Consider the following 55,492-nt stretch of genomic DNA (forward strand, 5'->3'; position numbering starts at 1 on the left):
GGACCCTCCCGCCGCAGCGGCCGTCGGCTGATAACCCTCCATGCGCAGCACGGCAAGCAGCGCTTTTTCTGCATTGACGCCACGAAGCACATAGGTCGCGATGACGGCGGCGTCGTCACGGTATTGGGCAGCCCTGACGGCCGATCCCAGGCGCACTGAGTCCGGCACAGGAGCGGACAGAAGCGCACGTGCGCGGGCCTTTAGGGCATGCTTTTCTGCGGGGGTCATGCGAGGACTCCAGGGATACCGTCTTGAGGCGCGGGGGACGGTTGATGGCTTGATGCGGTCAGGCCACGCGAGTGGGCCGGACGGCTTGCCGGGCTGCTGGCGCGCTGGTGATCGGCGGACAGCGAGGGGACGGCACTACGTTGCCGCGCACGGTAGGCGCCATCGGGACGACCGATGGCGAAATCCAGCATGCCGGCGCCGGATTGGCCAGTGATGAGGTGCAGTGCCATCACTTGTCACTCCGCAGCAACGGGGCGATGTAGAGCTGAAACACAAGCAGGGCAGCGATGACAATGGCGAAGCCCAGCAGAGCAGCAACAGCGACCAGCTGCCCCACCATCCAAAACAACTCAGGAGATTCAGCAATGGACCCGTTTGGCCCGATTTTTTCAATGCTGACTACTTGGCTACTAGCCATCATTGCTGTGGTCAGCATCGCGACCATTGCCATGCTCTGGCGAGAAATTAAGCGGAAGCGGAGGAAAGAGCTTGAGCGGGAAAACCGGATGAACCGGGGCAGGAACTCCCGCGGCTGATGAAGATTGCAGGCCATAGGTCAGTGACCCTTGGAGCCGTACAGCCCGACTTGCTTCCAGTTGCGATTGGTGAGTGCAACGCGGGTCATGGAGCGCATGAGCTCTGCCAAGCTGCAACCGAGCTGGTCAGCGATTTCCTGCATCTTGGCGACGTGGGCCGCGTCGTCCGAGTAGTCGATCCGCGAGACCGTGGCCCGGTGAGCGCGCTTGCGGGCCGCAGCGTCGGCATGGATAGCCGGACGGCCCTTGCGCTTTTCGTTCCCGGTGTTGTTAGTCAGCAGATCGAGTTGCATAATGCACCTACCAATTACGTAAGACAAATTCCGGATTACGTATCCGGTAATCTGTAATTTACCATTTTCGTAAAGGGCGTGCAACATGTATTTCGATGTGCTGGAAAACCTCACCGCAGAGGATCGCCGCCGGCTTGCAGAACACGGAGTGCCCTCCTCCCGCATAAGCGAATGGCGGAGTGCAAATCGTCTGCCGACTAGGTCGCAAGCACTCGCGCTGGCAACTGTCAAAAACCTTGACTTTGGTGTGCTTGAACGCGAGCTAACGATCCTTGAGATGAAGAAAGATTCGGAGAAAAACGCCGGGTTTCAACACCTCATGACCAGGCTAAAAGGCGCATGGCAGTTTTCTTGATAGGCGATATACAGGGTTGCGACGCGGCGTTGGGTACCTTGATGCGGGAAATAGGTTTCTCGCCCAGCCGCGACACGCTCTATCTGCTGGGCGATCTGGTCAACCGCGGACCCGCGTCCGCTGCGGTGGTGCGTCGCGCGATGGCGGGCGGCGACGCGATCCGTTGCCTGCTGGGCAACCACGACCTGCACCTGCTGGCGGTGGCCGAGGGCGTGCGCAAGGCGCACCGGGGCGACACGCTGGACAACCTCCTGACCGCACCCGACCGCGCCGCGTTGCTCGACTGGCTGCGGCACCAGCCGCTGGCCTGCCGGCTGCAGCAGGGCGCGCAGGACTTCTTGCTGGTGCATGCGGGCGTGCTGCCGCAGTGGAGCGCACCGGACACGATGGCGCTCGCCGCCGAGGTCGAGGCACAGCTGCGAGGCGCCGACCTGCGCGGCTTTCTCTCCCAGGTCTTCGGCAACACACCCGATGCGTGGGGCGACGAACTGCGAGGCATCGCGCGCCTGCGAGTGATCGTCAATGCATTGACCCGGCTGCGCTTCTGCCATCCGGACGGCCGGATGGATTTCGAGGCGAAGGAAGGCGCGGCCAGGGCACCCGAGGGGCTGCTGCCGTGGTTCGACCTGCCCGGCCGGCGCACGGCGGACCAGACGGTCGCCTTCGGCCACTGGTCGACGCTGGGCTGGATCGACCGGCCCGGTCTGCTGTCGCTCGACACCGGCTGCGTCTGGGGCGGCTGCCTGACGGCGGTGCGGCTGGGCGCGATCGCGGCCGAGCACGAACGCATCGAGGTGGAGTGCGAACAGGCGCAGGTGCCGGGCTGAACCGGCGAGCATCGCACCGACCACGCCATTTCGGCGGATCGCTCCCATACAAGAAAACGGCCCGCAGGCCGTTTTCTTCGTCCGGACAGGACGTCCGCGCCTCAGGACTCCGACGTCTCAGGCGCCGGCGCCGGCTGAGGCTCGAGTTGCGCTTGCACCGCCTTGAACAGCGCCGCCACCTTGCGTTTGGGCTTGATGTTGGCCGAGATGCTGCGCGCCGGGCGTACGCTGGCTTCCCAGGGAGGCGTTTCTTCGCGCGCCGAAGGCTCGTACGGCTTTTCGAAGAAGGCATCGCGCGGGGTCGACGGCGCGCGGAAGTAGCGCTGCTCGCGATCCGCCCGCAGGGCCCGGGCCTCGCGCGATTCGCGGGGCTCGCGCACATCGCGCAGGCCATTGCGGGGCACGGGCGGCACCACGCCGCCGACCAGGTCTTCGGCCCCTTCCACACCCGGCTCGCTGCGGTACAAACGGCGGCCGTCGTTGATACGGCCGCGCGGCATGTCGTCCTCGAACTCCACCGGCTCGATCTCGAACCTGGTGTTGATCAGCTTTTCGATGTCGGCCGCCAGGCGGCCATCGTTGGGGCCGCTGCCTACGAAGGTGACCGCCAGACCCGACGCGCCGGCACGGCCGGTACGGCCGATGCGGTGTACATAGTCTTCCGCGTTGAACGGGATGTCGAAGTTGAAGACCGCCGGCACGTCCTTGATGTCGAGGCCGCGCGCGGCCACGTCGGTGCAGACCAGCAGGTCGACTTCGCCCTTCTTGAATGCGTCGAGGGCCTTCAGACGCTCGTCCTGGCTCTTGTCGCCGTGCAGCGCGGCCGTTTTGAGGCCTTCGCGCTCCAGGGAGCGTGCCAGCCGGGCACAGCCGAGCTTGCTGTTGACGAAGACGAAAGCCTGCTTGATGCCGCGCTGTCGCAGTATCTGCTGCAGGGCACGGCGCTTGTCGTCGTCGCGCACACTGAAGAAATGCTGCTCGACGGTCGAGGCGGTGGCATTGGAGCGCGCCACCTCGATCGTGACCGGATCCTGCAGGTAGCTGCTGGCCAGCCGCTTGATCTCGGGCGAGAAGGTGGCCGAAAAGAGCAGCGTGGTGCGTTGCTTGGGCAAGAACGACAGGATGCGCTGCAGGTCGGGCAGGAAACCGATGTCGAGCATGCGGTCGGCCTCGTCGAGCACCACGTACTCGACCTGGTTCAGTACCGCGGTCTTGGCCTCGATATGGTCGAGCAGCCGGCCCGGCGTGGCGACCAGCACCTCGACGCCCTTTTTCAGCTCCAGCGTCTGCGGCTTCATGTCCATGCCGCCGAACACCACCGCGCTGCGCAGGTGGGTGTATTTGGCATAGAGCTTGACCTGCTGGGCGACTTGGTCGGCCAGCTCGCGTGTCGGCAGCAGCACCAGCGCCCGCACCGGATGCCGCGCAGGCGAGGTCGAGGCGTTCTGGTGCTTCAGCATCCGCTGCAGCAGGGGCAGCGAGAAAGCCGCCGTCTTGCCGGTGCCCGTCTGGGCGGCGCCCATCACGTCGCGACCCTGGAGCACCACCGGAATGGCCTCTGCCTGGATCGGCGTCATGGATTCGTAGCCCATTTCGGCTACTGCGCGGGCGAGGGGTTCGTCCAGCGCGAGTTGGGAGAAAGAGGTCGTCATGAAGCCTTCTATTGTCGCACTGCTGTGCCGACGCGCGTCAGGACGGCTGTCAGGCCCCGCCAGCATACGGCAATTGCTATAAATTTAATAGCTACAAGTCGCTGACTGGCAACGGCTAGAGGAATATTCGATTACAGATTGCGCGTGTTGAAGGTATCGCAGGTCTTCATGTCGCCGCTTTGGTAGCCGGTGTTGAACCAGCGCTGGCGCTGGGCGCTGGAGCCGTGGGTGAAACTGTCGGGCACCACCGCGCGGCCGGCCGAGCGCTGCAAGGTGTCGTCACCGATCTTCTCGGCCGCGTTCATCGCGGCGGCGATGTCGCCGGGGTCGAGCCACTGTTTGGACTGCTGCGAGCGCTGCGCCCACACGCCGGCGAAGCAATCGGCCTGCAACTCCACCCGAACGCTGGTCGCGTTGTTCTGCGACTGGCTCTGGCGGCCGCGCAGCGCATCAACCTTGGCGGTGATACCCAGCTCGTCCTGCACGTGGTGGCCGATCTCGTGGGCGATGACATAGGCCTGGGCGAACTCGCCAGGCGCGCCGAGCTGGTTCTTGAGCGTGTCGTAGAAGCCCAGGTCGATGTAGACCTTCTTGTCGCCGGGGCAGTAGAACGGCCCCATCGCGGAGTGGCCGGTGCCGCAGGCGGTAGGGGTGGCGCCACGGAACAGTACCAGCCGCGCCGGCTGGTAGTGGCCGCCCTGCTCGCGGAATATCCGGCCCCAGACCTCTTCGGTATTGCGCAGAACGGTCGAGACGAAGGCCGCCTGCTGGTCGTCGGCGGGAGGCACGTGGGCAGGCCCCTGGTGCCGGGCCTGCGGCGCAGGCGATCCGCCGCTGAGCAGACTCAGCATGGTGAGCGGGTTGATGCCCAACACCCAGCCGCCGATCAGGGCGACGGCGACCGTGCCGATGCCGATGCTGCGCCCGCCGATGCCGAAGCCGCCTCCCCCACCGCCGCCCTCGCTGCGCCGGTCTTCGACATTGTCGGATTGTTCGTTGCCTTCCCAGCGCATTGCATTGCTCCTGCGCCGGAAGTCGGAACCCGGCGAAGCGCCGATGGTAGCGGCGGCCACCACCACGGCCCGCCGGGGTTGCCAACCGTAGCAATTGCCCGGCCGCCGGCCGCGTCACCTAAAGCGGCAGGACTACCGATGGCGTCGGCCGCAACCCACACCCGGGCTGCGGCGCCGATCGCAAAATGACAGGCAAATGCGCCGCCTTCGGCTGCATCGTCCCTCTTACCAGAAAGGTTCAAATGAGCACATTGAGCATTACGGGCCAGGCCGGAGAAAACGTCGACCTGCACTATGTCGATCTGGGCCAGGGCCGGCCGGTCGTGCTGATCCACGGATGGCCGCTGTCGCACAAGTCGTGGGAGTACCAGCTGGCTGAGCTACCGCGCCACGGCCTGCGGATCATCGCCTACGACCGGCGCGGATTCGGCGAATCGTCCAAGCCGTGGAGCGGCTACGACTACGATACCTTCGCCGACGACCTGCACGCCCTGCTGGAACACCTCGACGTGAAGGACGCGGTGCTGGTCGGCTTCTCGATGGGCGGCGGCGAAGTGGCCCGCTACATCGGCCGCCATGGGCAGAGCCGTGTGGGCGCGGTGGCGCTGGTGAGCGCGGTCACGCCCTACCTGTTGAAGACGGCCGACAACGACACGGGCGTCGACAAGAGCGTGTTCGACCAGATGGCCGACGGCTTGAAGGATGACCGCCCGGGCTTTCTGGAAGGCTTCGGCAAGAAGTTCTTCGGCGTGGGACTTCTGAGCCACCCGGTCGGTTCCGCCACCTTGGAATGGGCGCAGAGCCTGGCGCTGCCCGCTTCGCCCAAGGCCACCGTCGATTGCGTGCGTGTCTTCAGCGAGACCGATTTCCGAGCCGACTTGGCGAAGATCACAGTGCCGACTCTGATCATCCACGGAACCGACGACGAAACCGTACCGCCGAAAGCCAGCGCCGACCAAGCCGCCAAGGCGCTGCCCGCCGCCGAATACAAGCTCTACGACGGTGCACCGCACGGCCTGTTCGTCACCCACAAGGACCGGCTCAACGCCGACCTGATCGCGTTCGCCAAAAGCCGTTGATCCGTTAGCCCCTCCATGCGGAACGCCGACCGGCAGGTCGTCGTTCCGCATCGTGCCGCCTCCGAGAAACGCCGGTATCTCAGGGGCTATAGGCATAGCCGACGGGCACCATGCCGGAGTCGCCCGCGACCAGCGCATTGCCATCGACCACCGACGTCACCGCGATCGCGGTGACATGCGTGTCGTTCACCGCATAAGACAGTTCCATCTGTCCGGCGACGCATCCGGATTGGCCGCCGACACCGGTTGCGCCCATGCATCGCGCCACGGCGATGTGCCGGTAATGATGACGGATGGCGCGCTCGTGGGCCCTGTCGACTTGGGCCTGGGCCACCATGCCGACCGCGCCGAGCTGGATGGCGATCAACACCGCGCCGACCGAGCCCACTACGATGGCGAGCGGTGCGTCGACAAGCTGGATGATTTGTTTGTATGGGGACACGGTGGCCTCCTGACGGGAAGCCCTGATGCTATTTTGTTACGCAACTTGCACCCTGGGCAGATTTCGTATCGCTTTGTAGGACAAATCCGATAGCGTCAGGCGCGGGCCGGATCGGGCGTAGGGCCTGGGAATCCGGGCGACGTAAGAGTCGTCGGCTGCCGAGCGACCGCAGCGGTCCATTGGAAACCCGCGGGGAAAGGCCGACTTTCGCAGGCACGCAAAGTGCATGACAGGCTCTACGCACGCGGTAGGGTCACGCCGTGCTGGCCCTGGTACTTGCCGCCCCGGTCCTTGTAGCTGGTCTCGCAGACCTCGTCGCTCTCGAAGAACAGCACCTGGGCGCAGCCCTCGCCGGCGTAGATCTTGGCCGGCAGCGGCGTAGTGTTGGAGAACTCGAGCGTCACGTAGCCTTCCCATTCGGGCTCGAACGGGGTGACGTTCACGATGATCCCGCAGCGGGCATAGGTGCTCTTGCCGAGGCATATCGTCAGCACGTTGCGCGGGATGCGGAAGTACTCGACGGTGCGCGCAAGCGCGAAGCTGTTGGGCGGGATGATGCAGTAGTCGCCATGCATATCGACGAAGCTCTTCTCGTCGAAGTTCTTCGGGTCCACCACCGTGCTGTGAATGTTGGTGAATACTTTGAAGTCGGGGGCGCAGCGGATGTCGTAGCCGTAGCTGCTGGTGCCGTAGCTGATGATCTTCTTGTCGGCGTCCTGGCGCACCTGGGCCGGTTCGAACGGCTCGATCATGCCGTGCTGCTCGGCCATGCGGCGGATCCACTTGTCGCTTTTGATGGTCATGGAAAACGGGCCTTCGGCAGAGGAAGCAAAGCCGACGATTGTCGCACCGTCGCTCGCGGCGGTTTTATCGGCTATTGCTCATTTTCCTATAGCTAGAAGTCGTTATGGAACGCCGGCTACAGCCACTTTTTACCTGAAATCAGGCGTCAGCGCCTGCGATACCACCGTACGTTCGACCAGCCGGTCGTCGCCCAGCACGATCATCGCGAAGAGCAGCTCGTCGAGGCTCTGTGCCTGGCCGGTGCGGCGGGCCAGCAGCGGCGTGGCTCTCGGGTTCAGCACCACGAAGTCGGCCTCGGTGCCCGGCTGCAGGCTTCCGATCACGTCGCCCAGGCCCAATGCCCGCGCCGCGCCGGCGGTGTGTTGCCACCACAGCTGTTGCGGCGACAGGCTCAGGCCCGGCTTGGTCCGGCCCTCGCGGCCGACATAGTAGGCGGCCAGCATCGTGGCGAACGGGCTGAAGCTGGTGCCGCCGCCCACGTCGCTGGCCAGCCCGTAGCCGAAGCCGACACGGTCGGCGCCCGCGTAGTCGAAGAAGCCGCTGCCCAGGAACAGGTTGCTGGTCGGGCTGACCGCGGCGACGGTGCGGCGGTCGCGCATCAGGGCGCGGTCGTCGTCGTCGAAGTGGATGCAGTGGGCGTAGACGGCGCGCTCGCGCATCAGGCCGAAATCGTCGTAGACCGCCAGGTAGCTGCGCGACGCCGGAAACAGCTCCCGCGCCCAGGCGATCTCCCCCAGGTTCTCGGCCACGTGCGACTGGATCCAGGTGTCGGCATACTGCCCCGCGAGGTCGCCCGCGCCGCGCAGCTGCGCCTCGGTGCTGGTGGGCGCGAAACGCGGCGTGATCGCATAGCCCAGCCGGTCGACGCCGTGCCACTTGCGGATCAGCGACTCGGTGTCCTGCAGGCTCTGCTCGGTTCGGTCGCGCACGCCGTCGGGCGAATGGCGGTCCTGCAGCACCTTGCCGGTGATCAGCCGCATCTGCCGGCGCTGCGCCTCGGCGAACAGCGCATCGACCGACTGCGGATGCGAGGTGGCGAAGGTCAGTGCGGTGGTCACGCCGTTACGCAGCAGTTCGTCGGCGAAGAAACAGGCCACCTCGGCCGCGAAGGCGGAATCGTCGAAACGCGATTCGTGCGGGAAGGTGTAGGTCTCCAGCCAGGGCAGCAGCCCCTCGGCCGGCGCGCCGACGATGTCGGTCTGCGGATAGTGGATGTGCATGTCCACGAAGCCCGGCGCCAGGATGCGGCCCGGCAGGTGCTCCACCGGCACCTGCGGATACCGCGGCGCCACTGCGCCGTAGTAACCGGCCGCCAGCACCACCTGCCGGCCTGCGGCGTCGGGGCCCACGACCAGCAGCCCGTCTTCCTCGTAGAGGGCGGAACGGTCGTCGGCGAAACGGAGAATGGCGGCGCGGTAGGCGTGGGTCATGGAAAGAACTCTAAGCAAATGGCGGACCGCGTTCATACGCGGCTGCAGATAGGCCGTATGCGGCCGGCGCAGTGCGGTCGGCGCCTCAGCGCCTCACCCTCCCCTGAACGCCCTCGACCAGCCAGTTCATCTTCAATATCTGCTCGTCCGACAGCTGCGTGCCCTGGGCGATCACCACCGTGCCGGTGTTGTCGCGGATGTCGGCGTCGGCGCGGAAGGGCTGCAGAGTGCCGGCGGCGATGTCCTTCTGGCGGGCCAGGACCTCGTCCTGCACAGGTCGGGGTACCTTGCGGCCGAAATCGCCGACGCGGACCATGCCCTCTTTCACGCCGCCCCAGAGCTTGCCCGAAGTCCAGGTGCCGTCGATCACCGCCTGCACCCGGCGGGTGTAGTAGTCGCCCCACTGGTGAGTGACGGCGACGATCTGCGCATCGGGCGCGACGCTCCGCATGTCGGAGTGGTAGGCGACGGCCCACTTGCCCCGTTCCTGCGCGGCGGCCATGACGGCGGTGGAGCCGGTGTGGAAGGCCACGACGTCGGCCCGCTGGTCGAACAGGGCCATGGCGGCGTCGCGCTCTTTCGGCGGATCGAACCAGGCGTCGAGCCACACCACCCGGACCTGGGCCTTCGGGTCGACCGAGCGCATGCCGAGGGTGAAGGCGTTGATGCCCTGCAGCACCTCGGGGATCGGGAAGCCCGCCACGTAACCGGCGATGTGCGTCCTGCTCATCCTTCCGGCGGCGATGCCGGCCAGGTAGCGGCCTTCGTAGTAGCGGGCGTTGGCGGTCGCCACGTTGGGCGCCTGCTTGTAGCCGGTGATCGATTCGAACTTCACGTCCGGGAAGTCGCGCGCCACCTTCAGGGTCGGCTCCATGTAGCCGAAGCTGGGGGTGAAGACGATGCGGTTGCCCTGCCGCGCCAAGTCGCGGATCACCCGTTCGGCGTCGGCGCCCTCGGCCACGTCCTCGACGAAGCTGGTCTGCACACGGCTGCCGAGCGCGCGCTGCACCGCCCGCCGCGCGTCCTCGTGCTGGCGCACCCAGCCCGCGGCGGTGACGGGGGTCACGTACACGAAGGCGGCCTTGACGGGTGGGGCTGCGGCGGGCGGCCCGTCGGGCGCCGCACGGGCGGGGGACACGGCGGAAAAAGTCGAGGCGGCCGCGAGCGCGGCCAGGAGGTTTTTGTACATGGTGGTCCTCTACATGGCCCCGGAAACAGAAAACCGCGCAGGCGGGACACCTGCGCGGGAGCGCGATTTTAGCGACGCGCGGCGGGAACCGCGGTCGGACGATCCATCTCCCTACAGGCAGCCGCCGCGCCGGGCGACTACATTACGGTTTGCATGCCAACCACCACCAAGGCGGCGGCGTGCCTGTCTGCCGGTTGTCGCCACACCTCGCACGAGCGCCAGCGCTGCCGTCTTTTCCGGAGTTCTCCATGATCACTGTGCCATCCCCGGCCGCCAAGAAACCCTTCTATCGTTCGCTCTACCTGCAGGTCATCACCGCGGTGATGATCGGCGTACTGCTCGGGCACTTCTATCCGCAGGTCGGCGAATCGATGAAGCCGCTCGGCGACGGGTTCGTCAAGCTGATCAGGATGATCATCGCGCCGATCATCTTCTGCACGGTGGTGATCGGCATCGCCGGCATGGAGGACATGAAGAAGGTCGGCAAGACCGGCGGCCTGGCGCTGCTGTATTTCGAGGTGGTGAGCACCATCGCGCTGATCGTAGGCCTGGTGCTGGTCAACCTGTTCAAACCGGGCGCCGGCATGAACGTCGACCCGTCGACGCTCGATACCAAGGCGATCGCCGCCTACACCGGCCCCGGCAAGATGCAGGGCACGGTCGATTTCCTGCTCAACATCATCCCCAACACCTTCGTCGACGCGTTCGCCAAGGGCGAGATCCTACAGGTGCTGTTGCTGGCAGTGCTGTTCGGCTTCGCGCTGCACCGTTTCGGCGGCCGCGGCACGCTGGTGTTCGACGTGATCGAGAGGGGCTCGCACGTGCTCTTCGCGATCGTCAACTACATCATGAAGCTGGCGCCGATCGGGGCATTCGGCGCGATGGCCTTCACCATCGGCAAGTACGGTGTCGGTTCGCTGTTGTCGCTGGGCTACCTGATGGCGGTGTTCTACCTCACCTGCCTGCTGTTCATTTTCGGCGTGCTGGGAACGATCGCGCGCTTGCACGGCTTCAGCATCTGGAAGTTCATCAAATACATCAAGGAAGAGCTGCTGGTCGTGCTGGGCACCTCGTCGTCCGAATCGGTGCTGCCGCGGATGATGGAGAAGATGGAGCGACTCGGCGCCAAGAAGACCTGCGTGGGCCTGGTGATCCCCACCGGCTACTCGTTCAACCTCGACGGCACGTCGATCTACCTGACGATGGCGGCGGTCTTCATCGCCCAGGCCACCAACACCGACATGACCCTGGTGCAGGAGATCACGCTGCTGGCCGTGCTGCTGCTCACCTCCAAGGGGGCGGCGGGCGTCACCGGCAGCGGCTTCATCGTACTGGCCGCGACGCTGTCGGCCGTGGGCCACGTTCCGGTGGCCGGCCTGGCGCTGATCCTGGGCATCGACCGTTTCATGTCGGAGGCGCGGGCGCTCACCAACCTGATCGGCAACGGCGTCGCCACGCTCGTCGTCGCCAAGTGGACCGACGAACTCGACGAGCAGCGGATGCATGCTGTGCTCGACAACGAACCGGTCGAAGAACTCAAGGGCTCGGACGCGCCCTGAGCGCATCCCCAGCGCATCGCCGGCGCATCCGCACCATGGCGCTAGAAATCGAACGCAAGTTCCTGGGGGACGGCGACGCCCGGTGTGCCGCGCCCGGCACCGGGCTGGTCGGTGCTGGCCGCGCGTTGAAGCAGCCCGACAGTGCGGGTGGCCGCGGGCTGTCCGGACGTCAGAACCGGTGGTTCAAGGTCAGCTCCACCCGGCGGCCCTCGCCGACGAACCACTGGGTGGTGGTGTAGTAGGACGTCGTGAAGTAGCGCTTGTCGAACAAGTTGAACCCCCGCAGGGACAGGACGGTAGCGGGCGTGGCACGCCACTGCAGCGCGAAATCGGTGGTCGAATAGGCGGGCAGCACGAGCGTGTTGGCATTGTCCGCATAGCGCTTGCCCACGTGCCGCACCCCGCCGGACACCGTCCAGTCCGGCCGAAGCCTCCACCCGATCCAGACATTGGCCAGGCGTTGCGGCACATCGGTCGGCACCTTGCCGTCGCGCGACACGGCCACGCCGCCCACGGCTTCGGCGAAATCGTCATAGCGCGCCTTGAGCACCGCCAGGTTGGCATCGAGCTGCACGGCGGTCGACAGCGCGACCGACACGGTGCTCTCGATGCCCTTCGACGACCGCTGGCCGACTTGCAGCCCCAGGGCCGGATCGGCAGGGTCGCGCGTCAACAAACGGTTCTTGGTGATCGTGTAGGCCGCCAGCGTCCAGTCGCCCCGGCGATCGCGGAACGCCTGCTTGAGGCCGACCTCGAACTGCCGGCCGGTGGAGACGTCGAAAGCGCTGTTGGCCGGCGACAGCATCAGCATGCCGTCCACCGGGTCGGCGGCCTGGGCGTACTGGGCATAGACAGACAGCGCGGGCCGCGGCTGGTAGACGGTGCCGACACGCCAGCCGATGTGGGCATAGCGCCGGTCGAAGGCTTGCCGGTCGACGACCAGGTCGCGGCGCGCGACCTCGGCGTGGTCGAAGCGCGTGCCTCCCACCAGGGACCAGCGTCCGCCCAGCTCCAGCCGGTCTTCGGCGAACATCGCGTACTGGTCGGCGGTGTTGCGGTAGCGCGGCAGGAACGGCACAGTGCTCGCATAGCGCCCCGGCGCCGGATCGAAGACATCGACCGGTCCCGAACTTCCGGCATAGGTGTTGTTGCTGTGCCGCAAGCCGCTTCGGTTGAGGTCGAACCCCACCGACAGCTGGTGGCTCAGACCGAAAACCGTGCCGGCAAAGCTCGCGTCGGTGGTGCTGCCGGTCTGCGACTGGTCGTGGGCGATCTCGGTATTGCCTGAGCGGTCGACCTGGCGAATGGCCGGGTTGTAGACGTAGATCTCGGCATTGCGCCAGTACCGGTCGCTGTCGATCCGGTAGAGCTTGCTGCGCAGCACGACGCCGCCGCCGGGCGACCACTGGGCCGCCAGCTCGGTCCAGCGGTCGTGGAAGTCGATCCGGCTGTCGGCCACGTTGTAGTTGGCCCTGCGCAGGGCCGCAAGCTGCACCCCGTCGACAAGGGGCGTGCCGAAATAGCGTGCCGGCCGCTGCCGGCCCTGCGCATGGCTCAGGCTCAGTTGCAGGTCGGGCGAGACATCGAGCCGGACTGCGCCGGAAAATGCCAGGGTGCGCGATTCGCCCCGGTCCACCCAGCCGTCGGAGCGGGCGGAGCGGATGTCGAAGCGGTAGGCGAGCCGGTCGTCGACCGCGCCGCCGCTGCCGAAGGCCAGAGCCCGCTGGCCCCGGCTGCCCGCTGTGCTCTCGACCTCGTGGCGGACCGGGCCGCGGCCGGGCTTCTTCGGCACCACGTTCACCACGCCGCCGATCGCGCCGTCGCCATGGACGACCGACGCCGGTCCGCGCAGCACCTCGATGCGGTCTATCGACCAGGTATCGAAAGGAAAGCTCACGCCCATGCCGCCGTACTGCCGCGTGCCGTCGTAGAGCCGCATCACCGAGGTGGTGTCGGTGAAACCTCGGGCCGACAGCGAGCTGCCGCTGTTGCCGGGATGTGCCAGGCTGGCGATGCCTGCGGAGCGGGTGACCGCGTCCACCAGTGCAGCGTCGCCCCGCGCCTCCAGCTGCGAGCGGTCGATCACGTCCACGCTGGCCGGCGTCTGCATGGGCGTGAGGTCGAGGCGCGAGCCGGTCGATACGGGCTGCTTGAGCCGGGGCGTGTCCCGGTCGGTCACCGTAGTAGTCGGCAGGCTGGCGGACGGCTGCGCCCCGGCGACAGCACCGACCAGGGCCGTCGTTCCGAAGCAGGACAGGCGAAGAAGCGGATGGGTCAGGAGGGCATGCATGGTGCGGAGCGAAGAAAAGAACATGCTCGGCCCAGGGGGCAGCCGCGGCGCGCGCCCGGGCCGAAGTACTTGAGGCTGTGCAGCCGGCGGATGGCCCAGGCTGGGCTGCCGCCCTCGGGCAGCGTGCCCGGCACCCGAGCGGCCCGCCGGTGCAGGCGCCAGTGGCACGGGGTTCATGGTGGCGGGCACACGGTGGGGAATCGGAGGGCGCGCAGCTTCCGGCCCAGCCGGCGCCAGCCTATGGCGACGGCGGTCAGGCTGAGCGCCGCACCGCCCAGGCTCAGCGCGAGCAGAACGATGTCCCACAGCGGTCGTCGGTTCAGCAGCGGCAACCAGTCCCAGCTGTGCAGCATCGCGAACAGCCAGCGGCTGGTGCGCCGGTGGCCGTCGGTGCGGCCCAGCACCGTGCCGGTGTGGGGATCGACATGGACCCAGGTCGCATGCGTGTCGGCGAACACCACGCGCAGGACCGGCAGCGGCTTGTCGGTGCCGCCGGTCATGGTGTGCGCTTCGCGGCTGTAGTAGTAGAGGTCATAGGCGTCGAGCCGGTCTATGTGCGCTACCGGGGCTCGCATGAGATGCGATGCGGCAGCACGGACCGTCTCCGCATCGAGCAAGCGCGGCTTCGCGGTGGCCGGGTCGAACAGCGCCGGCCGGCCCTGGGCGCGCTGGGCCAGCGCAGTGGTGCGGCCCAGGATGCGCACCCAGCGCAACTCGCGTACGCCTGCGCCGGTCGCCGCCAGCAGCGCCTGCGGCGTCGCATCCTCGGCCGACCACGACAACGCGCCGCCCTGCAGCACCTCGGTGCGCAGCGGCGGCCCGCCGCTGTCGAAGATCTTCCAAGGATTCATCGACATCAGTCCGCTGAAGATCCATGTGATCGTCGTCAGCGCGAACAGCAGGCCGGCCATATGGTGCCAGCGCATCACCCGGCCCTGGTAGGGCGAGCGGGCACCGTTGCGGTATGGATGCCGAAAGCGCCACCGCAGCAAACCGACGGCGGCACCGGTGAGCGCCGTGACGATGCCGATGATCGACATACCCTCGACGATCGCCGCCCAGTAGCCGTCGAAGATATTGCCGCGCAGCGGATACATCCAGTGGATCCAGGTGCCGACGTAGTTCCAGAGCCGCTCGGCCCGCGGCGCATCGCACACCACCTCGCCGGTCTCGCCGGAGATGTAGAGCAGTGTCGCGTCGGCATCGGTCAACTGCACTCGGTGCAGCGGCCGGTGGGCATCGAGGTCGCGCGAATGGGTGAAGGAATCTTCGTCGATCGTGCCCTCGTACCGGAGGCCGACGCCCGGCCCGGCATAAGCGGCCGCGGCGGCCAAAGCGCGCGGAGCATCCACCGCCGGCAGTCGTTCGCCGGTCAGGGCATCGACGACAACCACGCCAGCGCCGCGTGCAGCCGACATGCCGCGCGCCGCGATGGCAGGCTGCAGCGGCGTCGCCAGATACACGGCACGCCCGCCGCTGGCCTGCGCCAGCCGCAGTTCCTTGATCGGCTCGCCGATGCCCGCGGCCCGCAGCGCCTGCAAGGGCGGGAGCACCGGCGAGGCAACGTCGAGCGACGGCAGATGCGCCAGTCGCTCCGCCTCGGTGAGCTTGGGATAGCCCACGTACATCATTACCATGCCCGAGACGAACCACATCGCGAAGAACGCGCAGGCGACGACGCCCACCCAGCGGTGGACCAGGAACAGCCAGCGTTTGGCGTGGATGCGCATCGGATGCCCCGCCGCTCAGAAGGCCTGGCGCGATACGATGTCCGCGGTATTGCGGACAATGTCGTACACCGTGACCGCCGCGATCGAAGACAGCAGGTAGATGCCCGTGAACATCCGGCCGATCGCGCCGCCGTTGAAACCACGGTAGTGCACGCCGATTCTGCCCGGCACGTGGCGCACGGTGACGCGGGGGATGGCGCGCAGGATCTTCCGAGTGTCCTGGGCGCCCCGCGCGTCGATCGGGACGCGGTCGACGACCATGACCGCCGCCGGCGTCTCGCGCGGCGTAAGGCGCACGCCGCTGCCGGTGTCGCTCGGCGCGTCGAGGTCGAGCAGTCCGTCGGCGCGCGGGGCCGTATCGGAGACGACGACCGCCGCGAGGGCAGCGTCCGGGGCGGACTGCGCATGGGCCGCAGTGGCGATTCCAGCCGCGCACGAAAGGCACGGGCCCGGTGCGAGTGCGAATAGCTGCAAGTTCAAGGGGGTCGAATGCATGATGGCCGGCGGTGAGCCGCCGACACACGCCGGGGCCTGGAAAGAAGGTCGGAGGAAGCGCTGGCTTGCGCAGCCTCGGACCACGGAACTGGCGGCCGAACCCGGTTGGGCAAACGCACGCCCGACGGTGTTGTGGACAAGTCCCTCCACACTGCACTGCACTGCACTGCACTGCACTGCACTGCACTGCACTGCGACTGCGACTGCGACTGCGACTGCGGCTGCGGCTGCGGCTGCGGCTGCGGCTGCGGTGCCGAAACGGTATGACGGAGCCTGCTGTCGAAGACGGGCGCCTGTGCCGGGTTCGGCCGTGCGACCCGCACGGCGGCGGGCGCTACTAGGCGCGCGCGGGTGGCCCGCGCGCCGGCAGTGGCGCGCCGACCAGCTCAGCGATGTACGCGGCCGTGATCCGCTGCAGCGCGCGGGCGAGCGGCCGGCCCGGTTCCGGCACCTCGCCGACATCTGCGAAAGGCACGGTGGCGGCGAAGCACAGCGAACAATCGAGCGTGTGCTGCCCGGGCGCTGCGGTGCTGCCGTCGTCGCTGCTCACGACGAGCTTCACGCTGCCCCTGGCAGAGCAGACGATCTCCATCGCGACCGGATGGACGATCGGCGATGCGCCCGCTACGCACAGGGTCAACACGAACCATGCCAGAGCCAGTCGGGCCAGTGACGAGGAAGTGCGCAGCAGGTGCATGGCCCGCATTATGGCGACTGCCGTCCCCCCTGCGGCCCCGCGCAGCAGGACGAAATGTCCTAGAGCGTGTTATGCCCGTCGACGTACCCGCGAAAGCCGGGCAGAGGCCCGGCGGCAATGCGCAGGACACGTCGCGGTATGGATACCGCAAGCGGACTGCAACGCGGCAGCCGGGCCTCTGCCCGGCTTTCCCGAAGGTGTGTCAAAGTGCATAACACGCGCTAGCCGCGACCGGTAGGCCAGAATCGCCACCCCGGCCGTTGCTGATCTTGGTGGAGCGTCTGGCCAACCCGCCGGCATTCGCCGACGTGTCGGAGGAACGTTCGCTCAAGGTCCTGGCGTACCGCGCACCGTCCCTGGACCGGTCCGCCGACGCGTCCCGCTCGCCACAGGCACTGACACACAGTGCGGACAGGGGCGCACATCCGCACTCCGCCACGTACTTCCGAATCTTCTCGGCGCGCATGCGCAAGATCTGGCGTCGGCGGTCTGGGCAGACCCGAGCCGGGAGGCCTGCGTCCTGGATGCACCGGCGATGCGGCGGAGCAGAAGAGGCAAATGTGCAGTTCACGCCACGTCTGGGCGGCTTCCGGTTCTGGCACCACGGGCCGGCTCGAATCAAAGGCTTCCCACCCAGGCATGAAGCCGCACCGGGCGGCAGTGTCGAAACGAAGCCGAAAGCGAAAAGGCCCCACCATTTCTGGTGCGACCTTTTGATTTCCTTGTGGAAATTTGGCGGAGTGGACGGGACACGTCCGCCCGCTCAAAAAATCCATAAAAATCAACAGCTTGGAAGCGTTCAAGCGAAAAATCTCGCTACCGTAAATGCTACCACATTCGCTAACTCGTGAGGATCATATGAACACCCCCCAACACCGGTCAGCAAATTCCGACGACTCAATCGGAAGGTTGGGGGTGTCTTGCTATGATTCTTGAAGTCAACAAAGTTAGCAACAACATGGCAACTAGCCCTCAACTAGACGACGGCACCAACATGGCACAGAGTGGCACTTTCTACGAGTTCTTCGCGGGTGGAGGGATGGCGCGAGCTGGGCTAGGCGAAGGCTGGACCTGTACGTTTGCCAATGACATTAGCGAAAAAAAGGCTGAGTCTTATCGCTCTAATTGGGGTGATGATCATCTGACCGTTGACAACGTCTACAACTTGACAGTCGACAATCTACCCGGTATAGCAGATCTGGCTTGGGGGTCCTTCCCATGTCAAGACCTTTCTCTCGCTGGTAACGGTCAAGGACTCAAAGGGGAGCGCAGCAGCGCATTCTGGGGGTTTTGGAAGTTAATTCAAGCCTTGAAGAAAGACGGTCGTAAGCCTAGGTCCATAGTTCTTGAAAACGTTTATGGCACCTTGACTTCGCATGATGGCAAAGACTTTGAACAAATTGCAAAGGCAGTGGTGCGCGAAGGCTATGTGTTTGGTGCACTAGTCATAGATGCCGTTTACTTTGCACCCCAATCACGACCTCGGCTCTTCATTGTTTGTGTGGCAGCTGATGCATTAGTGCCTAACTGCACTAATACTGCACTGCCATCACCAGCATGGCACCCTGATGCTGTTATTCGTGCATATAACAGATTGTCTAAAACTGCGAAGTCTGCTTGGAAATGGTGGAATCCAGCGCTTCCCACACAGCACGTAGCGACGTTAGACGACATCATTGAGCGTGAGCCCACCGGTGTACGCTGGCACACAAACGAAGAGACCGATAACCTCATTGCCATGATGACTGATGTCAATAGACGGAAAGTTATCGAAGCGCAGGCGACTGGAAAGACTAAGGTAGGAACAATCTACAAACGCACAAGGAACAGTGTACAGCGGGCTGAGGTAAGATTCGATGGTATTGCAGGTTGCTTGCGCACTCCTGCTGGTGGCTCAAGTCGCCAAACTATTATGGTTGTGAATGGGCCAAATGTCCGAACACGCCTTGTTTCACCTCGTGAAATGGCAAGGTTGATGGGTCTCCCGGAAACTTACAAACTTCCTGAACGCTATAACGACACATACCATCTGCTTGGTGATGGCGTTGTAGCCCCGGTTGTAACGCACATTCGAGAGCATATACTTTCGCCTATTCTGCTTGCTAATTCAAGTGCAAATGCCGGAACGTCGTTGCTGACACAGAGGAAGCGGGCTTGAACCGATTTAACATTTATCCAACTTTTGGACTTACCTCACCTGGCGAAGACGCCATTAATGGTGTAACTCCAAACGTCCGTACCTCCCAGTTGCCGTTTGAAACGGAGGCACTTCGCTTAGAGCTTGCTCGATTCCTAAATTACGCACAGACATTTCCAGACGGACAAACGCGCCGTATTGGCGGAATAACTTGGGGCGTTTACGCATTTTTTGACTACGATAACGAGCCAATTTATGTCGGACAAACTAAGGAATCGCTTGGCACCCGCATCAGGCGTCATTTGACGAATCAGCGGACTGACGCTGTTGCGATGAATGTACTTGACCCTTTTGAAGTTCATACAATTGAAGTTTGGCCTCTTCCTCAATTTGACAGAGTGCCTTCAAGCAATGTGCAAGCTGTGCAGCATTTGAATGCGCTTGAAGCTGCCGTGTACAACGAGCTTTTATCTCAATCGGCGTTTGGTGTTGTGCTAAATGAAAAGGACCCCCCGTATACCAACATACAAGTTCCATTTCCCGATTCTTTTAGAGGTCGAATAGTTTCGGCAGAAGTAAGTCGCTTGCGGGACCACCCAGATTTGCGGCTTGCGAGACGGGCATTAACTTTGGCAAAACTTGCACAAGTCATTAGCGAACGCAAAGTTCAACTTGGCTTGAGAAGGACTTTGTTAGCACAAGCAACTCGATTACAGCAGTTGGCAAATGCACGGATGAACAATGCAGCGGACATACCTGATCATGAAGCCGATTGACCATCTCTAGGAGCTCACCCACTCCCAGTGATTTTTTTCAACTATCCTTTCTTCCCGCACTTTCGCCCAACCTAAGCGGAGAGTTTCAAAACGAGTTGGAGCGGCTACTGTGCCAATCGGCCGCTGAACTGTGTACCCACCAGTTTTGAACCTAAGGACAAGCCGATCTCCGGATTTCCCGCTAATGTAAAGCGACGCGGTGAATATCTCCCCAGAGCGTGTACGTAATAAGCGCCGCTCCGCACCTCCTGCGGCCCTATCCTGCTCAATTGCCGCTGCTGACATGCTATTTTGCGCCATACAAACCTTTAAGTGAGTTGTTCAATTAGGATCAGCAATTTATTAGAGGAATAAAAAAAGATAAAAGGCCGTTGAAGGCCTTTTACTTGCTCCTGACATCCAATAATACCACCCACGGAATTAAGCATATTCCCATAATACAAATAATTAGTAGTTTGTCAAGTGGTGCAGCCAAAATATTTCAAGAGTAGCCTGATTTTCATCTTATAAGTTCTGTACCTCTGTTTGTACCACCAAAACCGAGCACTGGCGCGGCTTTCCGGAGGTTCGAGTACCTCTGTGTGTATCTCACGATGTCAAGCGGTACCAGTGAAACTCAATGTTGGCGCGGGTTTCCAGGGGGTTGTGTACCGGTCGCGCTATTGTTGAATACATCATTGATGACAATTGGTATTACGCGAAGGAATAGCGCTTATTGTATGATAATAGAAATACGGTCAAGTCATTTCTACGAAGTAGAAATAAATGGCGTCGAAAATAAATTTGACATTTTCAAAAAATTGATTATCTCAATCTCCATACCACCTGGGGATTTGGATGACAACAGAATTTATAAATATAAGTGCAAAAGCACTGACGGCGCTGCTAAAAGCCGAAATTACTGATTATGACCGTAAGGTTTATCTAGTGTTGGCAAAGAATGCCACTTTCAAGTATAACGTGTACGGAGTTTACAGGAAGCAAACTTACTCCACACTTGCAGGCATCGTTAATGCCGCAACTGATGAGGACAAAGCAGTTATACATTTGCAACGCTCTCTCAAACGTCTAGAAAAATCAGGTCTTGCAAAAACTTTGAATTCAAAGAGTGAGTTGATTATTACTCTGGACCCTACTGCAACACTCGCAACGGTGGTTTCAGCCATCGAAAATGACCGGGAAGCGTTTAACATATTTCAACAACGCATCGACGAATTGGCAAGCAACCTCAAAATCGCAATAAAGCCTGTCAAAAGATCCGTAGACCAATTATCGGAGCTAGATGATATCGAGGTGCCTCTATTCCCTGGGGACCTCCTAAATGGTCATTTAGGTGGGTCTTAAGACCATGTCATACCAGAAGCATCGCGAATTTCTTGTGCTACCGCACCGGCAAGTGCAATGGTTACATACTTGCCAATTGCAATCTCTGTGCCGTGCGAATTTGCAAGCACAAAAGCACTATTCCCAAAATTGGACGTTCCGATATGGGTAATATCCTTGAACGGTAACTTTTTGCCTTCGAAGGTAATTCCAACCAACGGTTTGATTTTGATTTCGAATGTTCCCTTGTAAAGGATGAACAACATCCAAATCCAAACTCCAATACCCACTACGAACGGCACACCACTCAAACTGTTGCCAAGAATCATTGAGATCATAGCGCTACCAATCATCGTGGCAGGCAACAGACCCATGCCAATCAGAAGACCCAGTGCAGCGGACGGCCCGCCAAACCTTGAAGTGCGGTACTTCAATGTGATTGTTCCATCTTCAGCCACAGTCCTCTCGTAGCCCTTCGTAAAACTGCTTTCCATAGCACCCTCGTATAGGTAGTGCAGGCTGAACCACTCATCCTGCTATGCGAATCGTACACAAAAAGGTCAATTCGACCTATTCCGTATTGGTCTATAGCGTGGTTAGATGGTCGAGTCCATCCATCACAGACGCTACGTTGTATTAAGACAACACATCAAGCAACTTCGCAAGAGTGCGGGTCTGACACAGGCACAGCTTGCCGAAAAACTTGGTCAGGACCAATCCTATGTCTCTAAGATTGAGAGAGGCGAGCGCTACGTGGATGTACTGCTGTACATCGATTGGTGTTTTGCTTGTGGATTTCAGCCAGCCCAAAAAATCCAAATTTTGGAGACGACTGATTTTTTAAATTTAAAATAATGGAGTTTTATGATCCCTTCATTTGTTTATGCAGCACTTGTCCTTGTTCCGGGCTCAATAATCGGTATCTTTGCTGTATTTATAGCAGAATACTTCAAAGAAAAGCTTAGCCCACTTGCTTATGTATTTATTTTAATCGAAGGCGTTGTAATTTGTCTGGTATCTTTTTATTTGGCGGCAAAACTGCTACCTTAGTAGCCAGCACAAATAAAGACCCCACATAATCATCGCAGCATAACCTACGACATAAACTATAATATTTATTTTTCTGTTGTTTTTCATTACTATGAAATAACATAAAATAAGCGCCTGTCAAGGTTTATTTCCATCTATATGAGTCTATATTGTTTATAACAAGGGGTAAACTCCTGTGTTTTTCGTTAATATACGGCAATATCTCTTTTATTTCACGACTTAGCAACTCATTGTCCTTTGCGTAACTCTGAGATATTCTTCTCTCTTTTTCTAATTCGTCTCTTAGGCCTTTGGCAATGTTATCGGCCTCAACTACCAGTGCCACAGCCTTTTTTCTCTCCCCAGCTACGTATTTAGTTGCAGTCGTCTTGATTTTCTGCACTTGTGTGTAGGCCTCAATCGTCGGTTTATGCCACTGCTTCACTGCATTTTTTGTAGCGGTAGCCACAAAGGCACCTAGCTTATTGCCCAAACTCGTAGCACTCTGTATCCCTTCTGCTAGGCCATCGTTATACCCTTGTAATCTGGCCTCATCGTAAATCTTCTGTCTGGTCTCTTTGACCATAGCATCGATTTTCGCTTTCGCTTTCGCTTTCGATTGGACCCAGCCTGCACGGGTCATACGGGCCCTTTTAGGCCCAAAACGCAGTTGACCATACCTAGACCCTACCTTTAAGAAAAAATCGTCCTGAAAGGCTCTCATACCGTCTACATAAGCAGCATTTTGTTCGCCCTTACTTAATTTTGCGATTTTCGCTTGCCTAGCTCGAGACTTGCCCGAGTGGATTGAATCAAACTTCTCGCCAGCCAATGGCACTACATAATAATGGCAGTGGCGGAACGCCTCGTCTGTGTGTTCCACAACAGATTTCAAACGGCCTCCGTATTTGCCTTTAAGATAACTCACGGTATCCTGCTTGTATCGGTTCCACTGGTCTTGGGGCATTTCATCATCGACTGAGAAAACCCCCGCTATGATAATGGGAGCATCTTTCCGCAATTTCCTACCGATTTCATCGGTTGAGTTATTGCCCCATACAGTAGCCATCGCCAAGACTTCGTCTGGCGATATGCCAAAAACTGGCTTCGGTTTTTGTGGCTCTGCAACGTGGGGGCAAGCCCCTTGCTTTCTATTAACTTCGTCCATAATCGACTGCGCATTATGGCCTCCAGTTTTAGTTTTTCCAGCCTCTCGCGCGTAGCATTCTTCGTGTATATATTGATAGCTCATATAATCATTATATTGATTATCGAGCGAATAGCAAGCCCTACTGTAGTTGTTTTTGTATTATAAATATTCCGCGTAGTTGTCTAAGCATAGGGACCGACTATGCTTATTACACTGCGTTCCATAAGCGCCGGCCCTGCGGGGCTTTAACGCCTTCGGCGACTCGATGCTGTCCATCTATTCCGCACGTAAAAAAAGATCCTGACGGAGCTTTGTTTTATCGGCGGCCATCTTTCTACAATTTATACTCTGCCAGCCCTGCGAGCTTTAACAGCTTCAACTGTGCTGGATGGACTAGCTTTGCCAATTCATCCAGGTTATATTTTCTGGAATACGTCGCGACGTTTACCGCCTCGATTTCGTGCCCAAGCATTTGGCATCGCGGCTCATATTCAACGCCGGCTTTCATATAGAAATCGTTTGCAAACTTACGCAGAGAGTGGAAGCAGAGCTTATGCCCCGTAATTCGCAGGCCTTTCAAAAGCCGTGAGAATTTCTGCCCTGCGGCATTTCCGGTACCTTTCCCCTCCCTTGAAGCGTACTTAAATACACCCTCCGTCCTGTCTTTAAGATAGTTGCCCAGGCCCAGCTGCGAAAACACCACCGCCGGTAGCGGTATTTCTCGCTTGCCGGCCTGAGTCTTGGCGTCTCGTATAACAATGAACCGGTTGCCGGTTTCTGTCGTTTTAAACTGCGAAGCAGTGAGGCTTGTAATTTCTCCGATACGGCAGCCGGTAATCAGTCCAAGCAAAGAAGCGTAGTAAAAATCTGGATCGCGGTGCCTCTCGCGCTTGTAGCTCTCGCTTTTAAACAGCAGCGCAATATCGTCTGACTCAAAGATGCCATAACCGCCATCCCGTTTTTGGCGCTTTGTTAGCAGGTTACGGCCTTCGGCCGGGTTCTTGCCGTGTACATAACCCTGTGTAACTCCATGGTTCAACACTGAGCGCAGATAGCCGACCTTGCTGTCAATCGTGCGCGCAGTGTTGCCGCGAGCTTCTGCAAGGTGCTCTTGATAGCGTGTGACATCGCTTGGCATCAACTCGTTAACTGTCAGCCGCTTCTGCAAGAATTTCTCGAATTCCTTCACTGTATTTCGCATCGCAAGCACAGATGCTGGGCGCAGCTTGCGCAGTAGCAGGAACTTATCCAACAGCTCCGAGAGCGTCAGCCCTGCCACTCGGGCAGGAGCTACAACAACCGACCCCACCCCCTCGGCTCGCGCTTCGGCGCGTGGAACTGTGCGCAGCGCTTGCATCGCTTCCATCATTCGGGCGTGGTCGTCTGAGTCGGTGGCTTTCGCAATACCCCGCTCTAAGTCCAACTCATAGGGGGACAGCGGCCCCGATAGGTCAAAGTCGGAGAGCTTGGGCTTAGTCATCTCAATCGCTCGCAGGAGTGCCAAGGCTCGCAGTTTAGCTGTGGCAGGGTCTGAGGTTCGTAGAGAGCGCTTGAACTGCCGCGAACCGATGCGCGTATGAAGATAGTACGAGCCGGCGCGGAGATAGATAGGCAAACTGAGCATTGATGCTACCGAGTTTGCTACCAAGCACAATGGGAAAAGCCCTGCAAGTCGTTGACCTGCAAGGCTTTTCTTTTAATGGCGGAGTGGACGGGACTCGAACCCGCGACCCCCGGCGTGACAGGCCGGTATTCTAACCAACTGAACTACCACTCCTGGTAGGCAGCTTCCGCGCCCGCAGCGAACTGCGGGAACCAAGCGCTACGAACTTGGCGACCCTACGGGGATTCGAACCCCGGTACTCACCGTGAAAGGGTGATGTCCTAGGCCTCTAGACGATAGGGTCAAAACCTTGGAACTTCCGAACAGAAATGGTGGAGGTAAACGGGATCGAACCGATGACCTCTTGCATGCCATGCAAGCGCTCTCCCAGCTGAGCTATACCCCCATCTGTCTTGAACCTGCTTTGCGTTTCGCGCATTGCTTGTTGTCAACTTCTGAGCCTTGAATTATATACAGGTTCTCAGCGCTTTCGCAAACGCTCCAACAAAATTTGCCGATCGAGCAATTCGAGGACCGCATCGACCGACGGCGTGTGCGCCGTGCCCATCGCCAGCACCCGCACCGGCATCGCCAGCTGGGGCATCTTGATGCCGTGCGCAGCCAGCGTTTCCTTGATCGACGCGGCGATCGCGGCCCTGGTCCATTCGCAGGTGGCGAGCTTGTCGGCCAGCGTGTCGACGGCGGGCAGCGCTGCGGCGGTGAGGTGCTGGTTGCGCTCCTCGTCCGATGCCGCAACGTCCTTGTAGAAGCGCGCAGCCCACTCGGCCAGGGCGACGGTCGTGTCGCAACGGTCTTTCACCAAGCCGCAGATGCGCGGCAGCCGGTCGTCGGTTTCCACGCCAATGCGGCGGAGCCGGTCGGCGACCAGGGGCGCGAGTGCTTCGTCGGCCATCGCCTTCAAATGCTGGGCGTTCACCCAGCGCAGCTTGGCTTCGTCGAACTGGGCGGCGCTGCGGCCAAGATGGTCCAGGTCGAACCACTCCAGGAACCGCGCGCGGCTGAAGATCTCGTCGTCGCCGTGGCTCCAGCCCAGGCGGGCCAGGTAGTTGACCATCGCCTCGGGCAGGTAGCCCTCGTCGCGATACTGCGTCACCGGCTTGGCGCCGTTGCGCTTGCTCATCTTCTCGCCCTGCTCGTTCAGGACGGTGGGCAGGTGGGCATACACCGGCGGCGTCTTGCCGAGGGCTTCGAAGATGTTGATCTGGCGCGGCGTGTTGTTGACGTGGTCGTCGCCGCGGATCACGTGGGTGATCGCCATGTCGATGTCGTCGACCACCACGCAGAAGTTATAGGTGGGCGTGCCGTCGGGCCGGGCGATCACCAGGTCGTCCAGTTCCAGGTTGGAGATCTCGATCCGGCCCTTGACCTTGTCGTCCCAGGCCACGACACCCTCCTGCGGGTTCTTGAAGCGCAGCACCGGCCGCACGCCTTCGGGAACGGCCGGCAGGGTCTTGCCGGGCGCGGGGCGCCAGGTGCCATCGTAGCGCGGCTTTTCCTTGGCGGCCATCTGCTTCTCGCGCAACGCGTCGAGCTCGGCCACCGAGGTGTAGCAGGGGTAGACGTGGCCCGCTGCCTGCAATTCGGCCAGCACCGCCATGTACCGCTCCATCCGCTCCATTTGGTAGAACGGGCCCTCGTCGTGGTCCAGGCCCAGCCAGGCCATGCCTTCCAGGATCACGTCGACCGACGCCTGGGTGGAACGCTCGACGTCGGTGTCTTCGATCCGCAGGATGAATTCGCCGCCGGTGGAACGGGCGAAGGCCCACGGGTACAGGGCCGAGCGGATGTTGCCCAGGTGGATGAAGCCGGTGGGCGACGGAGCGAAGCGGGTGCGGGTGCGTTGGGTCATCGTGGAACGGGTGCCGGCCTCAGGCGGGTTGGGCGTTGGGCAGTGCGAGGCGCGAGGTGTCCTCGTCGGTGAAGGGCTCTTCCTGGCCGATCCGCGCCTCGTTGATCCGCGTTATGTCGTCGGGGTTGATGTCGCCGGTGACGTAGATTCCGTCGAAGCACGATGCATCGAAGCCGCTCAGTTCGGGGTTGAGCGAGCCGATCGCCTTCTTCATGCCCTCGACGTCCTGGTAGATCAGCGCGTCGCAGCCGATCAGCTGACGCACTTCCTCGACGGTGCGGCCCGCCGCGACCAGCTCGGTGCTGGTGGGCATGTCGATGCCGTAGACGTTCGGGTAGCGCACCGGCGGCGCGGCGCTCGCCAGATAGACTTTGTTGGCGCCGGCGTCGCGCGCCATCTGCACGATCTCGCGGCTGGTGGTGCCGCGCACGATCGAATCGTCCACCAGCAGCACGTTGCGGCCCTTGAATTCGCTGCCTATCACGTTGAGCTTCTGGCGCACCGATTTCTTGCGCACGCCCTGGCCCGGCATGATGAAGGTGCGGCCGACATACCGGTTCTTGACGAAGCCTTCGCGGTACGGGATGCCGAGCAGGTGCGCGAGCTGGGTGGCGCTCGGGCGGCTCGATTCGGGGATCGGGATCACCACGTCGATCTCGCTCGGAGGCACGGTGGACACCACCCGCTTGGCCAGCGCCTCGCCCAGATTCAGGCGGGCCTGGTAGACCGAGATGTCGTCCAGCACCGAATCGGGCCGCGCCAGGTACACGAACTCGAAGATGCACGGATAGAGCGCCGACTGGGCCGCGCACTGCTGCGCATGCAGCGTGCCGTCGGTGTCGACGAAGATCGCTTCGCCCGGCTCCACGTTGCGCTCGAACACATAGCCCGAGCCTTCGAGCGCGACCGATTCGCTGGCCACCATGACGGTGCCGTCGGGGCTGCGGCCGATGCACAGCGGCCGGATGCCGAACGGATCGCGGAACGCCAGCAGGCCGTGGCCGGCGATCAGCGCGACCACCGCGTAGGAGCCTTTCACCCGCTGGTGCACATGGCGCACCGCGGCGAAAACCTCTTCGGCCTTCAGCGGCACGCCGCGGGTCGAGCGCTCTAGTTCGTGGGCGAACACGTTGAGCAGCACTTCGGAGTCGCTGTCGGTATTGGTGTGGCGGTGGTCGGTGAGGAACAGCTCGCTGCGCAGCTCGGCCGCGTTGGTCAGGTTGCCGTTGTGCACCAGCACGATGCCGAAGGGCGCGTTGACGTAGAAGGGCTGGGCCTCTTCCTCGCTGTAGGCGTTACCGGCGGTGGGATAGCGGACCTGGCCCAGGCCGATGTTGCCCGGCAGGCCGCGCATGTTGCGGGTGCGGAACACGTCGCGCACCATGCCCTTGGCCTTGTGCATGAAAAACTTGCGTTCCAGCTGGGTCACGATGCCGGCGGCATCCTGCCCGCGGTGCTGCAGCAGCAGCAGTGCGTCGTAGATGAGCTGATTGACGGGCGTCTTGCTGACTACGCCAACGATTCCACACATGGGAGCACCAACCTTATCGAGGGAGAAAACGAACCAACGCGTCCGGCAGCACCGGTGCCAGCGCTGCCAGCCCCGCGCGCAGCAGCGGCGCGCTCTGCGACGCCTGCCACCAGGGCATGCCCTTGAGACCGGTCGTCTCTATCACCACCGTGGCGGCCAGCAGCAGGACGCCGGCCCGTACCACACCGAATACCGCGCCCAGACTGCGGTCCACCGGGCCGAGGCCCACGGTGACGATCAGCTTGCGCATCAGCGAGGCCACCAGTCCGCATGCAAAAGCCGCGCCGATAAAGACGATCACGAAGCCCGCCGCATACCGGGCCGAATCGCCCGGAACGCCGAAAGGCAATCCGTCGGCCACCGCCGGCGCCCACCATTGGGCGCAGAAGAACGCCACCACCCAGCCGAGCAGAGACAGCACCTCGAACGCCAGCCCCCGCCAAAGCCCCAGCAGGAGCGACGCGAACAGGAGCGCCGCGAAAATCCAATCGACCGCAGCCATCGCGCGGCGAACTCACAGCGCGAGGATGCTCGCGGGCAGATCGAGCCCGCGGATGCGCGCCGCCGCTTGGTCGGCCTCGGCCCGGTTCGCGAACGGACCCACGCGCACCCGGTGGCGCTTGCCCTCCTTGGTGTCGACCGACTGCACATAGGTCTTGAGCCCGCTGCGGGCCAGCTTGGCGCGCGCCTCCTGGGCCTTGGCGGTGTCGCCGAAGGCGCCGACCTGCACGACGAAGCGGGCGGAGCCGGCATCGGACGCAGCGGCGGCAGGGCTGTTGTCGGCCACGGCAGCGGCCGGCGGCACGGTGCGACCTTCCAGCAGCGCCCGGGCGCGGGCCGCATCGTCGGCACGGGCCACGGCCGCGGGCGCATGGCGCGCCTCGGGCTTGGTTTCGGGCTTGGCTTCGCGCTTGGGCGGGGCGGCGGCCACACGCGGCGTCTCCACCTTCGGCGGGGGTGGTTCCTTGCGCGTCTCGACCACCGGGGTATCGGCGGGCTTGGCCGCAGGCTGCGTTCCGGCCGTAGCATTCACCGGTGCCGAAGAGACGATCTCTTCGCCTTCGTCCAGCCCGGCGGCCGAAGCGGGCGCGGGCTGTTTCTTGGCGGCCTCGGCAGCTGCGCGGTTCTCCGGAAGCACAAGTGCCGGCGTCTTGTTGCGGTCGGGGATGGAGATCTGGATGTCGACCGGGATCGGCCGGGGCTGCGTGTCGAACAGCATCGGGAAGCCGATCACGCCTAGCGCGACCAGCACCGTGGCGCCGATCAGCCGGTGGCGGGCACGCCGGCGAAGCACGGCCGCGCTCTCGGCCTGCGGCATCCGGCGCGACCGCGGCGCCTTGGTGTCGTCCTGCCCTTTGCGGCCTGGCCAGCGGAACTTGAAAAAAGCCATGAGGTGCGAAGAACTAGCCGAGGTGCTTGGCGTGCAGGCGCGGTACGCCGTCCTGCAGCACGCCACCCACGGTATGGAACGAGCCAAAGACCACGATTCTATCAGCCGGGTCCGCGGCGGCCACCGCCGCGTCTAGCGCCGCACGGGGTCCGGGGAAGGCCTGTGCGGGAACGTTGCGCCGTCCGCCGGCCACCATCTGCAGGGCGTTCCACTTGCCGCAGAGGTGGGTGGCGGTCTCGGCGCGGGAGATCGGCAGGTCGGTGAAGTACCAGCGATCCACCAGAGAAGAAATGCGGGCCAGCATCGGCCCCAGGTCTTTGTCGGCCATGGCACCGAAGACGGCGTGCGTCGTCGGAAAGAAGCCCATCTCGTCGAGGTTCTCGGCCAGGGCCGCGACCGAGTGCGGGTTGTGGGCCACGTCCAGCACCAGGGTGGGTTGGCCCGGCACGATCTGGAAGCGGCCGGGCAGCTCGACCAGCGCCAGGCCGGTGCGCACCGCCTGGGCGGTGACCGGCAGCCGGTCCCGTAGCGCCTCGAAGGCGGCCAGCACACCGGCGGCATTGACCAGCTGGTTGGCGCCGCGAAGGGCCGGGTAGGCCAGCCCGCTGTAGCGCCGACCGCGGCCCGCCCAGCCCCACTGCTGCTTGTCGCCGGAAATATTGAAATCCGTCCCGGTGCGCCAGACGTCGGCACCGATCGCCTCGGCATGGCGCAGCACGCTGGCGGGCGGCGCCGGGTCGCTGATGACCGCCGGCCGGCCGGGCCGCAGGATGCCGGCCTTCTCGAAGCCGATCAGCTCCCGGGTGTTGCCCAGGAAGCCGGCGTGGTCGATGTCGATGCTGGTGATGATGGCGCAGTCGGCATCGACGATATTGGTGGCGTCCAGCCGGCCGCCCAGGCCCACCTCCAGCACCACCACATCGAGGCCCGCCTGCGACAGCAGCCGCAGGATGACCAGGGTGGTGAACTCGAAATAGGTGAGCGACACCTCTGCCTGCAATCCGCCCTGAGCTCCGCCCCCCTGAGTGCGGGACCGCTCCACCGCCGCGAAATGCGGCAGCAGCGCGTCGGCCGACACGATCTCGCCGCGCACCCGGCAGCGCTCCTCGAAATGCACCAGGTGGGGCGAGGTGTAGAGGCCCGTCTTCCAGCCGGCCTGCAGCGCGATCGCCTCGAACATAGCGCAGGTCGAGCCCTTGCCGTTGGTGCCCGCGACGGTGACGACAGGGCAGTCGAAGCGCAGATCCAGGCGACGGGCCACTTCGCGCACGCGGTCGAGCCCCATTTCGATCCCGATGGGGTGCAGGCGCTCGCAGTGGACGAGCCAGTCGGACAGTGTGTGCATGGGAGCGGGATTGTCGCCCACCGGGAACCGGGTCTACGCGCAGGCACCACCCGACCTGGCGACAATCGGGGGCATGACCCTGCTCTACGGCATCCCGAACTGCGACACGGTGAAAAAGGCGCGCGCCTGGCTGGCCGACCACGGCGTCGCCTACCGCTTCCACGATTTCAAGAAGGACGGCGTGCCCGAGGCGGCACTCGACCGCTGGCGCGTCGCCGTGGGCGACGAACTGCTGCTGAACCGCCGCGGCGCCACGTGGCGCGGCCTGGACCCGGCCGTCCAGGCCGCCGCCGGCACCGAGGTCGGTGCGCGCAGCCTGATGCTGTCGCATGCCAGCGTCATCAAGCGCCCGGTGGTCGAATGGCCCGACGGCGGCGTCACCGCGGGTTTCGACGCGCAGGACTGGCAGGCACGGATCGGCTGATCTACGGGGGCTTTACCTGCGCGCCGTCAACCGGGGGCCGGCGACGAACATTTACAGAGCGTCACCGGTCCAGCGGCACGGAACCGGCCCGGGTCTCTAAACTCCAATCTCCGAAGGAGCGCAGGCGCGCTTCGATGAAGGATTCCTCATGAAAACGGTATCGGCTTTCACCATGCTGGCCCTGGCCGCCGGTGGCGTCGCCGCGCAAAACGGTGGCTCCGGCGAGATGGGGCGCGTGCTTTCGGTCACGCCGGTGGTCCAGCAGGTGGCGGTGCCGCAACAGTACTGCGGCACCCAACAAGTCGTGACCCAGGCGCCCCGCACCGGCGCGGGCGCGGTGATGGGAGCGGTGGCCGGCGGGGTGCTCGGCAACGCGATCGGCCATGGCGGCGGACGGGCGGCGGCCACGGCGCTGGGCCTGGTGGGCGGTGCGGTGCTGGGCAACAACATCGAAGGCCCCGGTGCCACCCAGGTGCAGAACGTGCAGAACTGCTCGACCCAGACCTCGTACGAGAACCGCACCGTCGGCTACGACGTCGCCTACGAATATGCCGGCCGCCGCTACAACACCCGCATGGCCAGCGATCCGGGCCAGTGGGTGCCGGTGCAGGTGGGGGCCGTCCAGGGCAACGGCTACGACGGCAACGGCGGAGCGAGCTACGGCACCCAGCAACCCGCCTACCAGAATCCCGCCCCGGCCTATACCGAGCCCGGCGTCGTGGTGCCCTCGTACTACAGCACGCCCACGACGGTCATCGCCTCGCCTCCGGTGGTGTACGCCCCCAGCTACTACGCGGCACCGACCTATGCACCCGCCTACGTGGCGCCGATCGGCATGTCGCTCAATCTGGGCTACAGCCGCGGTTATGGACGGGGCTGGCGCTGAGCGCCGGCCGTCGCCCCGTGAACCAAAAGGGAGCCCAGGGCTCTTTTTTATGCCGATCGTTGCCATAGCCGGCGCCGATCACCGACTTCCAGCTATCGAATCGATAGCAACACTTAGAGCGTAGTCTTCAGCAAGGGTCCCTTGAACAGGATCGGCCCGGTCGGTCCGCTGCCGGCCGGCACGCCGCCCTTGGGCTCCAAACTGATCGCGAGCGCCGGCACGTCGGCCACTTGGCCGGCGGCGGCGCTGACCTGCATCATCCGATCGGGGCCCATCACGCCGAGTGACTGCGGCCCGCCCGAGGGAGGCAGCGCCCACAGTTGCAGCGACTTGTCGGAAGCCTCATGGTAGCCGCCGACACGCTTCATCGTCAGCTGACGCTTGACCGGGTCGAAGGTGACCAGGACCGAAGCGGCCGACGCTTCGTCCTGAAGCACCGCCACGTATTCCAGGTGGGAAGAGTTCTGCAGTTGCACCGAGGTCTGCTGCAGCTGGGTGGACGTCTGCTGCAGTTGCGCGGTGAGCGTCGCTTCCTGGGTGCGGGCCTGCGCCAGCGCGGTGCTCTGCTGCTCCACCTGCCCGTCGAGCCGCACCGCGACCAGCACCGCCGCCGCCGCGGCAAGACCGCCGGCCATCGCGGCACCACGCCACAGGCTCAGCGCCCGGCGCAGCTGCTCGACCAATGCGGACGAGATCGAACTGGTGGCCGCGACGGCCTGCTGTCGAACCGCGTTCAGCTGGATCTCGATCCGTTTCCAGACGTTGGCGCTCGGACGGTCGGGCGGCAGCAGCTCGGTCATCGAGCCGAAGCATTCCTGCCATACCAGGGCACGAGCCCGGATGTGGGCGTTCTCGCGGGCCATCGTCTCGAAACGGCGGCGCGCGCCGCCGCGCAGGGTACCCAGCGCGTGGCTGGCGGCCAATTGGTCGAGAAGATCGGGGTTGTTGCGAAGGTTCATGCGTGCCTCGCCATGCACTGGCGCAGTTGCTCCAAGCCCCGGCGGATCCAGGTCTTGACGGTGCCCAGGGGTAACTTCAATTGCGTGGACAGCTCGCCGTGGCTCAGGTCGCGCATATAGGCCAGGCTGACCACCTCGCGCTGCTTGGCCTCGAGGCGCGAAAGGCACTGCCCCAGGGCGAAGGCCTGCTCGCTCAGTTCCGCCGCGTCGGCGGGGTCGGCGCCGTCGCCGGCTACCGTGTCCTGGATGTAGTCGTCGAGCTCCAAGCCATGGTCGGCCCGTTCGCTGGTGCGCCGCCGCAGAAAATCGAGCGCGCGGCTGCGCACGATAACGCCCATCCACGCCATCGGCGGGCTCAGGCTGACACGGTAGTCGCCGGCGATGCGCCAGATGTTGAGGAAAGCCTCCTGCAGCACATCTTCGGCCCAGTTCCTGTTGCCGGTCACCCGAAGGGCCACGCCGTAGAGGCGCGACGAGGTGGCGTCGTACAGCTCGCGCAGCGCAGCGGCTGCGTCGTTGTCGTGGGCGGAGATGCGCTGCATAAGGTCGATCAGGATTTGGTCGGGGTGTTTTGCAGGCATCCTGCAATTGTGGCCGATGCATTCATTACGCGGTCGTTTCGCGATCGGATGCAGCTGCATGCGGAAGCGCGAAGTGGCGCCGGCGACACGCCTAAAATCAGCGGTTCGTTCCTCGCGGCCACTCTTGCGGAAAGCAGCAGCCCCTCATGACCACCAAAACCTTCGACGGCGTCTCCGTCAGCACCCAGGCCAGCGTCTACTTCGACGGCAAATGCGTCAGCCACGGCATCACCCTGGCCGACGGCACCCGGAAATCGGTGGGCGTGGTCCTGCCGGCCGCGCTGACCTTCAACACCGGCGCGCCCGAGACCATGGAATGCGTGGCCGGCAGCTGCGAGTACCGGCTGGCCGGCACCAGCGACTGGAAGCGTTCCGGCCCCGGCGAAACGTTCGGCGTGCCGGGCAACTCCAGCTTCGACATCCGCGTGACCGAGCCCTACCACTACATCTGCCACTTCGGTTGAAAAAAGGGCGCCCTGCGCCTCTTGCGCGGGCCGATCGCGCACCTGGGGTCCTCACCGTACAAACGTACGGCTACGGCGCCAGCCCCCCCCCCTTTTTTTACCGACCGCCCAAGAAACACCAACACGCCATGTCCACCATCCTCCAACACGTGCCCGCCGGCCAGAAGGTCGGCATCGCCTTCTCCGGCGGACTCGACACCAGCGCCGCACTGCACTGGATGAAGAACAAGGGCGCCCTGCCCTACGCCTACACCGCAAACCTGGGCCAGCCCGACGAGCCCGACTACGACGAAATCCCGCGCAAGGCGAAGGAGTACGGCGCCGAGCTGGCCCGCCTGATCGACTGCCGCCAACAGCTGGCGACCGAAGGCCTCGCCGCCCTGCAAGCCGGCGCCTTCCACATCTCGACCGCCGGCGTGACCTACTTCAACACCACGCCGCTCGGTCGCGCGGTGACCGGCACCATGCTGGTGGCCGCCATGAAGGAAGACGACGTCCACATCTGGGGAGACGGCAGCACCTTCAAGGGCAACGACATCGAGCGCTTCTACCGCTACGGCCTGCTGACCAACCCCGCGCTCAAGATCTACAAGCCCTGGCTCGACCAGGTCTTCATCGACGAGCTGGGCGGCCGCGCCGAGATGTCGGCGTTCATGACCAAGGCCGGCTTCGGCTACAAGATGAGCGCCGAGAAGGCATACAGCACCGACAGCAACATGCTGGGCGCGACGCACGAGGCGAAGGACCTGGAGCACCTCTCCACCGGCATGAAGATCGTCAACCCGATCATGGGCGTGGCCTTCTGGAAGGACGAAGTCTCCGTCGCTCGCGAGGAAGTCACCGTGCGCTTCGAGGAAGGCCGCCCGGTCGCCCTCAACGGCCAGGAATACCCCGACCTGGCCGAGCTGATCCTGGAGGCCAACCGCATCGGCGGCCGCCACGGCCTGGGCATGAGCGACCAGATCGAGAACCGCATCATCGAGGCCAAGAGCCGCGGCATCTACGAGGCCCCCGGTTTGGCGCTGCTGTTCATCGCCTACGAGCGGCTGGTCACCGGCATCCACAACGAGGACACGATCGAGCAGTACCGCGAAAACGGCCGCAAGCTCGGCCGCCTGCTCTACCAGGGCCGCTGGTTCGACCCCCAGGCCATCATGCTGCGTGAAACCGCCCAGCGCTGGGTGGCCCGCGCCGTCACCGGCGAGGTGACGGTCGAACTGCGCCGCGGCAACGACTATTCGATCCTGAACACCGTTTCGTCCCACCTGACCTACAAGCCCGAGCGCCTGTCGATGGAAAAGGTGGAAGACGCCCCGTTCTCGCCGGCCGATCGCATCGGCCAGCTGACGATGCGCAACCTGGACATCGTGGATACGCGGGACAAGCTGGCGATCTACACCAAGGCCGGTTTACTGACAGTGGGGAGTGGAACTGCGCTGCCTCAGTTGAACAACGAGACGCCCCCCAAAAGCAGTGCCCTTTAATGCACATGTAACAGTATGTGGGGCTTATCCGTCTCAACTCTCGCATCACGGCACCTGGCCCGAAAAGTAGATAGCGTGTCTCATCTATGCAATCGTCCGTGATTCGGGGGATATGGCTCAGCAAACCGTGACTTCAATCCAATACAAAGCGTTGCACTTACGACGTGGAAACGCCTTGCAAAGGCAAGCCATATCAGGAACCATATACCCAGAATCTAGCGATTCGATTCCACATGACTCCATATAGCCGACTGTCCAGATTCCGGGGTCACATTTCATCTTGTTAAATTAACGAACCCCGCGATCGCCGTTCGTTTTTTTGTCCGATGTTTTCGCTATGACCGAGCAATGTGGAATATTCAGGACCATAGTTCCATCAACCCGCAACATTTTTTACAGTGAAGGCTCTCTCATGGCTCGACGTAAATCGTATCCACCTTGCTTCAACAGCCGAACAATTACTATCAACATTGCGGCCAGCCTTTTCTTGGCTAGCCATGTCATGGCGGCGCAGGCCGATATGCCAGATGCCACTAAATCTAATACATACACCGGGCCCCATGCCTTGGTGAACGAATCGGGCCATTGTGCGAAAATCGAATTTAAACTGGTTTCCGGGGAAAGCAAAATCCTTTTCTTGAGCGACGATAGCGTGGACACGACTGATGAGATGACCCATTATGTCGATGTGCCCGTTACTTTTTATACCGGTGCGAATACTCAAAAAAATGGAGACGATGTTCAGTGCGAAGGAGACGTTTTAAAGCCCACAAACATAAAAGTACGCCATAAATTTGTTGTGCTTACGTCGGATGATGTTTCTTAGTACGTAGTTGGCTATGCTAGGCGATCCGCACCGCGACGTGTTCGCTCAAGGCTTCACGCGCGCCTTGAGCACAAGGCTCGCCTACATAGCCTTGTCGTAAAAAATACCGATGCCTGCGCGCAATATGTGATGCGCGAACTTAGCCGTTACACATTCAATAGCAAAATGTCCATGCGCCGCCGAAGTTAGGCACTTTGCGCAGAAGTTTTCTGCGCTCAGACCACCACCGGTTCCGGCTCCAGCAAAATGCCGAAGCGCTCGTACACGCTGGTCTGGATCGCCTTCGCCAGCGTCATCACCTCGCCGCCGGTCGCACAGGTCGCCGGATCGGCCACCCCCGGGTTGACCAGCACCAGGGCCTGCTTCTCGTACACCGCGGCATGGCCGACCGACTTGCCCTTCCAGCCGCAGGCGTCGATCAGCCAGCCGGCGGCGAGCTTGATCGAGCCGTCGGGCATAGGGTAGTGCACGATCTTCGGCTCGCGGGCGATGATGTCGGCGCACTGCTCGGGCGAGACGGTGGGGTTCTTGAAGAAGCTGCCGGCGTTGCCGACCACCTTCGGGTCGGGCAGCTTGGCGCGGCGGATCTCGCAGATCCAGTCGAAGATCTGCTGCGGGGTCGGATCGTCCACGCCGGCCTCCGCGCGGCGGCGCTCCAGCTCCAGGTAGCCCAGCTCGGGCTTCCAGGGGCGCGGCAGCAGAAAGCGCACCCGCAGGATCAGCGCCCGGCCGGACAAACCCAGGCCGCGCGGCCCGGCGGCGGCGTGCTTGAAGATCGAATCGCGGTAGCCGAAGCCGCACTGCCCCGCATACAGGGTGAACAGGCGGGCGGTCCGCAGGTCGATCGCGTCCAGCGAATGGAAGCGGTCCTGCAGCTCCACCCCGTAGGCGCCGATGTTCTGCACCGGCGACGCGCCCACGGTGCCGGGGATCAGCGCCAGGTTCTCAAGGCCCGGAATGCCCTGCGACAAGGTCCAGGCGACGATGTCGTGCCAGCCCTCGCCGGCGCCGGCCTCGACCACACAGTGGCGCTCGGCCGTCTCGACCACCCGGCGGCCCCGCACCTCCACCTTAAGCACCAGCGGCCGCACGTCGCCGGTCAGCACGATGTTGCTGCCGCCCCCCAGGACGAACTTGGGGGTGGCGGCAAGCTCGGGGTCGGCCAGCACGGCGTGGACGTCGTCTTCGCCGGCGATCCGCACCAGCCGGTGGGCGCGGGCGACGATGCCGAAGGTGTTGTAGGGCCGCAGTGCGACGTTGTTCTCGACTAACATCCGCTGCATTTTCTCACTCCGGGTTTTCCGCATGCCTCTCGCACCGCACGGCTCCGCCGCCCATCGCCTGCGCCGCCTGTTGCACAGCGCGCTGCTGGCAGCGGCCCTGGTCGCTGCCAGCGCCGCGGCGCAGGCGGCGCCGGCGGTGGCGCTGGCCGGCGTGCTGGGCGCGAAAGCGCTGCTGGTGATCGACGGCGAGACCCGCGCCCTGGCCCCAGGCGAATCGGCGCGCGGTGTGCGGCTGGTGTCGGTGACCAGGAACGACGCGGTGGTAGAGGTGGGCGGCGCCCGGGCCACGCTGGTGCTGGGCGGCACGCCGGCCCTGGTAGGCGCCGCGACGCCGGCGGGCGGCGGCCGCCGGATCGTGATGGTAAGCGACAGCCGCGGCCACTTCATGCCGCAGGGCAGCATCAACGGCCAGGTGACCCAGTTCATGGTGGATACCGGCGCCAGCGGCATCGGCCTGTCGCAGGAAGAGGCCGAGCGCATAGGCCTGCGCTTCAAGGAAGGCGAGCCGGTGCAGATGCGCACCGCCAACGGCAATGTGCAAGGCTGGCGCACCCGGCTGGCGCAGGTGCGGGTGGGCGACGTGGAGATCTACGACGTCGAGGCCTTCGTCACCCCGCAGCCGATGCCCTACGTGCTGCTGGGCAACAGCTATCTCAACCGGTTCCAGATGACCCGCACCAAAGACCAGATGGTGCTCGACAAGCGCTACTGACCGGTGGCGGCGACAGCGTGTCTGCCGACGCGGAAGGGCCGGGCTTTGGCATAACATGGTGCGTTGTTCTTTCCGTACATGCCTGGAGTTCTGACATGCCGTCATTCGATACCGTCTGCGAAGCCGATCTGCCGGAGGTCCGCAACTCGGTCGACAACACCACCAAGGAAATCGTCACCCGCTTCGATTTCAAGGGCACCTCGGCCGCGATCGAGCTGAAGGACAAGGAGATCACCATGTTCGGCGATGCCGACTTCCAGCTCACCCAGGTCGAGGACATACTGCGCAACAAGCTCACCAAGCGCAACGTCGACGTACGCTTCCTCGACATCGGCAAGGTCGAGAAGATCGGTGGCGACAAGGTCAAGCAGGTGATCAAGGTGCGCAACGGCATCGGGGCCGAGCTGGCCAAGAAGATCCAGCGCACGATCAAGGACAGCAAGATGAAGGTGCAGGCCGCGATCCAGGGCGATGCGGTGCGTGTCACCGGCGCCAAGCGCGACGACCTGCAGGCCGCCATGGCCCTGCTGAAGAAGGAAGTGACCGACGTGCCTATCAGCTTCAACAACTTCCGCGACTAGTTTTCCGCTCGCGCCTCTCTGCCGCAGGCCCGCGCCGCTCCCGTCCACCCGCTTCCCCGCGCACCGTTGTCTTCCGTTTCCTGCAGACCATGCCCTATCCTACGTCCCTGCCAGCCGCCACCGAGCACGGTTCGGAAGACCTGTTGAGCCTGTGGTCGGACCTGGAGTCGGGCCTGTCGATCATCCTGACGCGGCCGCAGAACGTGCAGGATTTTCCGCAGAAGGTGCTGCAGTACGACCGCTGGATGCAGGCGCTGGTGCTGCAGGACGTGGACACGGCGCTGTTCCTGCTGTTCCAGCTGGCCTCGACCTCGTCGGTCGGCTACAGCGCCTCCCACGCGCTGGTCTGCGCGGCGCTCTGCCACATCGTCGCCGACGAGCTGGCGTTGCCGCGCACCGAGCGCGACACGCTGGTCCATGCCGCGATGACGATGAACGTGGCGATGACCGACGTGCAGAACCGCCTGGCGTCGCAGAAGGAGCGGCCCAGCGCCCAGCAGCGCCAAGTGATCCGTCACCACGCGACCGACGGCGAGGCGATGCTGACCCGCCTCGGCGTGGAGGACGCGGTGTGGCTGGAGGTGGTGGCCAGCCACCACGGCGCCGACAACGCCCGCGGCACGCTGACCGACATGGCGCCGGCCGCGCGGCTCGCCCATGTGCTGCACACGATCGACCGCTACGCCGCCATGATCAGCCCGCGCAGTTCCCGGACCGGCCGCAGCGCGCTGGATTCGGTGCGCGCCGTCCTCGGCGGACGCGACAACTACCGCGACGAGGTGGGCTACGCTCTGGTGCGGGCGGTGGGCCTCTGCCCGCCGGGCACCTTCGTCGACCTGACCAGCGGCGAGACCGCGGTGGTGGTGCGCCGCAGCCCGGTCGCCAACAAGCCGGTCGTCGCGATCATGCTCGACGCGCAAAAGCAGCCGCTGCGCCGCCCGCGGCTGCACCGGCTGGCCTCGGGCGCGCCGCGGATCCGCTCGTCCCTGTCCCACGACCAGGTGCCGCCGCTGGACCATCGGCTGGTGCTGCAGGTGGGCGTGCAGGCCAGCCGCCAGATCGCATCCTGGACCGAGCAAATGGCCTAGCTCGTCCCCAGGCTCCGCACTTTCGTGTCTTCGCCCACCCCCTTCCGGGGCGATACCGGCGGCCCGGCGAAGCCGGTTCCGCGGTATCCCTGGAAGAAGCCACCGTGCTCGCTTTGGACGGCTCGGGTGATGACGCGGCGTCAGATCTTGGGCTTCGCTTTCGCGCCCAGGCGGGATTCGGTACCGGCGACCAGGCGGCGGACGTTTTCGCGGTGGCGCCAGGCCAGCAGGGCGGCCATGGCCGCGATGGCGGAGGCGATCCAGGGGTCGGCGGTCCAGGCGATGCCATTGCCGAAGCGGTAGTAGAAGACCGCGAAGGCCGCGGCCACCAACGAGGCCAGAGACGAGTAGCGGAAGAAGAAGGCGATCACCAGCCAGGTGGCCGACACCGCCAGACCCAGCCAGAGGTCGATGCCGCACAACACCCCCAGCGCCGTCGCCACGCCCTTGCCGCCCTGGAAGCGGAAGAACACCGGATACAGGTGGCCCAGAAACGCGGCCAGCGCCACCAGGGCCACGGTGCCGGTGCCAAGCCCCCATGCGCCGCCGTAGAGGCGCACCAGCACCACCGGCAGCCACCCCTTGGCGGCGTCCAGCAACAGCGTGGCGATCGCGGCCTTCTTGCTGCCCGAGCGCAGCACGTTGGTGGCGCCCGGGTTACCGCTGCCGTAGCTGCGCGGATCGTCCAGCCCCATCGCGCGGCTGACGATGACCGCGAACGACAGCGAACCGATGCAGTACGCCGCGAGCGCGGCCAGGGCGGGAAGGCAGGAATTCGTCATCGGGGCTGTCTGTCTCTCTGGCACCTGCCCTGCGCTGCGTGCGGCAGGGCCGGGTGCGATGGATGGTGGATCGGGGCGGCGGCTATTCTGCCAGCGCGCACTGCACCGTCCGGGCGGCCAGCAGGTCCACGCAGACCTGCGGATCGATCCCCACCAGGTAGCCGCGCCGCCCGCCGTTGATGCAGATCCGCGGCAGCGCCAGGATGGTTTCCTCGATATAGACCGGCATCGCGCGCCGGGTGCCGAAGGGCGAGGTGCCGCCGACCAGGTATCCGCTGTGCCGGTGGGCCACCTCGGGCCTGCACGGCTCTACCGACTTGGCGCCGATCTGCCGCGCCAGGTTCTTGGTCGAGACCTTGCGGTTGCCGTGCATCAGCACCAGCAGCGGCCTGGCGTCCTGGTCTTGCATCACCAGCGTCTTCACCACGGTGAATGGATCGAAGCCCAGCACCGCCGCGCTGTGCTGCGCCCCGCCGTGCTCCAGGTACTCGTACGGATGCTCGGTGAACGCCACGCCGCGCGCCCGCAGCATCTGCGTCGCCGGCGTCTCGGACACACGCTCTTTCTTGGCCATCGTCATCGAAGCCAGCCGAAGCCGGCAGTAAGAGCGGCTAACACAACCCAGCGAAGCGGTTCTGGCTAGGCGCCGCATCGCAGACAGTACGAGTAGTACGACAAGGTGCGGCAACGACGCCAGAAGGGTTGTGTTAGCCGCTCTAAGGAAAGACGCCCTCGACCCACGCACCCGCACATCAGCCGGGTTCAGAGATGCCGCGGAGCTGGCTTCGCCAGGCCGCCGGCACCGCCCCCGGCAGGGGGTAGGCGAAGACACGAAGTGCGAAGCCTGGGGGGTTGCCTGGCTACAGTGCCGGATCGCGGAACTGCCACCGGATCGCGTCGATCTCGGCCAGCACCTCGGCCGACAGCGTCGTGCCCCAGGCGTCGAGGTCTTCGTCCAACTGCGCCAGCGTGGTCACGCCGATGATGGTGCTGGCGACCTGCCACTTGGTGTAGCAGAAAGCCAGCGCCATGCGGGTCGGCGTCAGGCCGTGGCGGCGGGCCAGGTCGTTGTAGCGGCGGGCGGCGTCGAGCGCCTCGGGGCGACCCCAGCGTTGCTTCTTCATCGATTCGAACTTCGCCAGGCGCCCTTCCTTCGGTGCGTCGGGGCCGCCGATGCCGCTCTTGTCGTATTTGCCGGTCAGCAGGCCGAAGGCGACCGGCGAGTAGGCCAGCAGCGACACCTCCAGCCGGTGCATCGTTTCGTCCAGGCCGTTCTCGACCGTTCGATTGACCAGGCAGTACGGGTTCTGCACCGTGGCGATGCGCGGCAGGCCGTGCTGCTCGGCCAGGCGCACGAACTCGTGCACGCCATAGGACGATTCGTTCGACAGGCCGACGGCGCGCACCTTGCCGGCCTGCACCAGCCTGCCCAGGGCCTCCAGCTGCTCGTGGATCGGAGTGGCCGAGGTTTCCTTGGCCGGGTCGTAGTAAACGTTGCCGAAGGCCGGCACGTGGCGTTCGGGCCAGTGGATCTGGTAGAGGTCGATGGTGTCGGTCTGCAGCCGGCGCAGGCTGACGTCGCAGGAGGCGGCGATGTCGGCGGCCGTCATCCCCTTGCCCTCGCGTACCCAGGGCATGCCGCGCGAGGGGCCGGCCACCTTGGTCGCCAGCACCACCTTCCGGCGCAGACCGGGATCGCGGGCGAACCAGTTGCCGATGATCGTCTCGGTGGCGCCGCAGGTTTCCTCGCGGGCCGGCACCGCGTACATCTCGGCCGTGTCGATGAAGTTGACGCCGCGCTCCAACGCGCGGTCGAGGATGGCATGCGCGTCCGCTTCGGCCACCTGCTCGCCGAAGGTCATGGTGCCCAGGCAGATGGGGGTGACATGGAGATCGCTGCTGCCGAGCCGGAGGGTTTGCATGGACATGAGGTGGGGCGTGAAAATGTGGAATCGGCGGTCATTACACCAGCTTCGGCCGACGGCCGCAGGCGGCGGGCGCGGGCGGCCGGAAGGGGAGGCACCCACCGCGGATTCGAACAAAAAAGGTCCGCAGCCGTCTTCCTTCAACGACCTGCAGCTATACTTTCTATAGCATTCAGACGGTGATCCGCCCGGTACTGTCGTGCACCGGACCGGACCGGCGCGCCGCCTTTCCTATGATCGGCCGCATGTACCAACCCCGCCGACCGCACCACAGCACCTTCGTCCCGCTCCGCCGCCTGCGCTACCACGTGCATACCTGGGGCACGCCGCAGCCCGACCGGCCGCCGCTGGTGATGCTGCACGGCTGGATGGACGTGGGCGCGTCCTGGCAGTTCGTGGTGGACGCGCTGAGCCACGACCGCCAGGTGCTGGCGCCCGACTGGCGCGGCTTCGGCCGCACCGAGAGCCCGCCCACCGACAGCTACTGGTTCGCCGACTACCTCGCCGACCTGGACATGCTGATCGACCACTGGTCGGCGGATACCCCGATCGACCTGGTCGCCCACAGTATGGGCGGCAACGTCGCGATGCTCTACGCCGGGGTGCGGCCCGGCCGGGTCCGCCGGCTGGTGAACCTGGAAGGCTTCGGCATGCCCGCGACCCGGCCCGACGCGGCGCCCGAGCGCCATGCCCGCTGGATCGACGAGATCAAGGCTCTCGGGCGCGGCGAGTTGGCGCTCAAGACCTACGAGAGCGCCGACGGCGTGGCCCGGCGGCTGATGGCGACCAACCCGCGCCTGGGCGCCGACATGGCGGCCTGGCTGGCGCAGCACTGGGCCCAGCCGGTCGCCACGCCCGACGGCGGTGAAGGCTGGCGCATCCTGGGCGACGCGGCGCACAAGATCGTCAACCCGCAGCTCTACCGGGTGGAGGAGGCGCTGGCCCACTACGCCCGGATCGCCGCGCCGGTCCTGTCGGTGGAAGCCGCCGACAACGCGATGGAGCGCTTGTGGCAGGGCCGCTACACCCTGCCCGAATACCACGCCCGGCTGCGGAGCGTGCCCGACTGCCGCAGCGTGCAGGTGGCGGACGCCGGCCACATGCTGCACCATGACCAGCCCGAACGAATCGCGGCGCTGATCGAGGATTTCATGCGCTGAGCGCGCGCGGTCGGTCACGACCCGCCGGGGTCGGCCCTCGCCGCCGGCTGCGCCCGGGCCGCCGGGCCGTGCGAAGGCTCCGGCAGCACAGGAATCCGCCGTGCCCCTGCGCGCGGAGGATGCTTTGTCGGGCACACTCAACGCGCCCGCTTCTACCCCGATCTTTATTGCCCCCGCGCGGCCCCGTCCCCGCGCGCACGCCCCGACCATGAACAGCTCGTCCACGATCCATCCCGAGACGTTCCGCACGATCCTGTCCCGCACCGTGGTGCTGCCGCTGCTGCTGGGCCTGGCCGGCACCGCGATCTTCGTCGGGCTGATCTTCTATCTGCTCTCCACCATCCGCTGGGTGGAGCACACCGACCAGGTCATCAGCCAGAGCTACGAGCTATCGGCCCTCGGCGCCGACATGGAAACCGGCATGCGCGGCTTCGTGATCACCGGCAATCCGCAGTTCCTCGATCCCTACGAGCTGGCTCGCCCGCGCATGGGCGTCGGCCTGACGAGCCTGCGCGATCTGGTGTCGGACAACGGCGCGCAGGTGGCGCGGCTGAACCGGATCGAGGCCCTGCAGAGCGAGTGGCTCAAGTATTCGCAGGAGGTGATCGCCGCCCGCCGCGCCAACGGCAGCGTCGACCGCGAGATCATCGGCACCGGCCGCGGCAAGCGCCTGACCGACGAGGTGCGGCGCGAGTTCGCAGAATTCACCAACCACGAAGAGCGGCTGCGGGTGACCCGCAACGAGAAGGCGCATGCCACCACCGTGCTGGTGGTAGTGCTGTACGTGCTGTCCAGCGCCGTCTTCGGCGGCGGCCTGGCCTACCTCGGCCGGCGCGAGCTGAAGCGGGTGTCGGCCATCTACGACCGGGTGCTGGGCCGGCAGGCCGAATACGCCGAGACGCTGCAGCGCCAGGCCTGGCTGCGCGAGGGCCAGAGCCAGCTCGCCGACACGATGATCGGCCAGCAGGCGCTGCCGGTGCTCGGCCACAGCGTGCTGGAGTTCATGGCCCGCTATCTGGGCGCGACCGTCGGCGCCGTCTATGTGCGCGACAACGCCGAAAGCCTGAAGCGGGTCGCCAGCTACGGCTTCAGCCGCGCCCTGCAGGAAGAGCACTCCGCGCTGCAGGGCTCCGAGACTCTGGTGGGCCAGGCCGCGCGGGAGAAACGGCTGATCCGCCTGGACGACGTGCCCGCCGACTACATCCGGGTCAGCTCGGGCCTGGGCGAAGGCCTGCCGCGCAGCGGCGCGGTGCTGCCGATCGGCAACGACGGCGAGGTCAACGGCGTGATCGAGCTGGGCTTCCTGCGGCCGCTCGACGCCCGCGATGCCGAATTCCTGGCGCTGGTCGCCGACAGCATCGGCGGCTCGGTCGAGACGGCCCGCTTCCGCCAGCGGCTGCAGGACATGCTGGCCGAGACGCAGCAGTTGAACGAGGAGCTGCAGGTGCAGCAGGAAGAGCTGCGCATCGCCAACGAGGAACTCGAGGAACAGTCGCGGGTGCTGAAGGAATCGCAGGCCAGCCTGGAGGTGCAGAAGGAAGAGCTGCAGCAGACCAACGAGCGCCTGGCCTCGCAGGCGGTGATGCTCGACCAGCGCAACGTCGCACTCAATACCGCGCACGACCAGCTGGAGCAGCGGGCCGACGAACTGCAGCGCGCGAGCCGCTACAAGTCGGAGTTCCTCGCGAACATGTCGCACGAGCTGCGCACGCCCCTCAACAGCTCGCTGATCCTGGCGAAGCTGCTGGCCGACAACCCCGACGGCAACCTGAGCACCGAGCAGGTGAAGTTCGCCGATTCGATCTACGGCGCCGGCAACGACCTGCTGAACCTGATCAACGACATCCTGGACATCTCGAAGGTCGAGGCCGGCAAGCTCGACATGCGGCCGCAGGACGTCGGCATGCAGCGCCTCGCCGACGCGCTGCGGGTCACTTTCGAGCCGCTGGCCCGAGAGAAAAATCTCGATTTCCGGGTCGAGATCTCGCCGGGTGCGCCCGCCTCCATCTTCACCGACCGGCAGCGGGTCGAGCAGGTCTTGAAGAACCTGCTGTCCAACGCGGTCAAGTTCACCGGCGCCGGCAGCGTCGTCCTGACGATCGGCGCCGGCGCCGACGGCCATGTGCTGTTCAGCGTCGAGGACTCGGGCATCGGCATCGCGCCCGAGCAGCAGGAAGCGATCTTCGAGGCCTTCCGCCAGGCCGACGGCACCACCAGCCGCCGCTACGGCGGCACCGGCCTGGGCCTGACCATCTCGCGCGACCTGGCCCGGTTGCTGGGCGGCACCCTGACGGTCGAGAGCACGCCCGGCCAGGGCAGTACCTTCCGGCTGGTGCTGCCGCGCAGCTGCGAGCAGCGGCAGGCCGCGCTGCCGCAGGCCCCGTCGCCGTTGCAGCCGCCGTACCAGCGCGCCCTGCCCGACCCCGCCGCGTCCGCACCGCCGCCGGCCCCGGTGCCGCCCCCGGCCTCGCCGCGGGCGCCGGTACCCGCGCCCACCTTCGCCGACGACCGCGACCAGACCGCACCCAGCCACCGCTGGGTGCTGGTGGTGGAGGACGAGCCTAAGTTCGCCCACATCCTCTACGACCTGGCCCACGAGCTGCAGTACCGCTGCCTGGTGGCGCACGGCGCGGAAGACGGCTTCGTGCTGGCGCAGAAGCACCTGCCCGATGCGATCCTGCTCGACATGGGCCTGCCCGACCGTCCCGGCATCACCCTGCTGCAGCGCCTGAAGGAAAGCCCGCAGACGCGCCACATCCCGGTGCACGTCATCTCGGCCGAGGACCGCAGCGAATCCGCGCTGCACATGGGCGCGATCGGCTACGCCACCAAGCCCACGACCCGCGAACAGCTCAAGGGCATCTTCCAGAAGCTAGAGGACAAGCTGACCCAGAAGGTCAAGCGGGTTCTGGTGGTGGAGGACGACGCCCGCCAGCGCGAGAGCATCGTGCACCTGATCGGCGACGACGACGTGGAGATCACCGCGGTCGAGTTCGGCGAGGAGGCCCTGGGCCTGGTGCGCGCCAACGTCTACGACTGCATGATCATCGACCTGAAGCTGCCCGACATGAGCGGCAACGAGCTGTTGAAACGCATGTCCGGCGAGGATATCTGCTCGTTCCCGCCGGTGATCGTCTACACCGGACGCAACCTCACCCGCGAGGAAGAGGCCGACCTGCTGCGCTACTCGCATTCGATCATCATCAAGGGCGCCCGCTCGCCCGAGCGGCTGCTCGACGAGGTCACCCTCTTCCTGCACAAGGTCGAGGCCGAGCTCTCCACCGAGCGCCAGACCATGCTGCGGACCGCGCGCAGCCGCGACAAGCTGTTCGAGGGCCGCAAGATCCTGCTGGTGGACGACGACGTGCGCAACATCTTCGCCCTCACCAGCGCGCTGGAGCACAAGGGCGCCTTCGTCGAGATCGGCCGCAACGGCCGCGAGGCGCTGGAGCGGCTCGGCGCGGTGCCCGACATCGACCTGGTGCTGATGGACGTGATGATGCCGGAGATGGACGGCCTGGATGCCACCCGCCGGATCCGCCAGAACCCCGCCTGGCAGAAGCTGCCGATCATCGCCGTCACCGCCAAGGCGATGAAGGACGACCAGGAACAGTGCCTGAAGGCCGGCGCCAACGACTACCTGGCCAAGCCGATCGACCTGGACCGCCTGTTCTCGCTGCTGCGCGTCTGGATGCCGAAGATGGAGCGCACGGTCGGCTGATGGTGCATCCGCTCGTCCCCGTAGATACGCTGGAGATCGAGCTGCGGCTGCTGGTCGAGGCGATCTACCAGCAGTACAGCTACGACTTCCGCGACTACTCGGTCGCCTCGCTGCGCCGGCGGGTGCTGCACGCGCTGCCGCAGTTCGACTGCGCCACCGTCAGCGGCCTGCAGGAAAGGCTGCTGCACCACCCCGACGTGTTCGGCCGGCTGCTGCAGATCCTCACCATCCCGGTCAGCGACATGTTCCGCGACCCGCCCTACTTCCTGGCGCTGCGCCGGCACGTGGTGCCGGTGCTGCGCACCTACCCGTCGATCAAGGTGTGGGTGGCCGGCTGCAGCACCGGGGAAGAGGTGTACTCGCTCGCGATCCTGCTGCGCGAAGAAGGCCTGCTGGAGCGCAGTATCCTGTATGCGACCGACATCAACCCCCGCTCGCTGGAGAAGGCCCAGCGCGGCATCTTCGCCCGCGAGCACATCGCCGGCTACGCCACCAGCTACCGCGAGGCGGGCGGCAGCGCGACGCTGTCGGACTACTACACCGCGGCCTACGACGGCGTGCTGTTCGACAAGTCGCTGCGCGAGCACATCACCTTCGCCGACCACAGCCTGGCCACCGACAGCGTCTTCGCCGAGACGCACCTGATCTCCTGCCGCAACGTGCTGATCTACTTCAACAAGAAGCTGCAGGACCGGGCGCTGGGCCTGTTCCGCGAATCGCTCTGCCGCCGCGGCTTCCTGGGGCTGGGCAGCAAGGAAACGCTCGATTTCTCGGCCCATGCCGAAGGCTTCGAGCCGGTGGCGCGCCACGAGCGCATCTACCGCAAGCGCTGATGTCGACCGCTGCGGGCGAGGCGCCCTCCCTCTTCCAGCGCCCGGTGCCGAGCGGCACCGCGGCCGTCGTCATCGGGGCATCGGCCGGCGGCGTCGATGCGCTGCTGCAGCTCTTTACCGGACTGCCGCCGCAGTTCCGGCTGCCGCTGGTGGCGGTGCTGCACCTGCCGGAAGACCGGCACAGCCGCCTGGCCGACGTGTTTTCCCAGCGGCTGGCGCTGCAGGTGCGCGAGGCCTGTTCGGGCGAGCCGATCCAGCCCGGCACCCTGTACTTCGCCCCGCCCTCCTACCACCTGCAGGTGGAGCCCGACCAGAGCTTTTCCCTGAGCTGCGACGGGCCGGTGCACTTCTCGCGGCCGTCGATCGACGTGCTGCTGGAGTCCGCCGCCCATGCCTACGGCCGCCGCCTGGCCGCGATGCTGCTGACCGGCGCCAGCGCCGACGGCGCCGCCGGCCTGGCCGCGGTGGCGGCGCGCGGCGGCTTCACCGCGGTGCAGGACCCGGCCGAGGCCCGCATCGACACCATGCCCGAAGCCGCGATCGCGCTCCGACGCCCCGACCGGGTGCTGCCCCTGCGCGCGCTGCGCCAACTGCTCGTCGAACTCGACCGAACCTCATCATGCTGAAAGCCACGCCCGAAGCGAAAGTCCTCATCGTCGACGACCTGCCGGAGAACCTGCTGGCCCTGGAGGCGCTGATCCGCCAGGAGGACCGCATCGTCCACCAGGCCCGCTCGGCCGACGAGGCGCTGGCCCAGTTGTTGCGCCACGAATACGCCCTGGCCATCCTCGACGTGCAGATGCCCGGCATGAACGGCTTCGAGCTGGCCGAGCTGATGCGCGGCACCGAGCGCACCCGGCACATCCCGATCGTCTTCGTGAGCGCCGCCGGGCGCGAGATGAACTACGCGTTCCAGGGCTACGAGAGCGGCGCGGTCGATTTCCTGCACAAGCCGCTCGACCCGCATGCGGTGCGCACCAAGGTCGCCGTCTTCGTCGACCTGTACCGCCAGCGCCAGGCGCTGCGGCTGCAGTTGGAGGCGCTGGAGCAGTCCCGCCGCCAGCAGGAGCTGCTGCTGGCCGACCTGCAGGCGACGCAGGGCGAGCTGCAGCGCGCGGTGCGGGTGCGGGACGACTTCATGTCGATGGTCTCGCACGAGATGCGCACCCCGCTCAACACGCTGTTCCTGGAGGCGCAGGTGCGCAAGATGCACCTGGCCCGCGGCAAGCTCGACGCCTTCGCGCCCGACCAATTGCGCACCATGGTCGAGCGCGACGAGCGCCACATCAAGGCCATGATCCGCCTGATCGACGACATGCTCGACGTCACCCGGCTGCAGCGCGGCACCCTGTCGATCCTGCCCAAGCGCTTCGACATCGCCGAGCTGGTCGCCCGCCTGGTCGAGAGCTTCACCCACCAGGCCGCCGCCGCCGAATGCGCCATGGGTCTGCAGTCGCCCCCGACGCTCGAGACCGAACTGGACGAATTCCGCATCGAACAGGTCCTGACCAACCTGCTGACCAACGCGATGCGCTACGGGCCCGGCCAGCCGGTCGAGCTGCTGGTCGCCGAATGGAACGGCGGCGTGCGGATCGACGTGCGCGACCACGGCCGCGGCATCGCCCAGGAAGACCAGCAGCGCATCTTCAACCAGTTCGAACGCGTCGGCGACCGCGGCACCAGCGCCGGCCTGGGCCTGGGCCTCTACATCACCCGCCAGATCGTGGAAGCGCACGGCGGCACCATCGGCGTGTCGAGCACCCTGGGCGCCGGATCTACCTTCAGCGTGTGGCTGCCGAAAGTGGCGCCGCGGGTCGAGGCGGCGTGAGCGCAATTCGCCGCAGGTCGAACGGCCTGCTATCGAATGTATAGCTGGTGGTCGCCGCAGTACGCGGGCTAGCGCCCTTTTTTACTTCCAACTGAGGATGGCGGCCCGGCACGCGAGTCGCTGGAGACAGACGGCGCCTGCGTCGCATCCCGCACCGGCGCATAGCCCGGACCGCCGAAGGACACGTCGCCCGGCCGCCAGCCGTCGCGCCGGCGGAACGCGGCCCAGAAGCGGCGCAGGGTGTGCCACTGCTGGGCGACCAGGCCGCGGTCGTTGTCGGCATCGACGACCGGGTCGCTCACGCCGGTGGGCCGCAGCGGCTCGCCGTAGAGGGCGGTGCCGAAGAGCCGGTCCCAGAACGGGAACACCTGGCCGAAGTTGCAGTTGTGCAGCGTCGGCCGGTCGGGGTCGCGCAGCATGTGGTGCAGCCGGTGGAAGGAGGGCGCCACCAGCAGCCGCTCGCCCACCCGGCCGAAGCCGAGCGCCACGTTGGCATGCGAGAAGTTCTGCACCAGCTCGCTCAGCAGCACCAGCAGCGCGAACTCCGACGGGTCGACGCCCATCGCCAGGCCCACGCCGGCCAGGATGAAGGACTGCAGCACGCCGTCGAGGTAGCTGCCGCGGTCGTTCGACCAGCAGCTCATCTGGCGCTGGCTGTGGTGCATGCTGTGCAGGGCCCACCACCACGGAATCGCATGCTGGGCGCGGTGCATCCAGTAGTAAACACAGTCGTAGAGCAGGTAGTAGACCGCGAAGGCCGCCACCGGATGGGACTCGAACCAGGGCAGCCAGCGCCGCAGGCCCGACGCCTCGGCGGCGGCCGGCCCGCCGCCCAGCAGGTGGGCGAAGGGCATCAGCACCAGGAAGCTGAAGAGCGGGAACAAACCGAGCAGCATCAACAGCGTGTAGTGGCGGTCGACGGTGGTCAGCCGCCGGTCGGGCCAGTGCTCGGCCGGCCGCCAGGATTCGAGCGGGCGCATCACGCCGGCGATCAGCACCAGCTGCAGCGCGGCGATCAGCAGCGCCTCGGCGATCTCGTGCGGATCGCCGGCCACGGCGCCGAGGTGCAGGGCCGCCAGCACGGGCGCCACCAGGTGGGACGACAGCGCATCGATCGCACCGTGCCACGACGAAGACAGGATAGACATGGCGCGATCCTAAAACTTGTGCGGCCGATGGTGGTAAACGGGCATTCCGACGGCACCCGAACATGAGAAAATCGCCGGTTCCGGAGGCGCGACGCCCTCCTCACCCGCCACGCACAGGATTCCCATGGACGCAGAACGCATCAACCACATCGGCAACCGACTCTCCGACCTCAGCGCCAGGACGGTCGAGTTACGGGGGTATCTTTGACTTCGATGCCAAGAAAGAACGCCTGCGCACGGTAGACGCATCGCTCGAAGACCCGACGGTCTGGAACGACCCCAAGCGCGCCCAGGAGCTGGGCAAGGAGAAGAAGGCCCTCGACGGCGTCGTGGTGCTGCTGGAGAAGCTCACCCGTGAGCTGTCGGACAACGCCGAGCTTTTCGAGATGTCGAAGGAAGAAGGCGACTTCGACGGCCTGGCCTCGATCGAGGCCGACGTGGCCCTGCTCGCCGCCGACGTCGAGCAGCTCGAATTCCGCCGCATGTTCCGCAACGAGGCCGATCCGCTCAACGCTTTCCTGGACATCCAGGCCGGCGCCGGCGGCACCGAGGCCTGCGACTGGGCCAGCATGCTGCTGCGCCAGTACCTGAAGTACGCCGAGCGCAAGGGCTTCAAGGCGACGGTCGAGGACGAGACGGCGGGCGACACCGCCGGCATCAAGAGCGCCACGATCAAGCTCGAGGGCGAGTACGCCTTCGGCCTGCTGCGCACCGAGACCGGCGTGCACCGGCTGGTGCGCAAATCGCCCTTCGATTCCTCGGGCGGCCGGCACACCTCGTTCGCCTCGGTGTTCGTCTATCCGGAGATCGACGATTCGATCCAGATCGACATCAACCCGTCGGACGTGCGCACCGACACCTTCCGCGCATCGGGCGCCGGCGGCCAGCACATCAACAAGACCGATTCGGCGGTGCGGCTCACCCACATCCCCACCGGGATCGTGGTGCAGTGCCAGGACGGCCGCAGCCAGCACAGCAACCGCGACGTGGCGTGGCAGCGCCTGCGCTCGCGGCTCTACGACTTCGAGATGCGCAAGCGCCAGGAAGAGCAGCAGAAGCTGGAGGACACCAAGACCGACGTCGGCTGGGGCCACCAGATCCGCAGCTACGTGCTGGACAACAGCCGCATCAAGGACCTGCGCACCAACGTAGAAGTCTCGGCCACCCAGAAGGTGCTCGACGGCGACCTCGACGTGTTCATCGAAGCCTCGCTGAAGCAGGGCGTGTGAGCCCGGGCGGCCTGCCACACGGTCCGCCCTACCGACTTCGTTTCGCCACATCGGCCCATTTTTCCGGAGAAGCTCCCATGATGCGTGAAGGCCAGTCCACCGCGATCCACCGCACCGACTACACCGCCCCGGCGTTCTGGATCGACACAGTCGATCTCCGCTTCGACCTCGACCCTGCGAAGACCCGGGTGCTCAACAAGATGCGGGTGCGCCGCAACCCCGACGTGGTGCCGCAGGCGCTGCGCCTCGACGGCGAGGAGCTCAACCTGGCCCGTGTGCTGGTCAACGGCCAGGGCACCTCGTTCCGGATGGACGGCGACACCCTGGTGCTGGAGAACCTGCCGGCCGGCGACGACCCGTTCGAGCTGGAGATCTTCAACACCTGCTGCCCCGCCAAGAACACCAAGCTGATGGGCATCTTCGTGAGCGAAGAGACCTTCTTCAGCCAGTGCGAGGCCGAGGGCTTCCGCCGCATCACCTACTTCCTCGACCGGCCCGACGTGATGGCCAGCTACACCGTCACCCTGCGCGCCGACAAGGCCCTGTACCCGGTGCTGCTGTCCAACGGCAACCTGATGGAGGAAGGCGAGCTGCCCGACGGCCGCCACTTCGCCAAGTGGGTCGATCCGTTCAAGAAGCCCGCCTACCTGTTCGCCCTGGTGGCCGGCAAGTTGGTGGCCCGCGAGCAGAAGATCCGTGCCCGCAACGGCAAGTACCACCTGCTGCAGATCTTCGTGCGCAGCGGCGACCTCGACAAGACCGAGCATGCGATGAATTCGCTGATCGCCTCGATCGCCTGGGACGAGGCGCGCTTCGGCCTGCCGCTGGACCTCGACCGCTTCATGATCGTCGCGACCAGCGACTTCAACATGGGCGCGATGGAGAACAAGGGCCTCAACATCTTCAACACCAAGTACGTTCTGGCCAGCCAGGCGACCGCCACCGACGCCGACTTCTCGGGCGTCGAATCGGTCATCGGACACGAGTACTTCCACAACTGGTCGGGCGACCGGGTCACCTGCCGCGACTGGTTCCAGCTGAGCCTCAAGGAAGGCCTGACCGTCTTCCGCGACCAGGAGTTCAGCATGGACCTGTGCGCCGACCCGTCTGCCCGCGCGGTCAAGCGGATCGAGGACGTGCGCGTCCTGCGCACCGCCCAGTTCCCCGAGGACGCCGGCCCGATGGCCCATCCGGTGCGGCCCGACAGCTACATCGAGATCAGCAACTTCTACACCGTCACCATCTACGAGAAGGGCGCCGAAGTCGTCCGCATGATGCAGACGCTGGTCGCGAGCGAAGGCGACACGCTGGGCCGCAAGGCCTTCGAGAAGGGCATCACCCTCTACTTCGAGCGCCACGACGGCCAGGCCGTCACCTGCGACGACTTCGCCCAGGCGATCGCCGATGCCAACCCGGGCTCCGACCTGGCACGCTTGCTGCCCCGGTTCAAGCGCTGGTACAGCCAGGCCGGCACGCCGCGCGTCAAGGCCGAGGGCCGCTACGACGCCGATGCGCGCCGCTACACCCTCACCCTGTCGCAGAGCTGCCCCGCCACGCCGGGCCAGCCCGAGAAGCAGCCCGCGGTCATCCCGGTGCGCCTGGGCCTGCTGGCGCAGGACGGCACCGCGCTGCCGGTGCGGTACAGCGTCGGCGGCGGCGCGCCGGTCTCGGCACCGCTCTTCGTGCTCACAGAGCCGCAGGAAACCCTGGTGTTCGACGGCCTGGACGCGGCGCCGGTGCCGTCGCTGCTGCGCGGCTTCTCGGCGCCGGTGATCCTGGACATCGAATACACCGACGCCGACCTGCTCAACCTGCTGGCCCACGACGCCGATCCGTTCAACCGGTGGGAAGCCGGCCAGCGCCTGTCGCTGCGCCGCGCTATTAATTTGATAGCTGAGAGTCGAAACGAACCGCCGGCTGCAGGCACTTTCGATTCCCAATTGCTGGATGCGGATTATCTGGAGTCGATGCGCGGCGTGCTGCGCCATCCGACGCTGGACGCGGCCTTCAAGGACCTGGTTCTGACGCTGCCGTCCGAAGGCTACATCGCCGAGCAGCTGGCCGTCGTCGATCCGCAGCGGATCCACGCGGTGCGCGAAGCCATGCGTGCGCAGATCGCCACCGCGCTGCGGGCCGACTGGGCCTGGGCCTGGGAACAGCACCACGACAACGGCGCCTACACGCCCGACCCGCTGTCTTCCGGCCGCCGCGCGCTGGCCGGGCTGGCCCTCACCCACCTGTGCCTGGCCGCCCGCCAGTCGGGCGACACCGTCTGGCCCGGCCGCGCCTTCCAGCGCTTCCAGGACGCCGACAACATGACCGACCGCGCCAACGCCCTGCAGGCGCTGGTGGTGAGCGGCAGCGCGCTGGCCAAGCCTGCGTTGGAGCGTTTCCACGCGCTGTTCAAGAAAGAGGCGCTGGTGCTCGACAAGTGGTTCTCGCTGCAGGCCGGCGCGCCCGACCGCGGCGGCGACGTGCTGCCCGCGGTGCAGAAGCTGATGGCCCACCCGGACTTCAGCCTGAAGAACCCCAACCGCGCCCGCAGCGTGATCTTCAGCTTCTGCAGCGCCAACCCCGGCGCCTTCCACCGGGCCGACGGCGCGGGCTACGCATTCTGGGTGGAGCAGGTGAAGACGCTCGACGCACTCAACCCCCAGGTCGCCGCACGGCTGGCCCGCGCGCTCGACCGCTGGAAAAAGCTGGCCCCGGCCTACCGCGACCAGGCCCGCGACGCGATAGCCCGCGTCGCCGCACTGCCCGCGCTCAGCAAGGACACCCGCGAAGTCGTCGACCGGGCGCTGGCCG

At 64.8% G+C, this 55,492-nt stretch carries 52 protein-coding genes and 3 tRNA genes (1 of these 55 cut by a window edge); 24 read left to right on the forward strand and 31 right to left on the reverse strand.

Annotated elements, in window-relative coordinates:
• The 3 genes from DFQ15_RS17045 to DFQ15_RS08045 form a co-directional block, all read right to left on the reverse strand.
• Positions 1–228: hypothetical protein (locus DFQ15_RS17045; protein ID WP_146228679.1), on the reverse strand; the 228-nt coding region annotated here is incomplete at its 3' end.
• A 229-nt stretch (positions 229–457) separates the two neighbouring features.
• Positions 458–781, reverse strand: coding sequence for a hypothetical protein (locus DFQ15_RS08040; RefSeq protein ID WP_110465490.1), 324 nt, complete (start codon positions 779–781; stop codon positions 458–460).
• A 3-nt stretch (positions 782–784) separates the two neighbouring features.
• Positions 785–1,057 carry a hypothetical protein gene (locus tag DFQ15_RS08045; RefSeq protein WP_110465491.1) on the reverse strand — a complete coding sequence of 91 codons (273 nt, stop codon included), beginning with the start codon at positions 1,055–1,057 and terminating at the stop codon, positions 785–787.
• Positions 1,058–1,142: 85 nt separating this feature from the next.
• Here DFQ15_RS08045 and DFQ15_RS17050 point away from each other — a divergent pair, with 85 nt between their 5' ends.
• Both DFQ15_RS17050 and DFQ15_RS08050 read left to right on the forward strand, forming a co-directional pair.
• Positions 1,143–1,412 carry a hypothetical protein gene (locus DFQ15_RS17050; RefSeq protein ID WP_146228680.1) on the forward strand — a complete coding sequence of 90 codons (270 nt, stop codon included), beginning with the start codon at positions 1,143–1,145 and terminating at the stop codon, positions 1,410–1,412.
• Positions 1,397–2,239, forward strand: a complete 843-nt coding sequence (locus DFQ15_RS08050) for a symmetrical bis(5'-nucleosyl)-tetraphosphatase (RefSeq protein ID WP_110465492.1) — start codon at positions 1,397–1,399, stop codon at positions 2,237–2,239. The genes DFQ15_RS17050 and DFQ15_RS08050 overlap by 16 nt, the downstream gene beginning before the upstream one ends.
• 101 nt (positions 2,240–2,340) lie before the next feature.
• On the opposite strand, the gene DFQ15_RS08055 is transcribed toward DFQ15_RS08050, so the two are convergent.
• Complete coding sequence (locus DFQ15_RS08055; RefSeq protein WP_110465493.1) at positions 2,341–3,891, reverse strand: DEAD/DEAH box helicase; 1,551 nt, start codon at positions 3,889–3,891, stop codon at positions 2,341–2,343.
• A gap of 131 nt (positions 3,892–4,022) precedes the next feature.
• On the reverse strand, positions 4,023–4,904 hold the full coding sequence (ypfJ, locus tag DFQ15_RS08060; protein WP_110465494.1) for a KPN_02809 family neutral zinc metallopeptidase: 882 nt from the start codon (positions 4,902–4,904) through the stop codon (positions 4,023–4,025).
• Between the two features lie 242 nt (positions 4,905–5,146).
• Here ypfJ and DFQ15_RS08065 point away from each other — a divergent pair, with 242 nt between their 5' ends.
• Complete coding sequence (locus tag DFQ15_RS08065) at positions 5,147–5,983, forward strand: alpha/beta fold hydrolase (RefSeq protein WP_110465495.1); 837 nt, start codon at positions 5,147–5,149, stop codon at positions 5,981–5,983.
• Positions 5,984–6,062: 79 nt separating this feature from the next.
• Here the strand turns inward: DFQ15_RS08065 and DFQ15_RS08070 are convergent, their stop codons facing one another.
• From DFQ15_RS08070 to DFQ15_RS08085, 4 genes are all read right to left on the reverse strand, one after another.
• Positions 6,063–6,425 (reverse strand): hypothetical protein, encoded by a 363-nt coding sequence (locus DFQ15_RS08070; RefSeq protein ID WP_146228681.1) that lies wholly within the window; start codon positions 6,423–6,425, stop codon positions 6,063–6,065.
• Positions 6,426–6,661: 236 nt separating this feature from the next.
• Positions 6,662–7,228, reverse strand: coding sequence for a dCTP deaminase (gene dcd / locus DFQ15_RS08075; RefSeq protein WP_110465497.1), 567 nt, complete (start codon positions 7,226–7,228; stop codon positions 6,662–6,664).
• A 129-nt stretch (positions 7,229–7,357) separates the two neighbouring features.
• Positions 7,358–8,659 (reverse strand): guanine deaminase, encoded by a 1,302-nt coding sequence (gene guaD / locus DFQ15_RS08080; protein ID WP_110465498.1) that lies wholly within the window; start codon positions 8,657–8,659, stop codon positions 7,358–7,360.
• 85 nt (positions 8,660–8,744) lie between these two features.
• Positions 8,745–9,848, reverse strand: a complete 1,104-nt coding sequence (locus tag DFQ15_RS08085) for a BMP family ABC transporter substrate-binding protein (RefSeq protein WP_110465499.1) — start codon at positions 9,846–9,848, stop codon at positions 8,745–8,747.
• 248 nt (positions 9,849–10,096) lie between these two features.
• Between DFQ15_RS08085 and DFQ15_RS08090 the strand changes: the two genes are divergently transcribed.
• Complete coding sequence (locus DFQ15_RS08090; RefSeq protein ID WP_110465500.1) at positions 10,097–11,407, forward strand: dicarboxylate/amino acid:cation symporter; 1,311 nt, start codon at positions 10,097–10,099, stop codon at positions 11,405–11,407.
• A 169-nt stretch (positions 11,408–11,576) separates the two neighbouring features.
• Here DFQ15_RS08090 and DFQ15_RS08095 read toward each other — a convergent pair whose 3' ends face one another.
• The 4 genes from DFQ15_RS08095 to DFQ15_RS08115 all read right to left on the reverse strand — a co-directional run bounded on the left by DFQ15_RS08095 (position 11,577) and on the right by DFQ15_RS08115 (position 16,619).
• Positions 11,577–13,697, reverse strand: a complete 2,121-nt coding sequence (locus DFQ15_RS08095; protein WP_374941016.1) for a TonB-dependent receptor — start codon at positions 13,695–13,697, stop codon at positions 11,577–11,579.
• A 173-nt stretch (positions 13,698–13,870) separates the two neighbouring features.
• Positions 13,871–15,427 (reverse strand): PepSY domain-containing protein, encoded by a 1,557-nt coding sequence (locus DFQ15_RS08100; protein ID WP_110465502.1) that lies wholly within the window; start codon positions 15,425–15,427, stop codon positions 13,871–13,873.
• A gap of 15 nt (positions 15,428–15,442) precedes the next feature.
• Positions 15,443–15,922, reverse strand: a complete 480-nt coding sequence (locus DFQ15_RS08105; RefSeq protein ID WP_146228682.1) for a TonB-dependent receptor plug domain-containing protein — start codon at positions 15,920–15,922, stop codon at positions 15,443–15,445.
• Positions 15,923–16,259: 337 nt separating this feature from the next.
• A complete protein-coding gene (locus DFQ15_RS08115) occupies positions 16,260–16,619 on the reverse strand; it encodes a DUF2946 domain-containing protein (protein WP_110465582.1) in 360 nt (119 codons plus the stop codon).
• A 925-nt stretch (positions 16,620–17,544) separates the two neighbouring features.
• On the opposite strand from DFQ15_RS08115, the gene DFQ15_RS08125 reads away from it, so the two are divergent.
• The 3 genes from DFQ15_RS08125 to DFQ15_RS17055 all read left to right on the forward strand — a co-directional run bounded on the left by DFQ15_RS08125 (position 17,545) and on the right by DFQ15_RS17055 (position 20,876).
• Positions 17,545–18,777, forward strand: coding sequence for a DNA cytosine methyltransferase (locus tag DFQ15_RS08125; protein ID WP_233504350.1), 1,233 nt, complete (start codon positions 17,545–17,547; stop codon positions 18,775–18,777).
• Complete coding sequence (locus tag DFQ15_RS08130; RefSeq protein ID WP_199399841.1) at positions 18,774–19,532, forward strand: GIY-YIG nuclease family protein; 759 nt, start codon at positions 18,774–18,776, stop codon at positions 19,530–19,532. Before DFQ15_RS08125 ends, DFQ15_RS08130 begins: the two co-directional genes overlap by 4 nt.
• A gap of 837 nt (positions 19,533–20,369) precedes the next feature.
• Entirely contained in the window at positions 20,370–20,876 is a 507-nt protein-coding gene (locus tag DFQ15_RS17055) for a hypothetical protein (RefSeq protein WP_146228683.1), read from the forward strand.
• Here DFQ15_RS17055 and DFQ15_RS17060 read toward each other — a convergent pair.
• Entirely contained in the window at positions 20,873–21,349 is a 477-nt protein-coding gene (locus tag DFQ15_RS17060) for a hypothetical protein (protein WP_146228684.1), read from the reverse strand. The two genes, DFQ15_RS17055 and DFQ15_RS17060, sit on opposite strands and share 4 nt — an antisense overlap.
• Positions 21,350–21,455: 106 nt before the next feature.
• Here DFQ15_RS17060 and DFQ15_RS08135 point away from each other — a divergent pair, with 106 nt between their 5' ends.
• The gene (locus DFQ15_RS08135; RefSeq protein WP_110465506.1) at positions 21,456–21,710 is read left to right on the forward strand and encodes a helix-turn-helix domain-containing protein; all 255 of its coding nucleotides are present in this window, start codon (positions 21,456–21,458) and stop codon (positions 21,708–21,710) included.
• Positions 21,711–21,719: 9 nt separating this feature from the next.
• Positions 21,720–21,905: a hypothetical protein gene (locus tag DFQ15_RS17065; protein ID WP_146228685.1), complete on the forward strand. Its 186-nt coding sequence runs from the start codon at positions 21,720–21,722 to the stop codon at positions 21,903–21,905.
• A gap of 124 nt (positions 21,906–22,029) precedes the next feature.
• Here DFQ15_RS17065 and DFQ15_RS17070 read toward each other — a convergent pair whose 3' ends face one another.
• The 10 genes from DFQ15_RS17070 to folC form a co-directional block, all read right to left on the reverse strand.
• Positions 22,030–23,136: a hypothetical protein gene (locus DFQ15_RS17070; protein ID WP_146228686.1), complete on the reverse strand. Its 1,107-nt coding sequence runs from the start codon at positions 23,134–23,136 to the stop codon at positions 22,030–22,032.
• 232 nt (positions 23,137–23,368) lie between these two features.
• Positions 23,369–24,514 carry a phage integrase SAM-like domain-containing protein gene (locus tag DFQ15_RS08140; RefSeq protein WP_158529026.1) on the reverse strand — a complete coding sequence of 382 codons (1,146 nt, stop codon included), beginning with the start codon at positions 24,512–24,514 and terminating at the stop codon, positions 23,369–23,371.
• A 220-nt stretch (positions 24,515–24,734) separates the two neighbouring features.
• Positions 24,735–24,811, reverse strand: a tRNA-Asp gene (locus DFQ15_RS08145).
• Positions 24,812–24,865: 54 nt separating this feature from the next.
• Positions 24,866–24,941, reverse strand: a tRNA-Glu gene (locus DFQ15_RS08150).
• A gap of 26 nt (positions 24,942–24,967) precedes the next feature.
• Positions 24,968–25,043, reverse strand: a tRNA-Ala gene (locus DFQ15_RS08155).
• A 75-nt stretch (positions 25,044–25,118) separates the two neighbouring features.
• Positions 25,119–26,507 (reverse strand): glutamate--tRNA ligase, encoded by a 1,389-nt coding sequence (gene gltX, locus DFQ15_RS08160; protein WP_110465508.1) that lies wholly within the window; start codon positions 26,505–26,507, stop codon positions 25,119–25,121.
• A 19-nt stretch (positions 26,508–26,526) separates the two neighbouring features.
• On the reverse strand, positions 26,527–28,038 hold the full coding sequence (gene purF, locus DFQ15_RS08165; RefSeq protein WP_110465509.1) for an amidophosphoribosyltransferase: 1,512 nt from the start codon (positions 28,036–28,038) through the stop codon (positions 26,527–26,529).
• Between the two features lie 13 nt (positions 28,039–28,051).
• The gene (locus tag DFQ15_RS08170; protein WP_110465510.1) at positions 28,052–28,540 is read right to left on the reverse strand and encodes a CvpA family protein; all 489 of its coding nucleotides are present in this window, start codon (positions 28,538–28,540) and stop codon (positions 28,052–28,054) included.
• A 12-nt stretch (positions 28,541–28,552) separates the two neighbouring features.
• The gene (locus DFQ15_RS08175) at positions 28,553–29,428 is read right to left on the reverse strand and encodes an SPOR domain-containing protein (RefSeq protein WP_110465511.1); all 876 of its coding nucleotides are present in this window, start codon (positions 29,426–29,428) and stop codon (positions 28,553–28,555) included.
• Between the two features lie 13 nt (positions 29,429–29,441).
• Positions 29,442–30,773 carry a bifunctional tetrahydrofolate synthase/dihydrofolate synthase gene (gene folC, locus DFQ15_RS08180; RefSeq protein WP_110465512.1) on the reverse strand — a complete coding sequence of 444 codons (1,332 nt, stop codon included), beginning with the start codon at positions 30,771–30,773 and terminating at the stop codon, positions 29,442–29,444.
• Between the two features lie 73 nt (positions 30,774–30,846).
• Here folC and DFQ15_RS08185 point away from each other — a divergent pair, with 73 nt between their 5' ends.
• A complete protein-coding gene (locus tag DFQ15_RS08185; protein ID WP_110465513.1) occupies positions 30,847–31,197 on the forward strand; it encodes an arsenate reductase in 351 nt (116 codons plus the stop codon).
• A 148-nt stretch (positions 31,198–31,345) separates the two neighbouring features.
• Entirely contained in the window at positions 31,346–32,083 is a 738-nt protein-coding gene (locus DFQ15_RS08190; RefSeq protein WP_110465514.1) for a glycine zipper 2TM domain-containing protein, read from the forward strand.
• 113 nt (positions 32,084–32,196) lie between these two features.
• Here DFQ15_RS08190 and DFQ15_RS08195 read toward each other — a convergent pair whose 3' ends face one another.
• The gene (locus DFQ15_RS08195; RefSeq protein WP_110465585.1) at positions 32,197–33,042 is read right to left on the reverse strand and encodes an anti-sigma factor; all 846 of its coding nucleotides are present in this window, start codon (positions 33,040–33,042) and stop codon (positions 32,197–32,199) included.
• Positions 33,039–33,623 carry an RNA polymerase sigma factor gene (locus DFQ15_RS08200; protein WP_110465515.1) on the reverse strand — a complete coding sequence of 195 codons (585 nt, stop codon included), beginning with the start codon at positions 33,621–33,623 and terminating at the stop codon, positions 33,039–33,041. The genes DFQ15_RS08195 and DFQ15_RS08200 overlap by 4 nt, the downstream gene beginning before the upstream one ends.
• A 146-nt stretch (positions 33,624–33,769) precedes the next feature.
• Here DFQ15_RS08200 and ppnP point away from each other — a divergent pair, with 146 nt between their 5' ends.
• The 3 genes from ppnP (at position 33,770) to DFQ15_RS17075 (ending at position 36,397) form a co-directional block, all read left to right on the forward strand.
• The gene (gene ppnP, locus DFQ15_RS08205) at positions 33,770–34,087 is read left to right on the forward strand and encodes a pyrimidine/purine nucleoside phosphorylase (protein WP_110465516.1); all 318 of its coding nucleotides are present in this window, start codon (positions 33,770–33,772) and stop codon (positions 34,085–34,087) included.
• A 128-nt stretch (positions 34,088–34,215) separates the two neighbouring features.
• Positions 34,216–35,571 (forward strand): argininosuccinate synthase, encoded by a 1,356-nt coding sequence (argG, locus tag DFQ15_RS08210; protein WP_110465517.1) that lies wholly within the window; start codon positions 34,216–34,218, stop codon positions 35,569–35,571.
• Positions 35,572–35,983: 412 nt separating this feature from the next.
• On the forward strand, positions 35,984–36,397 hold the full coding sequence (locus DFQ15_RS17075) for a hypothetical protein (protein ID WP_146228687.1): 414 nt from the start codon (positions 35,984–35,986) through the stop codon (positions 36,395–36,397).
• Between the two features lie 215 nt (positions 36,398–36,612).
• On the opposite strand, the gene murB is transcribed toward DFQ15_RS17075, so the two are convergent.
• Positions 36,613–37,671 (reverse strand): UDP-N-acetylmuramate dehydrogenase, encoded by a 1,059-nt coding sequence (murB, locus tag DFQ15_RS08215; protein ID WP_110465586.1) that lies wholly within the window; start codon positions 37,669–37,671, stop codon positions 36,613–36,615.
• Between the two features lie 31 nt (positions 37,672–37,702).
• Between murB and DFQ15_RS08220 the strand changes: the two genes are divergently transcribed.
• From DFQ15_RS08220 to DFQ15_RS08230, 3 genes are all read left to right on the forward strand, one after another.
• Positions 37,703–38,392, forward strand: coding sequence for a retropepsin-like aspartic protease family protein (locus DFQ15_RS08220; protein WP_110465518.1), 690 nt, complete (start codon positions 37,703–37,705; stop codon positions 38,390–38,392).
• A 95-nt stretch (positions 38,393–38,487) separates the two neighbouring features.
• The gene (locus DFQ15_RS08225; RefSeq protein ID WP_110465519.1) at positions 38,488–38,973 is read left to right on the forward strand and encodes a YajQ family cyclic di-GMP-binding protein; all 486 of its coding nucleotides are present in this window, start codon (positions 38,488–38,490) and stop codon (positions 38,971–38,973) included.
• 89 nt (positions 38,974–39,062) lie between these two features.
• Positions 39,063–40,061 carry an HD-GYP domain-containing protein gene (locus DFQ15_RS08230; RefSeq protein WP_110465520.1) on the forward strand — a complete coding sequence of 333 codons (999 nt, stop codon included), beginning with the start codon at positions 39,063–39,065 and terminating at the stop codon, positions 40,059–40,061.
• Between the two features lie 140 nt (positions 40,062–40,201).
• Here DFQ15_RS08230 and plsY read toward each other — a convergent pair whose 3' ends face one another.
• From plsY to DFQ15_RS08245, 3 genes are all read right to left on the reverse strand, one after another.
• Positions 40,202–40,843 (reverse strand): glycerol-3-phosphate 1-O-acyltransferase PlsY, encoded by a 642-nt coding sequence (gene plsY, locus DFQ15_RS08235; RefSeq protein ID WP_110465521.1) that lies wholly within the window; start codon positions 40,841–40,843, stop codon positions 40,202–40,204.
• Positions 40,844–40,925: 82 nt separating this feature from the next.
• Entirely contained in the window at positions 40,926–41,417 is a 492-nt protein-coding gene (locus DFQ15_RS08240; RefSeq protein ID WP_110465587.1) for an aminoacyl-tRNA deacylase, read from the reverse strand.
• A 286-nt stretch (positions 41,418–41,703) separates the two neighbouring features.
• Complete coding sequence (locus tag DFQ15_RS08245; protein ID WP_110465588.1) at positions 41,704–42,765, reverse strand: aldo/keto reductase; 1,062 nt, start codon at positions 42,763–42,765, stop codon at positions 41,704–41,706.
• A gap of 248 nt (positions 42,766–43,013) precedes the next feature.
• Between DFQ15_RS08245 and DFQ15_RS08250 the strand changes: the two genes are divergently transcribed.
• From DFQ15_RS08250 to DFQ15_RS08270, 5 genes are all read left to right on the forward strand, one after another.
• A complete protein-coding gene (locus DFQ15_RS08250) occupies positions 43,014–43,928 on the forward strand; it encodes an alpha/beta fold hydrolase (RefSeq protein ID WP_110465589.1) in 915 nt (304 codons plus the stop codon).
• A gap of 208 nt (positions 43,929–44,136) precedes the next feature.
• A complete protein-coding gene (locus tag DFQ15_RS08255) occupies positions 44,137–47,649 on the forward strand; it encodes a response regulator (RefSeq protein ID WP_110465522.1) in 3,513 nt (1,170 codons plus the stop codon).
• Positions 47,649–48,482, forward strand: a complete 834-nt coding sequence (locus DFQ15_RS08260; RefSeq protein WP_110465523.1) for a CheR family methyltransferase — start codon at positions 47,649–47,651, stop codon at positions 48,480–48,482. The genes DFQ15_RS08255 and DFQ15_RS08260 overlap by 1 nt, the downstream gene beginning before the upstream one ends.
• On the forward strand, positions 48,482–49,108 hold the full coding sequence (locus tag DFQ15_RS08265; protein WP_110465524.1) for a chemotaxis protein CheB: 627 nt from the start codon (positions 48,482–48,484) through the stop codon (positions 49,106–49,108). The genes DFQ15_RS08260 and DFQ15_RS08265 overlap by 1 nt, the downstream gene beginning before the upstream one ends.
• Positions 49,102–50,310: a hybrid sensor histidine kinase/response regulator gene (locus DFQ15_RS08270; RefSeq protein WP_199399842.1), complete on the forward strand. Its 1,209-nt coding sequence runs from the start codon at positions 49,102–49,104 to the stop codon at positions 50,308–50,310. Before DFQ15_RS08265 ends, DFQ15_RS08270 begins: the two co-directional genes overlap by 7 nt.
• 68 nt (positions 50,311–50,378) lie before the next feature.
• Here the strand turns inward: DFQ15_RS08270 and DFQ15_RS08275 are convergent, their stop codons facing one another.
• Positions 50,379–51,458, reverse strand: a complete 1,080-nt coding sequence (locus tag DFQ15_RS08275; RefSeq protein ID WP_110465525.1) for a sterol desaturase family protein — start codon at positions 51,456–51,458, stop codon at positions 50,379–50,381.
• A gap of 124 nt (positions 51,459–51,582) precedes the next feature.
• On the opposite strand from DFQ15_RS08275, the gene prfB reads away from it, so the two are divergent.
• Both prfB and pepN read left to right on the forward strand, forming a co-directional pair.
• Positions 51,583–52,687 (forward strand): peptide chain release factor 2 gene (gene prfB / locus DFQ15_RS08280; RefSeq protein ID WP_110465526.1). Its coding sequence is split into 2 segments (ribosomal slippage): positions 51,583–51,663 and positions 51,665–52,687, totalling 1,104 coding nucleotides; the frame shifts between segments, so codons are not numbered across the junction.
• A gap of 80 nt (positions 52,688–52,767) precedes the next feature.
• Positions 52,768–55,492, forward strand: the 5' portion of a protein-coding gene (gene pepN, locus DFQ15_RS08285) for an aminopeptidase N (protein WP_110465591.1). 5 nt of this gene lie beyond the right edge of the window; only the first 2,725 of its 2,730 coding nucleotides appear in the window; the start codon lies at positions 52,768–52,770; its stop codon lies beyond the right edge, outside the window.

Source organism: Xylophilus ampelinus (assembly GCF_003217575.1).
Classification (GTDB): domain Bacteria; phylum Pseudomonadota; class Gammaproteobacteria; order Burkholderiales; family Burkholderiaceae_C; genus Xylophilus; species Xylophilus ampelinus.

Bases quoted from the DNA above. Each gene is read 5' to 3' on its own strand.
- DFQ15_RS08045 (WP_110465491.1), bottom strand. From the start codon at position 1,057: ATGCAACTCGATCTGCTGACTAACAACACCGGGAACGAAAAGCGCAAG.
- folC (WP_110465512.1), bottom strand. From the start codon at position 30,773: ATGCACACACTGTCCGACTGGCTCGTCCACTGCGAGCGCCTGCACCCC.
- DFQ15_RS08170 (WP_110465510.1), bottom strand. From the start codon at position 28,540: ATGGCTGCGGTCGATTGGATTTTCGCGGCGCTCCTGTTCGCGTCGCTC.
- DFQ15_RS08050 (WP_110465492.1), top strand. From the start codon at position 1,397: ATGGCAGTTTTCTTGATAGGCGATATACAGGGTTGCGACGCGGCGTTG.
- DFQ15_RS08185 (WP_110465513.1), top strand. From the start codon at position 30,847: ATGACCCTGCTCTACGGCATCCCGAACTGCGACACGGTGAAAAAGGCG.
- DFQ15_RS08095 (WP_374941016.1), bottom strand. From the start codon at position 13,697: ATGCATGCCCTCCTGACCCATCCGCTTCTTCGCCTGTCCTGCTTCGGA.
- ppnP (WP_110465516.1), top strand. From the start codon at position 33,770: ATGACCACCAAAACCTTCGACGGCGTCTCCGTCAGCACCCAGGCCAGC.
- DFQ15_RS17060 (WP_146228684.1), bottom strand. From the start codon at position 21,349: ATGGAAAGCAGTTTTACGAAGGGCTACGAGAGGACTGTGGCTGAAGAT.
- DFQ15_RS08220 (WP_110465518.1), top strand. From the start codon at position 37,703: ATGCCTCTCGCACCGCACGGCTCCGCCGCCCATCGCCTGCGCCGCCTG.
- DFQ15_RS08140 (WP_158529026.1), bottom strand. From the start codon at position 24,514: ATGACTAAGCCCAAGCTCTCCGACTTTGACCTATCGGGGCCGCTGTCC.
- DFQ15_RS08260 (WP_110465523.1), top strand. From the start codon at position 47,649: ATGGTGCATCCGCTCGTCCCCGTAGATACGCTGGAGATCGAGCTGCGG.
- DFQ15_RS08255 (WP_110465522.1), top strand. From the start codon at position 44,137: ATGAACAGCTCGTCCACGATCCATCCCGAGACGTTCCGCACGATCCTG.
- gltX (WP_110465508.1), bottom strand. From the start codon at position 26,507: ATGACCCAACGCACCCGCACCCGCTTCGCTCCGTCGCCCACCGGCTTC.
- DFQ15_RS08090 (WP_110465500.1), top strand. From the start codon at position 10,097: ATGATCACTGTGCCATCCCCGGCCGCCAAGAAACCCTTCTATCGTTCG.
- DFQ15_RS17075 (WP_146228687.1), top strand. From the start codon at position 35,984: ATGGCTCGACGTAAATCGTATCCACCTTGCTTCAACAGCCGAACAATT.
- DFQ15_RS08250 (WP_110465589.1), top strand. From the start codon at position 43,014: ATGTACCAACCCCGCCGACCGCACCACAGCACCTTCGTCCCGCTCCGC.
- DFQ15_RS08270 (WP_199399842.1), top strand. From the start codon at position 49,102: ATGCTGAAAGCCACGCCCGAAGCGAAAGTCCTCATCGTCGACGACCTG.
- DFQ15_RS08175 (WP_110465511.1), bottom strand. From the start codon at position 29,428: ATGGCTTTTTTCAAGTTCCGCTGGCCAGGCCGCAAAGGGCAGGACGAC.
- DFQ15_RS08065 (WP_110465495.1), top strand. From the start codon at position 5,147: ATGAGCACATTGAGCATTACGGGCCAGGCCGGAGAAAACGTCGACCTG.
- DFQ15_RS08055 (WP_110465493.1), bottom strand. From the start codon at position 3,891: ATGACGACCTCTTTCTCCCAACTCGCGCTGGACGAACCCCTCGCCCGC.
- dcd (WP_110465497.1), bottom strand. From the start codon at position 7,228: ATGACCATCAAAAGCGACAAGTGGATCCGCCGCATGGCCGAGCAGCAC.
- DFQ15_RS08190 (WP_110465514.1), top strand. From the start codon at position 31,346: ATGAAAACGGTATCGGCTTTCACCATGCTGGCCCTGGCCGCCGGTGGC.
- DFQ15_RS08240 (WP_110465587.1), bottom strand. From the start codon at position 41,417: ATGGCCAAGAAAGAGCGTGTGTCCGAGACGCCGGCGACGCAGATGCTG.
- DFQ15_RS08135 (WP_110465506.1), top strand. From the start codon at position 21,456: ATGGTCGAGTCCATCCATCACAGACGCTACGTTGTATTAAGACAACAC.
- DFQ15_RS08040 (WP_110465490.1), bottom strand. From the start codon at position 781: ATGGCCTGCAATCTTCATCAGCCGCGGGAGTTCCTGCCCCGGTTCATC.
- DFQ15_RS08275 (WP_110465525.1), bottom strand. From the start codon at position 51,458: ATGTCTATCCTGTCTTCGTCGTGGCACGGTGCGATCGATGCGCTGTCG.
- DFQ15_RS08230 (WP_110465520.1), top strand. From the start codon at position 39,063: ATGCCCTATCCTACGTCCCTGCCAGCCGCCACCGAGCACGGTTCGGAA.
- DFQ15_RS08265 (WP_110465524.1), top strand. From the start codon at position 48,482: ATGTCGACCGCTGCGGGCGAGGCGCCCTCCCTCTTCCAGCGCCCGGTG.
- DFQ15_RS08195 (WP_110465585.1), bottom strand. From the start codon at position 33,042: ATGAACCTTCGCAACAACCCCGATCTTCTCGACCAATTGGCCGCCAGC.
- DFQ15_RS08105 (WP_146228682.1), bottom strand. From the start codon at position 15,922: ATGCATTCGACCCCCTTGAACTTGCAGCTATTCGCACTCGCACCGGGC.
- DFQ15_RS17050 (WP_146228680.1), top strand. From the start codon at position 1,143: ATGTATTTCGATGTGCTGGAAAACCTCACCGCAGAGGATCGCCGCCGG.
- ypfJ (WP_110465494.1), bottom strand. From the start codon at position 4,904: ATGCGCTGGGAAGGCAACGAACAATCCGACAATGTCGAAGACCGGCGC.
- DFQ15_RS08200 (WP_110465515.1), bottom strand. From the start codon at position 33,623: ATGCCTGCAAAACACCCCGACCAAATCCTGATCGACCTTATGCAGCGC.
- plsY (WP_110465521.1), bottom strand. From the start codon at position 40,843: ATGACGAATTCCTGCCTTCCCGCCCTGGCCGCGCTCGCGGCGTACTGC.
- murB (WP_110465586.1), bottom strand. From the start codon at position 37,671: ATGTTAGTCGAGAACAACGTCGCACTGCGGCCCTACAACACCTTCGGC.
- DFQ15_RS08225 (WP_110465519.1), top strand. From the start codon at position 38,488: ATGCCGTCATTCGATACCGTCTGCGAAGCCGATCTGCCGGAGGTCCGC.
- DFQ15_RS08100 (WP_110465502.1), bottom strand. From the start codon at position 15,427: ATGCGCATCCACGCCAAACGCTGGCTGTTCCTGGTCCACCGCTGGGTG.
- argG (WP_110465517.1), top strand. From the start codon at position 34,216: ATGTCCACCATCCTCCAACACGTGCCCGCCGGCCAGAAGGTCGGCATC.
- guaD (WP_110465498.1), bottom strand. From the start codon at position 8,659: ATGACCCACGCCTACCGCGCCGCCATTCTCCGTTTCGCCGACGACCGT.
- purF (WP_110465509.1), bottom strand. From the start codon at position 28,038: ATGTGTGGAATCGTTGGCGTAGTCAGCAAGACGCCCGTCAATCAGCTC.
- DFQ15_RS08085 (WP_110465499.1), bottom strand. From the start codon at position 9,848: ATGTACAAAAACCTCCTGGCCGCGCTCGCGGCCGCCTCGACTTTTTCC.
- DFQ15_RS17070 (WP_146228686.1), bottom strand. From the start codon at position 23,136: ATGAGCTATCAATATATACACGAAGAATGCTACGCGCGAGAGGCTGGA.
- DFQ15_RS08245 (WP_110465588.1), bottom strand. From the start codon at position 42,765: ATGCAAACCCTCCGGCTCGGCAGCAGCGATCTCCATGTCACCCCCATC.
- DFQ15_RS08115 (WP_110465582.1), bottom strand. From the start codon at position 16,619: ATGCACCTGCTGCGCACTTCCTCGTCACTGGCCCGACTGGCTCTGGCA.
- DFQ15_RS17065 (WP_146228685.1), top strand. From the start codon at position 21,720: ATGATCCCTTCATTTGTTTATGCAGCACTTGTCCTTGTTCCGGGCTCA.
- DFQ15_RS08125 (WP_233504350.1), top strand. From the start codon at position 17,545: ATGATTCTTGAAGTCAACAAAGTTAGCAACAACATGGCAACTAGCCCT.
- DFQ15_RS17055 (WP_146228683.1), top strand. From the start codon at position 20,370: ATGACAACAGAATTTATAAATATAAGTGCAAAAGCACTGACGGCGCTG.